Here is a 42,211-nt window from a genome sequence, read left to right as displayed (position 1 = left end):
CCGACCTCTCCGAGGACGACGAGGGGAAAGCCGTCGTCGACGGGCGCGGCGAGCGGATCGGAATCGTCACCGGCGTCGAGGGCGGGGTCGCGTACGTCGATCCCGAGCCGGGGCTGACCGATCGGCTCAAGGCGAAACTGGGCTGGCTCGAGCGCGACGACGACGACCGCCCGCTCGAGCGAGGCCAGCTCGACGAGATCACCGACGACGAACTGGTCGTTCGCCACGGGCTCGAGGACGAGTAGTCGAGGCGATAGTCGACACGACAAAAAATCGACAGCGAACCGACTCAGCAGGCGGTTACTCGAGATCGAAGCGGTCGAGCTGCATGACCTTGCTCCAGGCCTCGACGAAGTCCTGTACGAACTTCTCCTCGCTGTCCTCGGAGGCGTAGACGTCCGCGACGGCTCGAAGTCGGGCGTTCGAACCGAAGACGAGGTCCGCGCGGGACGCCGTCCACTCGACCTCGCCCGTCTCGCGGTCGCGCAGGTCGAACACCTGGTCGATCTGGTCGGCGTCGGAGTCCGCGGTCGCCTCCCAGCCCATGATGTCCTGGGAGCTGTCGGAGGCTTCCCACTCGTAGTCCATGTCGAGCAGGTTCACGAAGAAGTCGTTGGTCAGCGTCTCCGGCCGGTCGGTGAGGACCCCGAGGTCGGAGTCCTGGTAGGTGGCGCCCAGCGCGCGCAGGCCGCCGACGAGCACCGTCATTTCGGGCGCCGTCAGGTTCAGCAGGTCAGCCCTGTCGACCAGCAGCTCCTCCTGGGACCGGTCGGCTTCGTCGCTGTAGTAGTTGCGGAACCCGTCAGCGTCGGGTTTGAGCGCCCCGAAGGAGTCGACGTCGGTCTGTTCCTGGGAGGCGTCGGTTCGGCCGGGTTCGAACGGCACTTCGACGTCGTAGCCGGCGTCGGCCGCCGCCTGCTCGACGGCCGCGTTGCCGCCCAGCACGATCAGGTCGGCGAGCGAGACCCGCACGTCGTCGGATCGCGAGCCGTTGAACTCTTCCTGGATCTCCTCGTAGGTCGAGAGCACCGTCTCGAGCTGGTCGGGCTCGTTGACCTCCCAGCTTCGCTGGGGCTCGAGGCGGATGCGGGCGCCGTTCGCGCCGCCACGCTTGTCGCCGTAGCGGTACGTCGAGGCCGACGCCCAGGCGGTCTTGGCCAGCTGGGAGACCGACAGCTCCGAGTCGAGGAGCGCCGCTTTGAGCTCGTCGGCCTCGTCCTCGCCGATCAGCTCGTAGTCGGCGTCGGGGATCGGGTCCTGCCACATCAGCTCCTCCTCCGGAACCTCCGGACCGACGTAGCGCTCTTTCGGACCCATGTCGCGGTGGATCAGCTTGAACCAGGCACGCGAGAACGCGTCCTGGAACTCGTCGGGGTTCTCCTGGAAGCGCTCGATGATCTCCCGGTAGTCGGGGTCGCGCTTGAGCGCGACGTCGGTCGTCAGCATCATCACGTCTTCCTTCTCCGCGGAATCCTCGGCGCCCGGCGCGGCCTCGTCGAGTTCGCCGTTCTGCGTGGTCCACTGCCAGGCGCCGCCGGGACCTCGCTCGGGCCACCAGTTGTACTCGAGCAGGTTGTCGATGTAGCTCGTGTCCCACTGGGTCGGCGTGGTGTTCCACGGGCCCTCGATGCCGCTGGTGATCGTGTCGGCGCCCTTGCCGGAGCCGTGGCTGCTCTCCCAGCCAAGTCCCTGCTGGTCGATGGGGGCCGCCTCGGGCTCGGGCCCCATGTGCTCGTCGGGATCGTCGGCGCCGTGGACCTTCCCGAAGGTGTGTCCGCCGGCGATGAGCGCGGCCGTCTCCTCGTCGTCCATCGCCATCTGACCGAACGACTCCCGGATCCGTTCCGCCGATTTCTCCGGGTCCGGCTCGCTGTCGGGACCCTCGGGGTTCACGTAGATCAGGCCCATCACGGTGGCGGCGAGGTTACCCTGAAGCTCGTCGTTCTCGTCGAAGCGCTCGGAGGCTTCCCACTCGTCCTCGGGGCCCCAGTCGACGGCCTCGTCGGGTCGGTACTCGTCCTCGCGTCCGGCGCCGAAGCCGTACGTCTCGAATCCCATCGACTCGAGGGCGACGTTCCCGGCCAGGACGATCAGGTCGCCCCACGAGAGTTTCTGCCCGTACTTCTGCTTGACCGGCCAGAGCAGCCGACGGGCCTTGTCGAGGTTCGCGTTGTCGGGCCAGCTGTTGAGCGGCGCGAAGCGCTGTCGGCCGCCCGAGGCGCCACCGCGACCGTCTTTGATCCGGTACGTGCCGGCGCTGTGCCAGGCCATTCGGATGAACAGCGGCCCGTAGTGGCCGTAGTCGGCCGGCCACCACTCCTGGGAGTCGGTCATGACGGCCTCGATGTCCGCCTTCAGTTCCTCGTAGTCGAGTTCCTCGAACGCCTCGGCGTAGTCGAACTCCTCGTCCATCGGACCGACCTCGCAGGCGTTCTGGTCGAGGAGTTCCACGTTCAACCGGTTCGGCCACCACTCCTGGTTAGACCTTGTCATCGTTGTGCGGTTGTGGCTTTCGCGTATTAAGATTACCTAATCCGATAAGGAACTCTTCGCTCCCACCCAATCGATCTTTCGTATTTACGAACTTTTCTCACCCGCGAACCACCGTGTGTCCGTTCCGCGACACGAGCACTTACTACTGCTGTGGACGTTCGACGAACACGGTGGAGTCGGATTCTCGAGGTGGTGACAGATACCTGTCAGCGTCGACTCGCGATCGGACTCGGCGACGGGCGTTTCGACCCGCAAAAAAGTCCCGGGTCAGACGGAAGCCGCCGGTCTCCGCGCCGGGGCGGCCGGCTCTTTCGACCCGTCCGCTCTCGAGTCGTTTACTCCTCCTCTTCGGGTCTGTCCTGTGCGTCGCGGTCGATCCGCCGGCTGACGTCGACCTGGTAGTTCTCGAGGATGTCCCGGCCGAGCAGGACGGGGTAGTCCATGTGGCTTCGGTCCTCGACGCTCGCGGTGACGGTATGCTGGTTGCCGCCGACCCCGACGACGACGTCGACGACGGGGCGGCTCTTGGAGGTCTTGCTGCTGCCGGATTTGACCCGCGTGATCGACTTGATCGGGCCGGCGCCGATGTCGGCCGCGAGCGAGGTGTCGATGCTCGTTCGGGTCGCGCCGGTGTCGGACTTCGCGAGGACCGTCTTCGAGCCGCTGGTCCCCGACAGGACGACCTCCTCGGTGTAGCCGATCACGGCCGACTCCCCGCCGAACGTCGACGCCTCGGGCGGCTTGGCGGAGGGCTGCGAATCGTCGAGCACCGCCGAGAGCTCCCTGACCCGGTCGTCGTCGACCTCGCCGCCGGCGCGTTCGATCGCGAGTTTGGCGATGTAGGGGGCGGGGCTGACCTGGGTCGCCTCGTACAGCCCCTTGAAGCCGGCCGTCGGGTTCACCTCGAGGACGAACCAGCCTTCCTCGCCCTCGACGAGGTCGACCCCGGCGTAGTCGAGACCGATAGCGTCGCTGGCGCGTTTGGCCATGTCCCGGGCCTCCTCGGGAAGGTCGTCGGTCGCGTTCTCGACGGCGCCGCCGAGGGCGACGTTCGTGCGCCAGTCGTTGTCCGGGGCGTAGCGGTACATCGCGCCGATGATCTTGCCGTCGACGACGTACACGCGGACGTCGCGGTGGCGCGCGTCCTCGCGGTCGATGAGTTCCTGCAGGAACGCGTACCGGTTGCCGACCTTCGCGTTGATCGGGTCGTCGCGGCCGACCTTCCAGGTTCCGCCGCCGTGGGTACCGATCGCCGTCTTGTAGACGGCTTCCTCGCCGTACCGGGATCGGGCCTCGTTGAGCTTCTCGTTGCTCAGTGCGAGAGTTACGTCCGGAACCCGAACGTCGTTGGCCGCAAGCGCCGTGCCGGTCGACATCTTGTGGATCGCCGTCAGCACCGACTCGGGGCCGTTGAGCATCGGAACCAGTCCCGAGAGGGTGTTCGCCAGTCCGAGTTCCTCGCAGGGCTGTTCGGTGTTCGACAGCAGCATCCGGTTGGCGATCACGTCGACCGACGGCTCGAGCGTGGCGCTTCCGTCGGCGACGCTGATCGACGTGTTCTCCGTGCGGAGCCACTCGGTGTCGTGCCCTAACTCCTCGGTCGCGTTGAGTATCGCTTTGGTCTCCTTGCTGGTGTGCAGGCTCAACACGCCGACGGTGACGGGATCGGAAACGGCCATACAGTATAGAGACGAACGGTATTGATAAGCGTTCATGAGCGATGGCAAGCTACCGAACGACCGTTCAGCGGCTACGTGATGACCGACCGAACTTTCTGGACGTCGATCATCCCCGCCGTCACCGCGAGCACCCACCAGGTGGCCACGCCGAGTCCGATCGCGACGAACAGCATGACGAGGTTCGAAATCAGCGGCGTCACGAGCAACACGGCGACGGCCATCACGCCCGTGATCGCACAGATCCGACCGAGGGTCCGCACGAGGGTCTCGAGCCGCAGGGAGAGCTCGCTGTGGACGATGTAGAGGTTCACGGCGACGTAGACGGTGTGGGTCGCGACGGTCGCCGCGGCGGCACCGACGACGCCGAAGGTCGGGATGAGGACGAGGTTGAGTCCGAAGTTCGCGACCGACGTCCCGCCCTTCGCGATCGCGCGCGAGCGGGCCCGGCCGAGGTAATCCAGGCTGTCGCTGGTCAGGTTCGTGATCGCCTGCAGGATGACAAAGCCCGCGAGGATCTGCAGGACCGGGACCGCACCCGCGTAGTCGGCGCCGAACACCATCGTCACGAACGGGTCGGCGACGATGACGAGCCCGACCGTCGCGGGAACGTACAACAGGAGGACGTTCGTCAGCGACGTCTCGTAGATTTGGCGGGCGCTCTCGAGCTGGCCGGTCGCCTTCTGCTCGCCGAAGTTCGGCGAGATCGTGAACCCGAGCGACTCGGCCGGCGCGAGCAGGAAGTCGGCGATCTGCTTTCCCAGCTGGTAGAACGCGACAGCGGCGGGCGTCAGGAAGATCCCGACGAGGACGACGTCGATGCGCTTGTCGATCACGTTCGCGCTCCGGGTCGCGGTCAGCGGAACGCTGTACTCGGCGAGGCGACGGGCGAGTCCGGGCTCGTACTCCTCAGCGGGCTCGTACCGGGTGTAGTACTCGAGGTACAGGATCGTCAGTCCGACCGCGGCCGAGAGCGCGTAGCCGACGATGTAGCCGAACAGCGCGCCGAGCGCGCCCATCCCGAGCACGACGAACGCGACCGCGAAGAGCAGCCGGGCGGCGCCGCTGATCGCCTGGATCGCCGCGCTGTACCCCAGCCGGTTGAACCCCTGTAAGGCGATCTGGGAGCTGGTACTAAAGGAGAACGCGACGATGTACAGCGCTCCCGCGGCGAGGAAGGGGGCGGCACCGGGATCCCCGAGCGCGGCGGCAAGCCACTCGTGGCCGACCAGCAGGCCGGTCGTGACGACCGCGAGCAGCCCGAGCTTCAGCGCCAGCGTCGTCCGGATCAGATACGGGATCTGGCCCGGGTCGCGCTCGCTGTACTCCGAAAAGTATCTCGCGGCCGACTTGCCGAGGCCGAGGTCCGCGACCAGCTGGATCACCGCCAGCACGCCGATCGCCCAGTACAGCGCGCCGTACCCGTCGGGGTCGAGCAGAAAGCGCGCCAGTACGAGCATCAACAGCGCGCTCGAGATCATGTATATCGCCCGCGCAACCAGCGTCGCCTTGAATCCGCGAACGATGTGGTCCTGCCTGTTCATGCGTCGTGACGGTCGCGATCGCCGAACGCCGAGCTACGCCGTCGGGAGCGGAACCGCGACTCGCCGAATAGTCCAGCGAGGACGGGATTGTAATGCAGGGACAACTTCTGGAAGGGAGAGGCAACTGCGCGAACGGAATCGACGCCGACGGCCCGGAGTCGGCGCTGGGGCAGGTAGGGACGGCCTACTCGAGCGCGTCGCACTCTCGCGGCGTTCGGACGGATCGAAACCGAGCCGAACCGAGGGTCCGAAAGAATCGCGTCGGTTCGCTACAGGTACGAGGAGTCCCAGCGGGTCGGCTTGCGGCGGTTGCCACAGCCGTTACACTCGATGCGGCCCATCGTGTCCATCGCGTTGTCGATCGAATCGCAGTTGCCACAGAGCCAGCCGTAGCGCTCGGCCTGGTCCTCGGTCTCGAAGGCGCCGTAGAACGGCGCCTTCGAGCCGCGGTCCGCGTCCCCGTAGCTGACGTACACCGTCTTCCCGTCGACCTCGAGCTCGTCGACGGCGGTCCAGTCGTCGCCGCTCTCGATCTCGCTTTCGACGTAGATGTTCTCGGTGAACGTCTCCTCGCCGATCTCGACCTCGCGCTGGTCGGCCTGCTCGAAGCCGTGGTCCGCGTAGAACTGATTGCCGCCCTCGTTGTCCTCGAGGACGAAACACTGGACCTGGTCGGCGCCGTCCTCGAGGAGCTTCTCGCGGGTGCGAACGAGCAGCCGAACCCCGGTCCCGTCGCCGCGAGCCTCGGGGTCGATGTGGAGCCACAGCAGCTGCCCGTTGCTGTACTGCTGGCCGACCAATTCACTGTGGGAAAAACCGATAACCTCGCCGTCGCGCTCGATGACCAGGATCAGCGAGTGGTCATCGGCGATGTCGTCGGCGAACTCCTCGCCGTACCACTGATCGACGGCGCTGTCGATCGTCTCTTCTCCGAGAAAGTCCGTGTAGGTCGACGAGAGCGAGTCGTGGGCGATCGAACGGATCGTGTCGGCGTCGGCGTCGGTCGCTTCGCGAATCTCCATGCGCGTACCGTACAAGTCGGGCATACAAAATCTATGCCCTGAATTTCAACTGCCTTACGCTATCTCGGCGGGGACAGGACTCGCGGTCGGGTTCCGGAATCGGCGCCGGACGCCAAACAAAGATTCAGGAGGGTCCCGAACCAGTGGCAACCTATGAGCGGTAACGACGCGGCCGACGACTCGCTCGAGTCGTCCGACTCGCCGCCGATCGACGACGACGTATTCACGTACGACGGCGGCCGGGTCGATCCCGGCGAGTCGGCGAACATCCGGTACGGAATCAGCGAGACGTACCTCGGTGACCCCGTCCGGATCCCCGTCACGATCATCAACGGGGAGCAGTCGGGGCCGACGATATTCCTCTCGGCGGCCGCACACGGGGACGAACTCAACGGGATCGAGGTCGTCCGCGAGGTGGCCCACGACTGGGACCACTCCGACCTCCACGGCACGCTGGTCTGTCTTCCCGTAATGAACGTCCCCGGATTCCTGGCCCAGGAGCGGTACCTGCCGATCTACGATCGGGACCTCAACCGGTCGTTTCCCGGCCGCGAGGGATCGACCAGCGCCAGGCGGATGGCCCACCGCATCTTCACGAACTTCATCGAGCCCTGCGATCTGGGGATCGACTTTCACACGTCGACGCGCGGACGGACGAACATGCTCCACGCGCGAGCGAACATGGACGATCCCGGCGCCGCCCGCGTCGCCAGCGCGTTCAGCACCCACGTCATCATCGCGGGTCAGGGACCGTCGGGCACCCTGCGACGGGAGGCGACCGACGCCGGAATTCCGACCGTCACGATCGAGATGGGCGAGGCACACCGCTTCCAGCGGCGGCTGATCGACCGCGCGCTGACCGGCGTCGCCAGCGTGTTCGCGGAGTTCGGACTCCACCCGGGCGCCGCCGTCCACTGGCCGGGCTGGCGCACCGTCATCGACAGCGACGACGAGAAGACCTGGCTCCGGGCCGACGCCGGCGGAATCGTCGACATGAAACACGGCCGGGGCTCGCTCGTCGAGGAGGGGGACGTGATCTGTACCATCACGAACCCGTTCAAGGAGAAAGAGGACATCGTCACCGTCGAGGCCCCCTTCACGGGACTGATCGTTGGCGTCCTCGAGAACCCCGTCGTCTATCCGGGCAACCCCCTCTGTCACCTGGTCGGGCTCTCGCCGGACACCCGGACGGCCTTAGAGAACGACCGGACGGGGACCAGGACCGGCCCGCAGTCCCAGCTCCCGATGTGAGCCGTCGCTGACCGCGGTTCGGGGACCGGGATATGGAACCCGGTAAACCAGCCGATAAAGGTAACTTCTATACGCTCACGGTCAAACCGTCCAGACGAGCGTATGAGTCAGTCTTACAATCGCGGTCTCATCGAGGACTTCGGTCGCTGGAAGGAGTTCTCGGCCGGTATGTGGGCGTGGATCTTCCACAAGTTCACCGGGTGGATGCTGATCGGCTACCTGTTTACCCACATCGCCGTGCTGAGTACGGCCATCGGCGCCGCAAGCGGCGACCCCGCGCTGATCCCGCAGGGCGAGGACGTCTACACCCAGACCATCCAGGGTCTCGAGTCGCTGTTTATTATTCGCGTGCTCGAGGTCGGGCTGCTTGCCGTCGCTGTCTTCCACATCCTGAACGGGCTCCGGCTGCTGATGGTCGACCTCGGCGTCGGCCTCTCGGCACAGGACAAGAGCTTCTACGCCTCGCTGGTGCTGACCGGTATCATCACTATCGCGAGCGTGCCGACGTTCATGGACGGGGTGGCGATCTGATGGCGGAACAGTACTCCTCCTTTACGCGGGGCGGGACCGGCTGGTTACTCCAGCGTATCACCGCGGCGTTTCTGATCGTCGTGCTGGCGTTTCACTTCTTCCAGCTGCACTTCGTCAACCACGCTGCGGACGTAACATTTGCAGGGACGCAGGCCCGAATGGAGAACGTCGGGTACTTCCTGACGATGGTGTTGTTCCTGATCGCGGGGACGTTCCACGGCGTCAACGGCGTCTACAACGCCCTGGTCAACCAGGGGCTGGAAGGCACGCAAAAGAAGGTCGTGCTCGCCGTATTGTCGCTCGCCGGGATCGCACTCATCGCCCAGGGTATCTGGGTCGCAGTCGCCATGGCGGGGTGGACCTAACATGAGTACACAACAAGAACAACCGCAAGAACCCGAATCCCAGGAAGCACCGGAAGACCCCGAGATGCGGGGCGCCGAGTCGCCACAGCAGGAGCGACTCAAGGAGAAAGAGCAGGGACTCGCCCAGGAGGAAGCCGTCGACGAGTCCGACGTCGAGGGCGAGACGGTACACCTCAAGGTGTTCCGCTACGATCCCGAGGTCGAGGGCAAACAGGAGCCCCGCTTCGACGACTTCTACGTTCCCTTCGAGAAGGGGATGACCGTCCTCGACGCGGTGATGTACGCCCGCGACGAGTTCGACTCCTCGCTTACGTTCCGTCACTCCTGTCGGCAGGCCGTCTGTGGCTCCGACGCCTTCTTCGTCAACGGCCGCCAGCGCCTGGGCTGCAAGACCCAGATCTCGGAGCTCAAACAGCCGGTCCGGGTCGAGCCGCTGCCACACCAGGAGGTCGTCAAGGACCTGGTCGTCGACATGGACCACTTCTACGACCAGATGCACGCCGTCGAGCCGTACTTCCAGCAGGAGGAGTTGCCGGACGGCGAATTCGAGGAGCAGCGCCAGTCCCGCGAGAACCGCGAGAAGGTGAAGATGTCAACGCGGTGTATCTGGTGTGCGGCGTGTATGTCCTCGTGTAACATCGCGGCCGGCGACAACGAGTATCTCGGGCCGGCGGCGATCAACAAGGCCTACCGGTTCGCGATGGACGAACGCGAGGACGAGGAGATCAAGGAGCACCGCCTCCGCATCGTCGAACAGGAACACGGCGTCTGGCGCTGCCAGACCCAGTTCTCCTGTACCGAGGTGTGTCCGAAAGATATCCCCCTGACCGAGCACATTCAGGAGCTCAAACGGGAAGCGGTGAAGAAGAACCTGAAGTTCTGGTAAGATGTACGAACACGACGTTATCGTGGTCGGCGCCGGCGGCGCCGGCCTCCGGGCCGCAATCGCAGCGCACGAGGCGGGCGCCGACACGGCGATCGTCTCGAAACTCCACCCGGTCCGCAGCCACACCGGCGCGGCCGAGGGCGGGATCAACGCCGCCCTCCGCGAGGGCGACGACTGGGAGCTCCACGCCTACGACACGATGAAGGGGTCGGACTACCTGGCCGACGCCCCCGCCGCCGAGACGCTGGCCCAGGACGCCCCCGAGGAGACGATCCAGCTCGAGCACTGGGGGATGCCCTTCTCGCGCGAGGACGACGGTCGGGTCTCCCAGCGGCCGTTCGGCGGCCTCTCGTTCCCGCGGACGACCTACGCCGGCGCCGAAACCGGCCACCACCTGCTACACGTCATGTACGAGCAGGTCGTCAAACGCGGCATCCAGGTGTACGACGAGTGGTACGTGATGAACCTCGTCACCGACGACGCGGCAGACCCGAACGATCGGGAGTGTCACGGCGTCGTCGCCTACGACGTCCAGTCGGGCAACGTCGAGGGGTTCAAGGCGAACAACGGGGTCATCCTCGCGACCGGCGGTCCGGGTCAGGCGTTCGACCACACGACCAACGCCGTCTCCTGTACCGGCGACGGTCACGCGATGGCCTACCGCGCGGGCGCGCCGCTCGAGGACATGGAGTTCATCCAGTTCCATCCGACGTCGCTGCCCTCGACGGGCGTGCTCATCTCCGAGGGTGTTCGCGGCGAGGGCGGGATCCTCTACAACGCGAAGGGCGAACGGTTCATGTTCGAGTACGGGTACGCGAACAACTCCGGCGAACTCGCCTCCCGCGACGTCGTCGCCCGCGCCGAACTCACCGAGGTCAACGAGGGTCGGGGCGTCAACGACGAGTACGTCCACCTCGATATGCGCCACCTCGGCGAGGAGCGCATCCTCGACCGCCTCGAGAACATTCTGCACCTCGCGGAGGACTTCGAGGGCGTCGACGGGCTCGTCGAGCCGATGCCGGTCAAACCCGGCCAGCACTACGCGATGGGCGGGATCGACGTCGACGAGAACGGCCAGACCAACATCGACGGGCTCTACGCGGCCGGCGAGGCCGCCTGCGTCTCCGTCCACGGCGGCAACCGTCTGGGCGGGAACGCCCTCCCCGAGCTGATCGTCTTCGGCAAGCGCGCGGGTCGCCACGCCGCCGGCGACGACCTCGGCGCAGCCGAGATCAAGACCGGCTACGGCGACGACGTCGAGGACGAGACCGAGACGGAACTGCCCGTCCAGCCCGGCTCGGCCGGGCTCGACACCTCGGGTGGGGTCGCCGCCGACGGAAGCGGCGTCGCGACCGAGGCCGACGGGCTGCTCGAGCGCGCCGTCGAGGCCGAGCGGGCTCGCGTCGACCACCTGATGGATAAAGACGACGGCGTCCAGCACGCCCAGATCCGCGCGAAGCTCCAGAAGGCGATGACCGACTACGTCAACGTCTTCCGCACCGACGAGGGGATCCGAAAGGCGCTGCGGGTCATCCGGGAGTGTCGCGAGGAGTACCAGAACGTCTACGTCGACGACCCCTCGCGCACCTTCAACACCGACCTCCAGCAGACCTACGAGACGCGCAACCTGATCGACGTCGCCGAGACGATCGCGCTGGGTGCGCTCGTGCGAAACGAGTTCCGGGGCGCCCACTGGCGCCAGGAGAACCAGGAGCGCGACGACGAGAACTGGCTCAAGCACACGCTGATCTCGTGGGACGACGGCGAGCCGTCGATCTTCTACCGGCCCGTCATCCTCGAGGGCGAGAAGACCTACGAGCCGAAGGAACGTAGCTACTAACGGCTCGGGGTCACTTTTTTGGGCGTATCGCCGCGAGAGGCGATCGACGCGGCTCGGCGACGATCGACATCAACAGTGCTTTGGTCTCTGTCCCGTTTCGTTCGCGTAGATGGGACTCGAGCGATTCGTCCGAGTGAACGTCGTTCTCGTTCCGATACTCGTCGCCGGCGGCTACCTGCTGATCGATCACATCCCGTTGCTCGTCTGGTTCTTCGGCGTCGCCTACGTCACGTTCGCCGCCTTCATCTGTCTCCTGTGGGGGCTCTCGGTAGCGTCGCTGAAGATCCGGCCCTGACGCCCGGCGGACGCGACGAATCCACAGAGATAAGCCGCTTCGTCGGCTACCGGGAGAGGGTATGTTGCTGTCGGGAACCGTCGTCGCCGACGCCGACACCGTGATCGAGGACGGTGCCGTCGTCGTCGAGGACGACGTCATCGTCGCCGTCGGGAAGCGGTCGGACTGTCTCGAGGAGTACCCGGACCACGAGCGCAACTCGTATGACGTGCTCGCGCCGGGAACGGTCGGCGCCCACATCCACTCCGTCCAGAGTCTCGGTCGGGGCATCGCGGACGACACCGAGTTGCTCGACTGGCTCTTCGAGTACGTCCTGCCGATGGAGGCCGAGCTCTCGGCCGAGGAGATGCGCGCCGCGGCCGAACTGGGCTACCTCGAACTGATCGAGAGCGGGACGACGACCTGCGTCGACCACCTCTCGGTCGCCCACGCCGAGGAGGCGTTCGAGGCCGCCCGGGAGCTGGGGATCCGCGGTCGGCTGGGCAAGGTGCTGATGGACAAGGACGCGCCGGACGGACTGCTCGAGGACACCGACGACGCGCTCGCCGAGAGCGAACGGCTCATCGAGGAGTACCACGCCCCCGACGGACGGATCCGCTACGCCGTCACGCCGCGCTTCGCCGTGAGCTGTACGGAGGCGTGTCTCCGCGGAAGCCGGGAGCTCGCCGACGCCCACGACGGGGTACGGATCCACACCCACGCGAGCGAGAACCGCGGCGAGATCGAGACCGTCGAGAAGGAGACGGGAATGCGGAACATCCACTGGCTCGACGAGGTCGGACTCACGGGCGAGGACGTCGTGCTCGCCCACTGCGTCTGGACCGACGAGAGCGAGCGCGAGGTGCTCGCCGAGACCGACACGAACGTCACCTACTGTCCCTCGTCGAACATGAAACTGGCCAGCGGCGTCGCGCCGGTGCTCGACTACCTCGACCGGGGAATCAACGTCGCGCTGGGCAACGACGGCCCGCCGTGTAACAACACGCTCGACCCGTTCACCGAGATGCGCCAGGCCTCGCTGCTCCAGAAGGTCGACCGGCTCGAGCCCCAGGCCCTCCCTGCACGGACAGTGTTCGAGATGGCGACGGTAAACGGCGCCGAGGCCGCCGGCTTCGAGCGCGTCGGGAAGCTCCGCGAGGGGTGGAACGCCGATATCGTCGGCCTCGAGACCGACGTTACGCGCGGGACGCCGATCCACGACGTGCTCTCGCACCTGGTCTTTGCCGCCCACGGCGACGACGTCCGGTTCACGATGGTCGACGGCGAGGTCCTCCAGCGCGACGGCGAGGTCGTCGTCGCCGACGCCGGAGCGATCCGGGAGCGGGCCCGAGAGTTCGCCGCGGGGCTGGACGTCGCACCCTGAGAGCGATTCGACGGTCGACGTCAGAGTCCGATCGACTCGAGGACGTCGAGTGTGACGCCGGAGGCCTCGACGAGCTTGTATCCGAGGTAGATCCCGACGATTCCCATGAGTCCCGGCAGCTCCGGCGGCGCCGGAATCGGGACGTCGAAGAGCGCGAAGAAGGCTCCGGTGAGCGCCCCGGTCAGCAGACCGAGGACGACGAGCTGTATATTCATACCCGTCGAGAGGGCCAGCGGCGCCAAAAGCGTCCTGACTCGCTCGCGACGCTCGAGGAGCGTGGGTTCGTCCCGGTTTCGACAGTTGACGATAGCTGGTTTTAATATCGTCGAACGACGGAACGACGAGTATGCAACTGGACGCGAGACCCGACGTTTCGATCCCCGAGGAGTTCGAATCGGCACAGGCGAAGCTGCTCTACCTCTACCTGCGGGAGTGGCCGGACGCCAGCGCCGACGAGCTCTGTGCGGCACTGGGCGTCGAGAAGGGAGCGGTGCTCTCGATCGCACGAACGCTGCGAGAGCGGGGGTACGTCGAACGGGACGACGGACGGTACCGGCTCGCCTGATTACAGCTCGATCCGTTCGACCAGCTGTTCGTGGTTCTCGTTGGTGTTGACGGCGACGATACGGATCTCGTCCTCGAGTCCCGAATCTCGAAGCTTCGCCTTCAGCAGGTTGTCGACCTGGTAGACGCCCGCGGCGTTGGTCATCGCGATTTCGACCATCACGGGCCGGGACTCGCCCTCGTGTAAGGTGACGTGGCTGATCGCCTGGCTCGAGAGCGTGTTGATGCCGCGACCGCCCTGTTCGTAGGGGATCCGGGAGCGACCCCGCTCCATGTCGAGCGCGTCGGCGACCCGGATGACGCCGGCCTCGGTCGTCAGGGGCGTCTCGGCGGTGTGGTGACAGAGGATCGCGTGGAGCACCTCGCCTTTCATCCGGACGGTGTCGGCGACGTCGTAGAACTCCGGCAGCACCCGCTCTAAGATGTCCGCGGCGAGGGGAATCGAGTAGTAGGCGTGCTGGTCGCGGTGGACGACGTGGCCGACGTCGTGAAGCGTCGCCGCCAGCGCGACGATCACCGCCTCGTCGGCCTCCTCGAGGCCCTGTTCGCTGGCGCCGTTGAACTCGACGTCGCCCGCCTTCAGCAGGTCGTACAGACAGAGCGCGCGGTTGCGAACGATCTCGATGTGTTTCGCGCCGTGGTCGTTGTATCGCATCCGGTCGACGGCGTTGATGTTCTGGGCCTCGAGATAGGTCTGGATCTCCTCGTCCGCTTCGATGAACTCGAGAACCTGGTTCAGCTTCGTGTCGGGGAAGTGGTGGTCGGCAGCAGGAACGTAGACGCGGCCCGCCTGCTCGTCGGTCGTAGAATCGCTCATATCCGCACGAGGCTGCCCGGCTAAAAAAGGGCTGCGGGTGGTTACGCCGCGTCGGCGGCGGCGTCCTCGACCTCGGCGTACTCCGGTTCGACGCCGGGGTCGTCGCTGACCCACGCGTAGGTGACCTCGCCGTCGGCGTCGACGACGAACACCGAGCGCTTGGCGACGCCGTAGACGCCCATGTCGTCGAAGTCCATCTCGACGCCGTAGTCCGCGATGACCTCCTTGTTCAGGTCGCTGAGCAGGCCGAACTCGAGGTCGTTCTGGTCGCGGAACTCGTTCTGGGCGAACGGCGAGTCGCGGCTGATCCCGTACACCGTGGCGTCGACGTCGTCGAACGCCGAGAGCCGATCCTGGAACGTACACATCTCGTCGGTGCAGACGCCCGTGAACGCGCCCGGGAAGAACGCGAGGACGATCGGCGCCTCGTCCTCGAGGCGCTCCGAGAGCGTAAAGGAGTCGACATCGCCGTTCGCGAGCGGTACGGTAAAGTCGGGTGCGGCGTCTCCGGTGTCTACCATCGCTCTCGAGTTACGGGTAGACAGGAAAGACAGTTTCGCTCCCGGAACGGATCTCGAGCGCGTCGACTTCGGTCTCCGGGACGACGACCGTCGCTTCGATAGCCCGGTGCCGTACGAGCGGGCTGGTCATGGTCCGCGATACGTCGTCACGCCGGAGGGTCCGTCGGGGCCCGAGCGGTCGAGTTCGACGTGGGTAACGACCTCGTGATCGACAACGTGCCACTCCTCGTCCCGGCGTTCCTCCTCGGTCCGGTGCCACCCCCCGACTTCCCGCGGCTCGAAGATCAGCCGGCGGCGACACGCGTTCAACGGCGTCCACTCGAGGACGATCGGATCACTCACCCGGACCACCCGCGGCCCCGGGTCGCCTCGAGTATCCTGCTCGACGGCGGGCCGGTCTCGCGATCGCACCGATAATTCTAACCATACATGACTAACAGTTTTTCTTACATAATATATCTGTCGGCAACCGAAAGGATGCAGTCCGAAACGGAATCCGACCTTTTGAGGGCCGAAGAGCCGCCTTCGAAGGGACTTCGGGGTCGTCGCGCTCCTACGGAACGAGTACGACGAGAGGGGACGGATCGAACTGTCCCCTCGAGCGACCGGTCACCGCCGGATCACCGTTCGGTCGATCGGTATCGTCGTGGCTGTCGCGGATGGCGACGTCCAGTCGTCCGGACCGTACGGAAACGAACGGAGGGAGTAAAACGGATTAGCGTCGCCCGCCGGCGGGCAGTTTCGAGGCGCTGACTGCCCGGAGTGCTGATTTACCGTCCGGTCCAAAAAGGTTATAATTGCCAGCCCATAAGCCACGCATAGAGATGGTAGAAATCGCACCGCTGTTTGCCCCTATCCCAGGGGGTCCGGAACTACTGATCATCCTTTTCATCGCCATCTTGCTGTTCGGGGCGAACAAGATCCCGAAACTGGCTCGGTCGACGGGTGAGGCGATGGGCGAATTCCAGAAGGGGCGTGAAAAGGTCGAAACGGAACTCGAGGAGATGCGCGAGGGCTTCGAGGAGGGCGACGAGGAGTTCGGCGAAACCGACGAGTTCGGCGAGACGAGCGAGTTCGACGACGGTGACGACGAGTTCGTCGATACGGAACCGGTCACCTCCGAGGAGGAGACCGAACCCGACACGGAACCGAACTAACACTTTTCTGACGGGGCGTGTGGCCTAGCGGAGAGGGCAGAAGGTTCCTAACCTTCTGATCGCGGGTTCGAATCCCGCCACGCCCGTCCGCGACGAACGAACGTGAGGAGCGGACGGGCACGGGATTCGAACTACGGAACGAGCGAGCACCGCGAGCGAAGTTCAGGTGGTTCGAATCCCGCCACGCCCGCTCGACTCGCTTCGTTCGTCTCGCGAGCGCGACGTAGCTCGCGAACGCGAGGCGTTCGCTCGTTCCCCTCGGATCACCGCGTCTCACCCCCGCCTCCCGACCGGATCTCCGAATCGGGTGAGCGACTCGAGTTCGGCCTCCTCGAGGTCCTCGAACGCGTGGCGAGCGATCACGCGTCGATGGACCTCGTCGGCGCCGTCGACGATCCGAAACTGCCGAACCGACTCGTAGAACTCCGACAGCGGAAGGTCCCTGCCGATCCCGTTGGCGCCACAACACTGGACCGCCAGATCGATCGCATCCTGGACGACCGAGGCCACGAACACCTTGCACATCGACACGGGAACCCGCGCACGGTCGCCCGCGCTGATCCGGTCCGCAGCGTCCCGGATCGCGGTGCGAGCGACGTGTAACTGCGTCTCGGCGTCGGCGATCCGGTGGCGCAGCGACTGTTTGGCCGACAGCCTCGAGCCGAACCCGTCTCGCGCGTCCAGGTATGCCTTCGCAATCTCGAGTGCGCGACGGGCCATCCCCGAGTAGCGCATGCAGTGGGTGAGCCGGGCGGGGCCGAGGCGCTCCTGGGCGTGGCCGAACCCGCGGTCGCGCTCGCCGAGCAAGTGTTCCTCGGGGACGCGAACGCCGTCGTAGACGATCTCGGCGTGGGAGACGCCGCGCGTAATTCCGCCAGTGTGGGGCACGTTACGGACGATATCGACCCCGTTCGCCTCGGTCGGGACGATGAAGATCGAGCAGCCCTCGTAGGGGTGGACGTCCTCGTTCGTGCGAGCGAGGACGAACAGCACGTCGGCCTCGATCCCCTGTGTCGTCCACCACTTGTGGCCGTCGATCACCCACTCGTCGCCCTCCTTCCGGGCTGTCGTCTCGATCAGCTTCGGATCCGACCCCGCACCCTGCATCGGCTCGGTCATCGAGAACCCCGAGCGCAGCTCCCCGGCGACCAGGGGCTCGAGGTACGTTTCCTTCTGCAGTTCGTCGCCCGCCAGCTCGAGGAGGTGCATGTTCCCCTCGTCGGGCGCGTCGACCCGCATCGCGACGGGACCGAGCGGGCTGCGTCCGGCCTCCTCGAACACGGGCAGCGCGTCGCGGAAGTCGACGCCCATCCCGCCGTACTCGATCGGAAGCTGTGGTGCGTACACGTCGCGGTCGCGCGCCGCGGCGCGCAGTTCGGCGACGGTTCCCTCGGAAACGCTCACGCCTCCGGCCAGCTCGCGCTCGATCGGGAGGACGACCTCGTCCATCAGCGTCCGGGCGCGGCGAGCGAGTTCTCGGGCCCGGTCCGAATCGTCGTATCGCATGTGACTCACTCGAGGCGCGCCCGCCGTAGAAAGCGAGGTCGATTCTCAGCCGGTAAGAACTGGCTGGTATTATCTTCCAACGTTTTTCTTTTCTGGTTCTTAGTTTACATTGTTTCCGGGACCTCGGCCGTCGGAACCGCAATCGGCCTCGCTCTCGGGGTCCGAAGTTTGACGACCGTACCAGAACTCCCCGATCGAGCGAGTGACCGCTACCGGGCCGTCCACCCGCCGTCGGCCGCGAGCACCTCGCCGGTGACGTAGCTTGCGGCATCGCTTGCGAGGAAGACCACCGGTCCGGCGATCTCGGCTGGCTCGGCGAACCGCTCGAGGGGCGTCCGCTCGAGGATCGATCGCCGAAGCTCCGGGTCGGCCTCGAGTTCCTCGGTCAGTGCGGTCGAGACGTAGCCGGGCGCGACCGCGTTGACGCGGACGTCGGGCGCCCAGTCCAGCGAGAGGCTCTTCGTGAGTCCGACCAGTCCGTGTTTCGAGGCGACGTAGGGGTGCTGGCGCGGGAGGCCGACGAGCCCGCCGACGCTGGCGACGTTGACGACCGTCCCGCCGGTCTCGTGAAGCGACCGAGCAGCGGTTCGCGTGACCTCGTAGGCGCCGTTCAGGTTGACCTCGAGCACGCGGTCGAAGCTCTCGCCCGAGACGTCCTCGGGACGGCCGAGCGCGTCGTCGGGGTTGAAACCGGCGTTGTTGACGACGATGTCGACGCCCCCGAACTCGTCCTCGACCCGATCGATCGCCGTCGCGACGGCGTCTGGATCGGTCACGTCGGCGGGAGCCGCGACCGCCTCGCCGCCGGACGCGCGGACCTCCTCGGCGACCGCCTCGATCTCGTCGGTCGACCGCGCCGACGGCACGACCGCGGCGCCGGCGCTTGCGAGTTCGACGGCGATCGCGCGGCCGATACCGCGGCCGCCGCCGGTGACCAGTGCGACTCGCCCCGAGAGATCGAAGGTGTCCTCCATCGTCCCGTAGTAGGGGGACCAGCCCCGGTAGTTCTTTCCCGCCCACCGGACTCGAGTTTTTATACCATCGGGCGGCCAGGCCCGGACAATGTACACCGACGACATCGGGACGGCCGGTCGACGTCGGCGTCCGGGCGACGAGCCCGAGGACGGCACCGTCCTCGAGCGGCGACTCTCGGTCGGTTCTCGGACCGGAGCCGACCTCGAGGCCCTCGTCGACGATCGAACCCTTCCCCTCCGGGACGGCCTCGAGGAGGACGCGTTCTTCTCGAGGGCGGACGGAACGCCGACGGTCGCGACCCGATATGATCTCGAGCAGGCCGTCCCCGACGGCGAGAAACCCCACCTCACGGAGCTCGAGCGGTACTGGGTGAACGAACCCCACGCCTTCGTCGTCGTCTTCCGGTCGGAACGGGAAAACGAGCGGAAGTACTACCTCGTCGAGCCGTTTCTGAACCCGATCGAGCGCGAACTCCGGACGTTTCTCGCCGACAAGCTCCGGGCGACGATCAGCTACGCCGACGATCCCGGCGTCGACGCGGCCGATCGACGCGCGGTCGTCGAGGCGCAACTGCGGACGCTGCTCGAGCGCTACGACCTCGTCCGTGAGTCGGCGAGCGGGGACGACGGACTGCTCGGGAGGGTCGTGAGCCTGTTGGGAGCGAGTGAAACCGACATCGACGGCGGCGCCGGCAGGAGCGAGAGCGGCGGCGTCCGTCCCGAGCGGGCGATCCTCGCGTCGGACCCTGAGACCCTGACCGAACGACAGGTCGAGAAGCTTCGGTACTACCTCACGCGCGATTTCGTCGGCTACGAGCGCATCGACGGCATCAAACGCGATAGCGCGGTCGAGGACATCTCGTGTAACGGCTACGAGTCGCCGGCGTTCGTCTACCACGCCGACTACGGACAGCTCGTCACGAACGTCCGCCACGGAACGGACGGCCTCGACGAGTTCGTGGTCTCGCTCGCGCAGCGATCCGGCGCGGGGATCAGCAAGCGGCGCCCGCAGGTCGACGCGACCCTGCCCGACGGCTCGCGGGCCCAGCTCACCCTCGGTCGCGAGGTCGCCGACCGCGGCACCAACTACACGATCCGGCAGTTCACGGACGTTCCGTTCACGCCGATCGACCTCGTCAACTGGCGCACCTTCTCGCTCGAGCAGATGGCGCTGCTCTGGCTCGCCGTCGAGAACCGCAAGAGCCTGCTTTTTGCCGGCGGGACGGCCTCGGGGAAGACGACGGCTCTCAACGCCGTCTCGCTGTTTATCCCCTCGAGCACGAAGGTCGTCTCGATCGAGGACACCCGCGAACTCGAGTTGCCACAGCGCAACTGGATCGCCAGCGTCACCCGCCCCTCCTTCGCCGACGGCGGGGAGGCCGTCGACGAGTTCGACCTGCTCGAGGCGACGCTTCGTCAGCGCCCCGACCACATTCTGATGGGCGAGGTCCGCGGCGAGGAGGGCCGGACGCTGTTTCAGGTGATGTCGACGGGCCACACAACCCACACGACGTTTCACGCCGATTCGGTCGACGAGGTGCTCAGGCGGTTCACGACGGCACCGATCGACGTCTCGAAGACGATGTTCACGGCGCTGGATCTGGTCGCGATCCAGGCCCAGACCAGCGTCGGCGGGCGGACGGTCCGCCGGAACCGAACGCTGACCGAGATCAACCACTACGACGCCGACAGGGACGAGATCAACGTCAGCGACGTCTACCGGTGGCGGGCCGAGACCGACGAGTTCCGTCGGGTTGGCTCCTCGAGCATCCTCGAGGAGATCGCGTTCGACCGGGGCTGGAGCGAGGAGCGCCTCGAGCGGGCGCTGTTCGAACGGCAGGTCGTGCTCGCGTACCTCGTCGCGAACGGGATCGACGGCTACGCCGACGTCGCCGCGACGGTACAGGCGTTCATGAACGATCCGACGGAGATCCTCTCGCTCGTCGCCGACGGCGAACTGGAGGCTCGCCTCCCGGCGCTTCGAACGCTCGAGAGCGTCTCGATCGACGTCGAGCCGGAGACCGAACAGCGTGTCACCCGGCCGGAGCCGTCCGATCGAACGGAACGAGCAGCAGCCGCCGTGCTCGAGCGAGCGGAGGGGTCGCTTCTCGAACGGCATCGGTGCGGGGCGACGGAATGAGTCCCGGCCCCGACCGCGTCCCGACGGCGACCTTGCTCGGCGACCGCTTCTACCCGGTGTACGCGCGGGTGTTCGACGAGGACGACCGGTTCGTGGCACGTCTCGAGCGGAGACTCGCCCAGGCCCGGATCGACGACACCGTCGAACTCTACCTCTCGCGGGCGATCGGGACGGGCGTCGTCGCCGGAGCCTGTCTCTCGATTCTGGGCGCGATCGTCGGGTACGGTCTGTTTGGAACCGGGATCGTCGACGTCGGCGAACCCCTCGGCGTCCCCGTTCCGAACCGAACGGTCCTCGCGGTCGTCGAGGCGCTCAGGCTCCCGTCGCTCGTCGCGGCCACCGGTTTCGCGTTCGGAGTGCTGGGGTTTCTGGGCGGGTTCGGCTCGCTCGTCGCGATCCCCTACGCGCGTGCCTCGGCACGGAGACGCGAGATCGACGTCCTGCTTCCCGACGCCGTCTCGTTCATGTACGCCCTGTCGGTCGGCGGACTCGACCGTCTCGAGATCATCGAGGCGATGGCCGGGGCGGACGACGCCTACGGGGAGGTCGCCCGGGAGTTTCGAACCGTCCACGCCGAAGCGACATCGCTCGGCGTCGACTACCGGACTGCGATCCGGCGCCGGGCTCGAGAGACGCCCAGCGACGAGCTGAGCCGGTTTCTGACGGACCTGCTCTCGGTCGTCGACAGCGGGGGCGACACGGAGCAATTCCTCGAGGAGAAACGGCGGAAACACGCCCGAACGGCCAAACAGGAGCAGGAACGCACCCTCGAGACGCTCGAACTGTTCGGCGAGCTGTACATGACGCTGTCGCTGTTTCCGCTGTTGTTGCTCATCGTCACCGTCGTCATGCAGCTACTGCCGAACGCGACCGTTCCGCCCGAGCTGCTGTACCTGACCGTCTACGGACTGCTCCCGCTGATCGGGATCGCCTTCCTCGTCCTGATCTCGACCGTCAAACACGACGATCCCGGCGACGGAACGCTCTCGCTCGAGAGCGGACTCGTCGACCGCTTCGCGGGGAACCGCGCCGTCTTCGACCGGATCGAATCCCGGGCGGCGACCCACCGAGTGCTGCGGATCCTGCGACGGCCCCACGTGTTCTTCCGGGACAACCCGCGGTACACGCTCGCGCTCACCGTTCCGGCGTCGCTCGCCGTCGTCGCGGTCGCGGTTGCAAACGGTGCGGCGCCGACGGCCTGGACCGGAGTGGTCGAACACCCGCTTCGGGCGACGGTCGTGTACGCGTACCTCCCGCTGTACGCCGTCGGTCTCCCCCTCGCGACCGCCTACGAGTGGAACCGGCGTCACCGCGAGGCCGTCGTCGAGACGCTCTCCGAAGAGCTGTGGAAGCTCTCGAGCGCGAACGAGACCGGGCTGACGCCGCTCGAGTCGATCGAATCGGTCGCGGAGACGGGTACCGGACGGCTGAGCCGGGAGTTCGAACGCATCCGGGCGAAGGTCGGTTACGGGCGGAGCCTGCGACGGGCGCTCGTCGAGTTCGCCAACGCCTACCGGATCCCCCGCCTGGCGCGGACGGTACGGCTGCTAGCCGAGAGCCAGGCGGCGTCGAACCGGATCTCGGCGGTTCTCCGGACCGCCGCCCGAACGAGCGAGATCCACGACGACCTCGAGCGCGAACGGCGATCCCGGACCCGGATGCAGGTCGTCATCATCGTCATGACGTTCCTGACGGTGTTCGCCGTGATCGCGATCCTCGAGACGCAGTTCCTCGATTCGATGGCCGACGCCGGAGCCGGCGGTATCGGAACGTCCAGCGAGCGCGGTACCGCGTCCGGTAACGTCGTCCACACCGGCTCGCTGAGCGTCCTGCTGTTTCACGCGGTGGTCCTGCAGGCGATCATTTCCGGCGTTCTTTGCGGGTACATCCGGGACGCCGAACTCCTGAGCGGCCTGAAGTACGCCCTCGCGCTGGCGACGGTCGCGCTCGTCGGCTGGACGGTGGTGACCTAGCGTGCGGTCCGAACGCCGTTCGACCGCGCGCGGTCAGACGACCCAGGACTTCGCCATCGGGATCGGCATCTTCCTGCTGTCTGTCGCGGTCGTCTTCGCCGGGATCTCGTCGGTCACGACGCCGACCGACCCCGTCGGGGACGCCGAGCGCGGGCAGGCCGACCGGATCGCGGACCGACTCGTCGCGGAGTTCGCCGCTCACAACGAACTCGACGGTGATCGGCTCGCCGACGCGCTCGAAGCCGGCGGAACCGACCGGCTGCTCGAACTCGAGGGCGGGCCGGCCGACGAGGGCAGCGTTCGCCTCGAGCGACTCGACGGAACGACCCTCGAGCGCGCGGACGGATCACCCGTCCTCGAGGCCGAAACGACGCCCTACGAGGGCCAGCCCGCGGCGAGTTCGGCCCGAATCGTCGCGCTCGAAGGATCGTTCGAACTCGAGTCGGGAGCGGACGACCCCGCCTCCCGACTCGTCGTGAGGGTGTGGACATGATCGAAATCGACGGCTCCAGAGCGCAGGCGTACGCGCTCGAAGGAACGATCGCGGCGACGATCCTACTGGTCGCGTTCCTCCTCGCGGCGCAGTCGGCGCTCGTCGCGCCGGCGACCGATGATCCGGAGCGAGCGACGCAGTCCCAGCTTCAGCAGGAAACCCGGGACGCACTCCTCGTCGCCGCCGGGGAGGGCGACCTCTCCGCGACGGTTCGACGCTGGCACGACGACGCGTCGACGTGGGCCGACGACGCCGAGCCCGACGAGAGCGCGTTCTACGGCGCGGATCGACAGCCCGTCGACAGGGACGGCGAGCGAACGTACAGCGTCGACGCCTTCGCCGAACGATCGACGCTCGGCGCGATCCTCGAGGTCCGGTTCGGCGACGAGGGTCGCAGCTACAACGTCGAAATCGTCGCTGACGGCGGAAGCGAGGTGACGACGCTGGTCGAACAGGGATCGCCGTCGGACGGAGCCGTCACCGCGAGCTACGTCGTGGCCCTCCACGAGGACGACCGTCTCACCGCGGACGGAAACCGGATCGAACTCGAGCGGGCCCACGAAGAGCAGGGGTATCCGATCGCATCGGCCGACGACGCCGGGTCGGTCTACGCCCTCGTGGAGGTGCGCGTGACCGTATGGTAGAGGGATCCAGCCGGTCGAGCGAACGAGTTCCGCGAGAGCGAGGACAGATGGTCGTCCTCGGTGCGATCGCGCTGGCGGTCGTCCTGTTCGGGATCGTCGTCATAGTCGGCGGACCCGAGGTCGGCTCGTCGACCGCGACGGGTGCCGACACCGGCGAACAGGCCGTCGTCGAGGCGGAACTCGAGCGGGGGATCGGCTGCCTGCTCGAGAGCGCGGACGGAGAGGCGCACAGCGAGAGAGCACTCGAATCGGCCGTCGACGACGACCTCGAGGCGTTCGCCGACCGGTACCGGGACGCCCGCGCTCACTCGACCGGAACGGCGGTCAACGTCGAACTCGAGGACGTCGGCCTCGAGCGCGCTGACGGCGAGTACGAACTCGAGAACGCGACCGTCCGCGTGACGGCCGACTCCGCGGACCGCCGCACCGAGCGAACGCAAACGATCGAGGCGGGCTGTCCGGAGGCCGAGTCGTGATCGACGACGGAACCCCGGACCGGGGGCTCACGATGGCCGTCACGCACGTTCTCGCGCTCGGGATTTCCGCGGCTCTGATCGCGCTGCTACTGGCCGGATCCGGAGCCGTGCTCGAGGCCGAAACCGAGCGGGCCGCCGAGCGCTCGCTCGAGGTCGTCGGCCAGGAGGTAGGCGGCGAGGTCGAAGCCGCGGATCGGCTCGTCGCCGACGGAAGCGACGAAACTACGGTTCGCGTCGACGCTCCGCGAACGATCGCGAGAGCCGGGTACTCGATCGAGACTCGAAGCGACTGCCGCGAGACCGCGAGCGATGCGGGCTGTCTCGAGCTATCCGCGAACGCAGCCGACGCGACCGTCGTTATCCCGGTTTCGACCGAAGCGGATCTCGAGCCGAGTACCGTTCCGGGCGGACCGATCGAGATCGGCGTCGAGGACGGGCGAGTAACGCTCGAGGGGGACGACCGATGAGCCGGAAGCGAACGGCGCGGGACGGCCCGTCGGGCGATCGGGGGGTCTCGGCGGTGCTCTCGTTCGTGCTCGTCCTCGGGATCGTACTGGGATCGGTCGCGGTCCTCTCGGTCGCGGGATTCGGGTTGCTCGACGAGCAGCGGGAGGCCGAGGAGCTTCGAACGGCCGAGCGAGGGATGGCCGACCTCGCGGCGGATCTCGACGACCTCGCCCGCTACGACGGGCTCGAGCGTCGAACGGCCGTCGTTCCGCTCGGGACGGGCACGCTCGTCGTCGACGACGGCGGCACCGAACTCGAGGTTGCCGTCGACGGCGATCCCGTCGCTGATGAGGAAGCGATCGAACTCGGGACGCTTTCGTACCGGTCGGGTTCGGAGACGGTCGTCTACGACGGCGGCGCCGTGATTCGGAGCGGCGAGGCGGGGAGTCAGCTCCGTCGCCAGCCGGCGGTAACCTGCCGGGAGGGGACGGCCCTCGTCTCGCTCGTCCGGATCGAGACCGACGGACGGTCAGTTCATACCGGCGGGCAGGTCACGGTGGCGGCGCGCGTCCTCGAGCGCTCGAGTCAAACCGTCGGCGTCGACGAAAGCGTCTCGATAACGGCCGTCGATACCGACCACGAGCGGGCCTGGGAGTCCCTCGAGAACGAGTGGGCGGACTGCGATCCGGATCGGGTTCGACTGACCGTCACGACCGTCTCGCTCGAGAGCTGAACGGGAGGGATAGGGCTACTTCATGCCGGGCGGCGGTCCGTCGTCGGAGTCGTCCTCGATATCGACGTCGAGCCCCATCTCCTCGCGTTGCTCTTTCAGCTTCTGGACCTTTCGGTAGTAGTAGGCCATCGCGGCGCCGCCGAGCAGGACGACGGTGCCGACGAGGCCGGCGAACAGCGGAATGTCCCTGGTGAGATAGTACCGCAGCGAGATCGTGCTGTCGACCTCGTCCCAGACCAGCCGCTCGCGGTCGTCGACGACCTCGCGTTCGTACCCGCCGGGGTTCACGTCGCCGAACAGGAAGTTCGAGGTCCGGTACCCCTCGGAGAGGGTCACCTCGTAGGAGCCGTGGACGTAGGCCGGAAGCTGGAACGTTCGGCTGCCGGCGCTGCCCGAGAAGGCGAGCGTGCCGTTCCCGTCCGGAACCACGACTTCGGTGCTCGAGCGACCCTGATCGATCTCGAGGTCCGAGCCCGTCACCTCGGTCCCGTTGGGGTACCAGTAGCGCACGCTGTGGATGTCGAGCGCGTCCTCGGTGTAGAAACTCGAGCGGTACAGCGACAGTTCTTCGGTCCCGTTGAGGTCGTAGACGGCGCGGAACTCGCCGCTGGTGAGGACGGTGCCACCCTCGATGTCGACGGCGACGTCGGCGTCGCTGTCGCGAAGGTCGTCGTACTCCTGCTCGCGGTCGAGTTCCTCGTCGGAGATCCCGCCGAAGATCGCCGAACAGCCGGCCGTCGTCGCCAGCAGCGCGACCACGATCACCGCGAGAGCGAGCCGCCTGTTCATGCTAGGGGACGACACACCGCAGCTCCGCGGGGAGGTACTCGCCGACGCTCGCGAGCAGGCCCGGGGGATCCGTTCCTTCGGTACAGATCACGCTCTGCTCGAGCAGGCCGAGGCGCTCGACGGTGACGTAGTCCTGGGCGTGGCCCGCACGGTTGAGCGTCGCCCGCACTTCGGCGCGGGTGGCGCTGTTGACGTTGAGCCGACCGTCGCCGCGGGTCCACTCGTAGAGGCGGTCCTGTTCCTCGTCGGCCAGCCGCGACGGCTCGCCTTCGTCGTCGGATCGGTCGCCGCCGTAGACGAACCGCATCGGAAGGTGTTGGACGAGGCCGTAGCGCTCTCGGATCTGGGTCGGCGAACCGGGGCCGAGCCCGAGTTCGTCGGTCGGGATCTCGACCGGTTGGCCGGCGTCGAGGACGAACCCCTCGTCGCTCCAGGAGTCGAGCGTCCCGACGTAGGTCTCGCCGGGCTCGAGTTCGTCGACGATATCGCCGAACTCCTCGCGGAGGACGTTCTCGGCGACGACGGCGTCCTCGCCCTCGAGGGAAACCTCCGGAAAGTCGTCGTCCCGGATCGAGAGGTCGAACGCGACGTCGAGTTCGCCGATCTCGTTGCCGATCAGCGACCGCAGCGAGTCAAGCGACCGTTCGCGGGCGTCACCTTCGACGTAGAGTTTGGTTGCGAGTACGACCATCAGGCGTCCGCGTCGATGTTCAGTTCGTCCTCGAGGTCGTCGAGGCGGTCGTCCATCGCGTCGACCAGGCGGTTGTTGTCCATCGATTCGACCGGCGAGCCACACTCGGGACACTCGAAGCCGAAGTCCATCGCCTCGCCGAATTCGAAGCGGATCGAGCAGATCTCACAGAGGTAGAACTCGTGGTTGCGCTCGTACTCCCGCCGTTCCTCCAGGGCGTCGTGGAGCCGGTACATCTCCTCCTCTAAGTTCTCCGGGATGTTGTCGTACTCGAACGTCCAGAGGTAGGTCAGCCACCCCGAGTCCTCGTCGCGCAGCCGGCGATAGCTGGCGAGGTCGTTCTCGTAGAGAATAAACAGCGCGCGCCGGACGTCGTTCAACTCGAGATCCAGCTCCTCGGCGAGCTCCTCGTCGGTCACTTCCCCGTCCGGCGGCGCCGCCGCGACGGGCATCCCCGTGGGACCGACCAGCTCGTGCAAGTACTTCTGGATGACCGGATCCTCGAGCAGGTCCTCAAAAGCCATTGCCTACACGTAGCGTGATCGGCCCATTAAGTCTTTTGAGCGACGCCGTACCGAGTCGACGGCTCCGATTCGGGTACCCGCGATTCACAAAGATATATGGATTGATATGACGTACGACCGAACGATGACGTCGTTTCGAGCGGCGATGGGCGACGAGCTCGATCCGAAAGCGGTCGCGGGAATCACGGCTGTCCTCGCCGTCCTCTACGTTCTGACGGATTTCTCGGCCGGATCGGTGATCGCGATTCCGGCCGGGCTCGTTGCACTCGCCGTGCTCAGGGCCGTCTGTACCGCACGCGACTATCCGGACGCCGCCGCCGGAGCCCTCCTCGGCGCGGTCGGCGGACTCGTGTTCGCCGTCCTCGCGATCGGCGACGGCTCCGCCATCTTCGGCGCCCTCGCCGCCGTCCCCGCGTGGCTCTGTCTCGACTCGCTGTACGACCTCCGGCTCGGGATCGACCGCTCGAGCGACCCCGACGACGATATCTCCGAGGAGGAGTACTACCTCGTCTCGGCCCACGGCTGGGCGGTTCTCCGAGAGCTTCGCGAGGCCGACCGCCCGCTGTCGCGCGTGGAACTGCAGGACCGAACGGGGTTACCCGACGAGGACTTCGAGCGCGTTCTCGAGACCGTCGGCGACTCGGGACCGATCGAGCGGGTCGGGACGGGGTACGCCCTCGACGAGTCCGAGACCGGGACCGCGGCGATAGTACGGATGGTCGGTAGCCGTCTCCTTCGGCCCTTCCGACTGCTCCGACCGGCCGTTCCCCGGTGATCCTGCCCTCCGCTGCCGCACGATCCGGACCGATCGCCCTCGAGCAGCGGTGTCGTTGTGCGGCCGTATCACGGGCGGCAGGTGATTTTCCAATTATTTAGTAGAGAAAGTATATGCCGTTCCGGTGGAGAAACCGGTTGCATGGACGACGCTCGGAAGGGACTCATCGCGGGACTGCTCGGGATTCTCGGCTCCGTACTGACGATCCTCTGGGGATCAGGGCTGCTCTAGTCCTCGAGCGACTCAACGCGCTTGCCCGTCTCCATGGGGATCACCTCGCGGTCGGCGTCGACCCACTCGCGCTCGAGTTCGCGCCCCTCGAACAGGCGATCGAGAAACACGGCCAGTCCGGCCACCTCGGAGTGGGGCTGGTTGGTGACGCCGACGTTCCAGTCGGCGGCCTCGTAAACGTCGAACGGAACCTTCTCGGAGCCGACGACGACGAGCAGCGGCTCCCGGTCGTCCTCCCGGGCCGAACGGATCTCGCTCTCGACGTCCTGGATCCGCTCGCCGTACATCGTGAGGTGGACGACCTGACCCTCCCAATCCCGGAGAAGCGCCTGGGGCGAGTCTGTCAGTTCGGCCTCGAAGGGACCGCCGAAGCGGTCGGTGATGTCGTTGACGGTCTCGAGGGACTGGCCGGCGTTGTCGGGGATCCAGACGCGGTCGGCCCCGAGCGCGCGTGCGGTCAGCCCGACGTGGGTCGTCATCCGCTCGTCCCGACCGGGGCGGTGGCCGAGCCGGAGGACGGCGACCTCGGGTGTGTCGTTCATACCGGGGTTCAGTCCCGGCCGAGGTTAGGGGGTTTCGCTTCGCCAACGCGCGTCGAGGGGACAGCGGCAGGCTTTTCGACGCGCCGACGGAACCGTCCACCCGATGACGAACTTCGGCGAGTGGCTCGAGAACGCGCGCGAACAGCGGTGGGGGATCTTCGTCGACCTGGTCTTCGCCGTGAGCTGGGTGACGATGGTCGAGATCATCTTCCGGGTCCTCGAGGGGCCGACCTGGGCGTACTACATGTTCATGCTCGCGGGGATCGTCGCGTACTTCGGGTTCGTCACGAGCCTCGAGACGGCGAGAACCGACCGCTAGGAACGTCCGAAAAGAGTCGTCGACCGCTAATCGTCGTCTCTGTCGACCACCAGCACCGGAATCTTCGTCGAGCGCAGCGTCCGTTCGGCGACGCTGCCGAGCAGCGCTCGGCGGACGCCGCTGCGGCCCGCCGATCCCATCACGATCAGGTCGACGTCGTTGTCCGCCGCGTAGTTGCTGATCTGTTTGTGGGGCTGTCCGGCGACGACCGCCTCGGTGACGCGAATGTCGTGGGCCTCGGCTTTCGCCGCGACGACGCCCGTCGCCTCGTCGGCTCGCTGCTCGAGTTCGGGCATGTCGCCGAACTTCCCCTGCTGGATGCGGTCGACCTGCTCGGTGCCCAGGCTGACGTCGATCGCGCTGGTGTCGACGACGTACAGCGCGTGGACGTCGGCGTCGTACTTCTCGGCGAGGTCGATCGCGTGTTCGACTGCGTATTCGGCCGTGTCGCTGCCGTCGGTCGGGACGAGTATCGTGTCGTACATGGTTAGTCGTCTGCGGGGGTACCGCCGTCGGCGGCGGCGTCTTCGGCCGATTCCATCTGGCTCATCGGTTCGGGGCTGTGACACTGTCGAACGAGGCGCTTGACGTGCTGTGGCGGTTCGTCGGTGACCAGCGAGACGACGATGATCACGGCGAACACCACCGGCACGCCGACGAGCGCCGAGGAGGTTCCCGGCAGCCACGTCGCGACCGCGGGAATCGCCGCCTCATCGACGCCGGTGTACATCGGGACAACGGTGTCGTTGATGATCGCACCGAACGAGAGCGCGATGCCGGTAAGCATGCCGGCCAGTGCACCCTCACGGGTCGTGTTCTCCCACCAGAGACCGAGGAAGAACACGGGGAAGAAGACGGTGCCGGCGATGGCGAACGACATCGCGACGAGTTCGCCGATCAGTGCGGGCGGGTTCAGTCCGATCAGCGCCACGAGGATACCGATCCCGACGATCGTCGACCGACCGACGATCAGCTGTTCGCGCTGGGTCGCGTCATCCTTGTAGAGGTTCGTGTAGATGTCGTGTGCGGCCGCTGAGGAAGCCGTGATGAACAGCCCCGCAGTCGTCGCAAGTGCCGCCGCGACCGCACCCGCAGCGACCAGTCCGACGAGCCACGTCGGCAGGTCAGCGAGCTGGGCCGTCAGCACGACGAGGGCGTCGGCCTCGACGCCGAGCATCTGCGCGAAGCCGTCACCGCCGCTAACCTCGCGATCGTAGAGTAGACCGCCGAAGGCCGCGTAGGTGGCTGTCCCCCAGTACAGTATGCAGATGAAGAACAGGCCCCAGACGGTCGACCAGCGGGCCGTCCGCTCGTTGTCGACCGTGTAGAACCGAACCAGCACGTGGGGAAGTCCGCAGGTACCGACGATCAGACTGAACGCGAGCGCGATCCAGCCGTAGTAGCCGGCCGCGGCGAACGGCTCGACGAACTGGGCCTCGATGCTCGCGGCCTCGGCGACCTGGGGTCCGGCCTCGAGGTACGGCAGGACGGTCGACCAGCCCTGAGTCCAGCCCGTCGCGTACAGACCGAGCGTGAAGGCGATGATCAGGATGGTGTACTGGATCGCCATGTTCTTGGTCGTGCCGAGCATCCCGGAGAGGGCGACGTAGGCGATGGTGACGGCCATCAGCCCGATCACGCCGGCCTCGTAGGAGATGCCGAAGATGTACTGGGCCATCAGCCCCATCCCGCTGGCCTGGCCGATCGCGTAGGTGAAGGCGATCGCGAGGGTGGTAAAGGCCGCGATTCCGCGCGCCCAGTCGGAGTAAAACCGGTCACCGACGAAGTCGGGTGCGGTGTACTTCCCGAACCGACGGAACTGCGCGGCCAGGAAGATCAGTAGGATGAAATAGCCCGTCGTCCAGCCGACGACGTACGCCAGCCCGAAGTAGCCCGAGAGGGCGACCAGCGACGCGACGCCGAGGTAGGAGGCGGCGCTCATCCAGTTGGCGCCGATCGCCATCCCGTTCTCGATCGAGCCGATCGAACGGCCGGCGACCCACAGCTCGTCGACCGCCGCGACGCGGAAGAAGTAACCGACGCCGAGGAACAACACCAGCATCGCCGCGACGGTCAGCGCTGGGATCAGCTTGAAATCACCGACGTCCAGCGCCGTCTCCTGCATGACGATCGGGTCGATCGCTTCGATCATTCGTTACCTCCGTCGGCGGCGACGGTGCCGGAGTCGGTTTCCTCCTCGGTCTCGTGGGAGATACCGTACTTCGTGTCGAGTCGGTCGCGCTGCATCGCGTAGCCGACCGACAGCAACAGCGCCCCCAGCGGCGTGAAGATCGCCGCCAGGAAGAAGTGCAGCGGGAAGCCGTTGAGGATCGTCGTCTCGGTCATCAGCTCCGGCGCGAGGAAGGTTGCGGTCGTCGGGCCGAAGACGACGAGGATCCAGGCGAGAAACGACAGCCAGATCACCTTCAGGTGGTCCCGCATGAACGGTGTCGCCGGCTTGAAGATGTTTATCTCCTTGTCGAGGTAGGCCTCGGTCTTGACTCCGCCGTCGGTTTCGACGGCGTCCTCTGCATCCTGAGTGGTATTCTCTGTCATATTAGCGTATCACGTGTGGTGGTTGGTGAGTAGCTTCGAAAGGAAGACAGGACGGCTAGTCCTGCACCTGCTCCGCGATCTCGTCGACGACCTCGGGGTTGCGAAGCGTCGACGTGTTACCCAGTTCGTTTCCGCTCGCGATGTCCTCGAGCAGGCGACGCATGATCTTGCCCGAGCGCGTCTTGGGCAGTTCAGGGGTAAAGATGACCTCCTCGGGCTTTGCGATCGGGCCGATGGCGTCGACGACGCCCTCGACGATCTGCTCGGAGAGGTCGTCGTCGCCCTCGTGGCCGTCCTCGGTGATGACGTAGGCGTAGACGGCCTCGCCTTTCACGTCGTGGTCGCCGCCGACGACGGCGGCCTCGGCGACGCCCTCGACGCCGACGATCGCGCTCTCGATCTCCATCGTTCCGAGGCGGTGACCGGAGACGTTGATGACGTCGTCGACGCGACCGAGCACGGTGATGTAGTCGTCGTCGTCGATCTTCGCGCCGTCCTCGGGGAAGTACACCCACTCGTCGGCATCGGGGTCGGAGTACTCCTCCCAGTACTCCTCGATGAATCGGTCGTCGTTCTGATACAGCGTCCGGAGCATACCGGGCCAGGGCTTCTGGACGGTGAGATAGCCGGCCTCGCCGGCGCTGACCTGCTCACCCTGCGCGTTGACGATCCGGGCGTCGACGCCGGGCAGTCCCGGGCCGGCGGTGCCGGGTTTCATCTCGTTGACGCCGGGCAGCGTCGTGATCATGTGGCCGCCGGTCTCGGTCTGCCACCAGGTGTCGACGATCGGACACTCCTCACCCCCGATGTGCTTGTAGTACCACTTCCAGGCGCGGGGGTTGATCGGCTCCCCGACGGTACCCAGCAGGCGCAGCGAGGAGAGGTCGTGCTTCTCGGGGTACTCCTTGCCCCACTTCATGAACGCGCGGATCGCCGTCGGCGCGGTGTAGAAGACGTCGACCTCGTTCTTCTCGACGATCTCCCAGAACCGATCCTTGTCCGGGTAATCCGGCGTCCCCTCGTACATCACCGTCGTCGTGCCGAGCGCCAGCGGCCCGTAGATGATGTAGGAGTGGCCCGTGATCCAGCCGATGTCGGCCGAACACCAGTAGGTGTCGCCGGGCTCTAAGTCGAGTACCGCCTGAGAGGTCCAGGCCGTGTACGCGAGATAGCCCGCGGTCGTGTGTTTGACCCCCTTGGGCTGGCCCGTCGTTCCCGAGGTGTACATCAGGAACAGCATGTCCTCGGCGTCCCGTGTCACGGGCTCGACGGTCTCGCCGCGGTTCTCGTCGACGAGTTCCTCGTAGTCGTGCTGGTCGTCCTCGAGGTCGTGATCGAGGTCGTCACCGAGGCGGTCGACGACGACGGTCGTCGTCTCGTGGTCGACGCCCTCGAGGCCCTCGTTGGTCTTCGAGATGTGATCGAGCGCGTCGCCGCGGCGGTAGTAGCCGTCGGCGGTGACGAGGTACTCGCTGTCCGCGGAGTTCATCCGGGTCGCGAGCGCATCGGCCGAGAAGCCGGCGAAGACGACCGAGTGTGGCGCGCCGATCCGGGCGCAGGCCAGCATCGCGATCGACAGCTCCGGGATCATCGGCATGTACAGCGTGACGACGTCGTCCTCCTCGACGCCCAGGTCGCGGAACGTCGCGGCGACGGCCTGGACCTCCTCGAGCAGTTCCTCGTAGCTGTAGGAGCGGGTCTCGCCCAGTTCGCCCTCCCACTCGATGGCGGTTCGGTCGCCGTCGCCCGACTCGACGTGTCGGTCGATGCAGTTGTACGCGGCGTTGAGCTTCCCGCCGCCGAACCACTCGTAGAACGGCGCGTCGCTCTCGTCGAGGACGGTGTCGTACTCCTGCTCCCACGAGAGCAGGTCGGCTGCCCCCTCCCAACACTCCGGCCAGTTCTCCTCGAACTCCTCGTAGATCCCCTCGTCCGTTACGTTCGCCTGCTCGACGAACGATTCGGGCGGCTCGAAGGTGTCCTGCTCCTCGAGCCGCGCCTCCAGACTGACGTCGTCCTGTGACATGGTACAACCACTCAGTATACAACAGCCATAGTAAAGCCCGCCTCTAGTTGTACAAAACGAGTCCCCGATCCCGGGGGAATAAGTGGCGATCTACTAACCAGTCGGCCCGATATCGGGCGGAAATCGTGACGATCACGGATCCGGATCGGTCGCGCGACACCGAACTCGAGTCGCGCCATCGGCGAGTCAGCGGCGAACGTCGACCGACGCTAAAGACCTAGGTCTACGCCGTGAACACGTTCGTCGATCGTCGATCCCGGCTACTCCTCGCCGGACGGATCGTCGAAGAACGTCCGCAACAGCTCGTGTTGGCCCTTCCGGAGGTGGCTGTGCAGCGTCGGCGAGGAGACGCCCATCGCGTCGGCGATCTCCTCGGCGGTGCTCTCGCGGGGCCAGTCGTAGTAGCCGCCCGAGTAGGCGGCCCGCAGCGCGGCCTCCTGGCGGTCGGTCAGTCGCTCCTCGAGCCCCTCCCGGAACTCCCGTCCGGTCTGGACGGGCCGTTCGGTCTCGCGTTTTCCAGCCAGTTCGGAGTCGGGAAACGCGGATCGCAGCCCGGCGACGACCGTCCGGATGTCGGCGTCGGCCGCACACTCGGCGGTGATCGTCGCGACGCCCTCCTCGAAGCGCGCCTCGCAGACGGTAACGCCGTACTCGGTCAGCGTCAGCGTCGGCGAGGAGCCCTCGACGACGAACTCGAGCCGATAGGCGTCCTCGTAGGTTTCGATGAGTCGACAGTCGTCGATCCCCGGATCCGCCTCGGCGCGCTCGAAGACCTCGGCCGGCGACGCACCCTCGAGGCGGACGTAGTACAGCTGCGTCGAGTCCGAGAGCGGGACCAGCGAGTCCAGCTGAAACCGACAGTCGAGCCGCCGGGTCGTCTCGACGAAGAAGGATCCCTCGTCCCGGCAGACGAACTCGAGTTCGACCACGCGATCCGACAGCAGGAGGTTCCGCCGGCGGATCGCGGCGATCGCGTAGCCGACCTGTCGGCCGATCGTCTCGAGCCACGCCCGTTCGGCCTCGTCGAACGCACCCGGTCGTTCGGTCGCGACCGACAGCCGCCCGTACACCGTATCGCCGTACCACAGCGGAACGGCCGCGACGCGGCCCTCGAAGACGCCGGGATCGTCCTCGAGCGTCGCCTCGACGTCCGTCGCGACCGACACCGAGCGCGCCTCGGCCGTCTCCGCGAGGCCGACGGTCGACTCGTCGAGTTCCGGGAGGGTCGTTCCGGAATCGGGTCCGTCTTCGGGCGGCTCCCGGTCCGGAGCAGACGGACGCGGCTCGCTCCACCCCTCGGGAACGAGCCGATCGACCCGGTCGGCCTCCAGCCCACTGGTCGTTCGCCAGTTCCCGTGGCGATCCGAATGGGTCGTCCGATCGATCCAGGCGACGTCGTAGGTGCGTCCCTCGGTGAGGGCGCGACAGGTGACTGTTTCGACCTCCTCGTGGCTCGTCGCCTCGAGCAACGCGTCGGTCAGCGCCCGGTGGCGGGTGGCGACGCCGTACGCCTGCTCGAGCGTCTCGCGGTCAGACCGAGCCTCCTCGAGGCGGGTGTGATACTCCGAGACGTCGTAGACCAGCAGCGCGAACCCCTGTAGCCGGTGTCGGTCGTCGCGCAGCGGCGTGACGATCTCGGCCGCGCGAAATCGGCTCCCGTCCCTGCGAACGCGCCAGCCCTCGGCCTCGTACCCCGATTCCTCGAGGGCGCGGGTCAGCGTCTGATCGGGCCGACCCCGTTCGACCGCTTCGTCGGCGTACAGCGCCGAAACGTGAGTGCCGACGATTTCGCCCGCGCGGTAGCCAAACACCGACTCGGCGCTTCGGTTCCAGCGATCGACGTAGCCGTCGGCGTCGAGTCGAACCAGCGCGCAGCGCTCGCTCGCCGCCAGCAGCGATCGAACGACGCTGCCGTCGCTTACGGTCCGTTCGCTCCCGGCGCGGTCGCTCGACCCCGTTTCGAGCGACGCGAACTCGTCGACGATCTCGGCGTCGGTCGGGCTCGGCAAGTACGACTCGAGGGCCTCGAAGCTCCCCCAGCCGCCGACCCGTTTGACGACGAGCGGGTTGATCCCGTGATCGGTCAGCGCGGTCTCGAGGAAGTACCGCCGGAGGTCGTTCGTCGAGATCGACTCGAGGGCCGGCTCGTCGAACCGGTCGCTCGCCCGCTCGGCGACCTCGACGAGGAGCATCTGCAGCCGCCGGGTCGAGACCGAAAACACCGGCTCGTCGCTCGAGAGACCGTTGCTCCGGGCGTACCGTCGAAGTTCTCGCTCGATCGACGTCGGCAGGTACGCGACGCGGGAGTCGGGCAGGCGAAGCAGATACCGGGGCGGCTCGGTCCGGACCTGGTCGATGGCGTCGATCGTCACCCGCTTCAGTTCGGCCGGCCGGAGGCCGACCTCCCCACAACAGCGGACGACCAGCGCCTCCCGGTAGGTCTCGGCGGCGTCGAGAAGCGACTCGTACTGCTCGCGGGTGATGGCGGCGGACTCCGGCTCCTCGAGGCTCACGCTTCGGCTATTCTGAGTCCGCGAAAATAACTGTATCGACACCGACCGAGTAGGCGACCGATACTCGCCAGAACAGCGACCGAGGAGGGGAAGATTAAATTTCGCGAGCGTTGCGTTCGCGAAGCGTACTACTCCGTCTGTACCTCGGTCTGAATCTCCCCGACGATCTCGGGGTTGCGAAGCGCGCTCGTATCGCCCAGCTGATTACCGTTCGCGACGTCCTCGAGCAGCCGTCGCATGATCTTCCCCGAGCGGGTCTTGGGCAGTTCGGGCGTGAAGACGACCGACTCCGGGGTGGCGATCGGGCCGATCGAGGACTCGATGCTCGCGACGATCCGGTCGCGGAGGTCGCCGTCGGGATCGCAGTCGGCCTCCGTGCTGACGTAGGCGTAGACCTCGGTTCCCTCGGCCTCGCTCGAGCGACCGACGACGGCGGCCTCGACGACCCCGTCGACGCCGGTGATCGCGCCCTCGATCTCCATCGTGCTCAGCCGCCGCCCGGCGACATTGATGACGTCGTCGACCCGACCCATAACGGTGATGTAGCCGTCCTCGTCGATCGTCGCTGCGTCGCCGCTGAAGTACCACCACCGATCGTCGTCGGGTTCGGCGAACTGACTCCAGTACTCCGAGCGGTACCGCTCGTCGCCGTCGTACAGGGTGCGGGCCATTCCGGGCCACGGACGGGCGAGAACGAGATAGCCGGTCTCGCCGGGCTCGACGCGGTCGCCCTCGGCGTCGACGACGCGGGCGTCGATCCCCGGCAGCGACGGGCCGGCGGAGCCGGGTTTCATCCCGTCGACGCCCGGCAGCGTCGAGACCGTGATCGCGCCGGTCTCGGTCTGCCACCAGGTGTCGACGATCGGCGCCTCGCCGCCGCCGATGTGGTCCCGGTACCAGTTCCACGGGCGGGCGCTGATCGCCTCGCCGACGGTGCCGAGCAGCCGCAGCGACGAGAGGTCGTGTTTCGCGGGGTACTCCTCTCCCCACTTCATGAACGCGCGGATCGCCGTCGGCGCGGTGTAGAAGACGTCGACCGCGTTCCGATCGACGATCTCCCAGAGGCGATCCCGATCCGGGTAGTCGGGCGTCCCCTCGTACATGATCGTCGTCGTCCCCAGCGCGAGCGGCCCGTAGACGATGTAGGAGTGACCGGTGATCCAGCCGATGTCGGCCGCACACCAGTACGTATCTTCGGGCTTGACGTCGAGCACCGCCCGCGAGGTCCAGGCGACGTGGGCGAGGTAGCCACCCGTCGTGTGGACGACGCCTTTCGGCTCGCCGGTCGTCCCGGAGGTGTACATCAGGAACAGCATATCCTCGGCGTCCCGGGTGACCGGTTCGACGGTCTCGCCGGCGTGGGCCGCGACCAGCTCGTCGTAATCGTGCTCCTGCTCGCCGAGCACGTGGGGGAGGTCCTCGCCGAGCCGGTCGACGACGACGGTCTCGACGTCCTGCTCGAGGGAAATCAGGGCGTTGTCGGCCTTGCTCTTCTGGTTGAACGCGTCACCTCGGCGGTAGTAGCCGTCGCAGGTCACGAGATACTCGCTGTCGGCGGCGTCCATCCGGGTCGCGAGCGCGTCCGCGGACAGCCCCGCGAAGACCACCGAGTGGGGCGCGCCGATCCGGGCACAGGCCAGCATCGCGATCGGCAACTCGGGGATCATCGGCAGGTACAGCGTGACGATGTCGTCCTCCTCGACGCCGAGATCCAGCAGCGTCGCCGCGAACTCGTTTACCGCCGTCGCCAGATCCTGGTAGGTGTAGGTCTCGCGCTCGCCGCGCTTTCCCTCCCAGCGGATCGCCGCGTGGGTCTTCCGTCCGGCCTCGAGATGCCGATCCAGACAGTTGTACGAGGCGTTGAGCGTCCCCCCGGAAAACCATTCGTAGAAGGGGGCGTCGCCCTCGTGGAGGACGGTGTCGTACTCGCGCTCCCAGGAGAGCAGGTCGCCTGCTCGTTCCCAGCACTCGGGCCACTCCGCCTCGAACGCCTCGTAGATGGCCTCGTCGGTCACGTTCGCCTGCTCGACGAACGACGCGGGCGGGTCGTGGGACGGGCCGGCAGGCACCGACGGATCGGCGTCCCACCCGTTGCGGTCGACCATGTCTTAGTTGACTCGAGGTCGTTCAGTCGAATAAACGTTCCTCCGATCGCCGCCGTCGAACGGGCAGCGAGTGCGCTCGGTGCGGCTTCCGGCGGGCGCTACGAGCGCACGGAGTCGATGTCCTCGACGTCGCCGGCCTCGGCCTCGGAGTGGCGGACGACGTAAACGTCGTAGCGGTGGTCGTTCGCGACGGGGCTGCCGACGCTCGACTGTGGGGAGATCACCGAGCCGGCGTTCTCCGAGCCGATGAAGACGACGCTGGCACCGATCTCGCCGGCGATCCGTTTGATCTCCCGGACGACGTTCGTCGTCGCCGTCGCAGTCGGCTCGTCGGAGGTGACGCGCTCGACCCGGACCGTCGCCTCGGGTGCGATGTCCTCGATCCGTCGTCGCATTCCCGAGGCGATCATCTCGGGATCGAACGGCTCTCCCTCGCTAATCCAGCCTCGATCGCGGGCGTACCCCTCGTCGTCTGGGATCACGGTCAGAGCGATGACGTCCTCCTCGAGGAGGTCGCCGAACGTCGAGGCGCGCTCGAGGGCCTTGCGGGCTAACACCGAACCGTCGAACGGAACGAGCAGCGACATTACGACTATCCACACTGAGAGCGGAGGTAAATGTTCGGTCTCGAACAACCGATCGAAGCGAAACGACAGCCCATCAGGGTCGACCGGAACGACCGAAGACATACTATCCATCATATATTCTACCCTTCCAGGTAATAGTCAGATGCCATTCCTATCTGGCGAGTACCCCATCTACTTCGTCCATATATCATTGGAAATTGCTTTAGACAGGCGGTAGTTGCGTGTCCGGAGGCTAACTCAGTTCCTCCCTCGATCGGTAGCTTAATTCTATCGAAGACGTCGTTATATAGGTTTCTAACAGCAATCGATCGATCGACATTCGGATCTTTTTCTCTACATAGTATGTATATTCTTATATAATACTATAACATATATGTCCACTTCGGTATCGAGAATGTCGATCTTCAGTGGCACGTTCGCGCTGACAGAAACCGGGTCCCGCTACGGTAGCCGATCGTCAAATCCGAACACTACCGGTGATCGTAGACGCGCCAGACGTCGACGTCCTCCTGGGTGTAGGGGTCGTGAACAGACGTCCTCGGGCGAAACGCCCGCCTCGTCGGCGCCTGTCGGTAGAAATCGTCGATCGACGCGCTCGACGCTCAGCGCCGACCCGATCGGCTCCCGGTTGAACCCTGCGGCCGACGGCCGGGTCCTCGCGAGGCCGGCTGTATCGTGAGCGATCGCTACGCGCTCGCCGGCCGTTCCGCCGGCGGGAGCCGAACCGTCTCGACGATCGGTTCGTCGAACGGGAGTCGCATTCGGATCTCGCCCCCGCTTCGCTCGACCGTCTCGAACCCCATCCGTCGGTAGACGTGGCACGCACGCTCGTTTTCGGCGTCGACGTCCAAAACGAGTGCCTCGTGGCCGGCGTCGGCGGCGTACGCGATCAGCTGTCGGCAACACTCGCTTCCGATCCCCCGATCGTGGTACGCGGGGTCGACGAAGACGAGGAACTGGGGCTCGACGCTCGAGCGCGGGGCGTAGGCCGCGTGGCCGGCGACCCGACCGTCGTGGACCGCGACGACCGCGAACCCGCGCTCGAGGAGCCGCTCGAGCCAGTTCTCGATCCGGCCGCGGCCGACCGGTGGCAAGCCCATCGATCGATGCGCGTCGGGGTACCCCTCGTACATCGAGACGAGGTCCTCGAAGTGCAACGGGGAGTACGGTTCGACTAGGACCGGTTCGCCGCGCTTGTCGACGAACCGCGGACACCGTGGCGGGCACTCTGCGGTTCCGTCGCAGTTCTTGGGGTCCCACGCGCTGCAGGTATCGGGTGTCATCGACGTTCACGTATGAATTGTTGCCACAGAAACCTCACTCTTCACCCGTGTATGTGCGGCATTTAAATAGAGAAGCGGCTCGCGATTACTGCTCCGGGCTGACTGTGACGACCGGGCGGTCGGTACCGAGGATGACCGACTGGGTCACACTGCCGAAGATGACCTTGCCCGTCGGCGTCCGTTTTCGACCCGACAGACAGATCAGATCGACGTCCCGTTCGTCGGCAACCGCGATGATCTCGGGGGCCGGATCCCCGCTCGTCTCGTAGTACTCGTAATCGATGCCGCTCTCGTCGAACGCGTCGGTGACGTGGCGAACGCCGTCGAGTTGCGGTATCGATTGGCCCTCCGGGTTCTCCTGGAAGACGTGAGCGAGGACCGCCGACACCTCCTCCGTCGCCGCCGGGAGCGACTCGATCATGGATGCCTGTGCGAGCGCCCGCCGCTCGTCCGTATCGAGCGCGACCAGTACGCGATACATACTCCGAGAAATCGTGGTCTATCATCATAATTTCGAGGGTCGAGGAGTCCCAGATCGAGGGACCGTTGCACGGCTCCCGGCCGAGCGATGGCCCCTATTCCCTGCCGGCGGTAGTTTTTTAGCGAACATAGTTTTTTCAATAAAACGGCATCATATCGTTCAGATCTGCCGATTTCGACCCCTTCCGTAACCCCACCGCCCGCATCCATAATATAAAACCCCTACAAATAGCGGTCGATATTTATGACCTACTGTATTCAACTGAGTGTATGGGTCGGGATGACAGACACCATGGGAGTAGGCGGCAGGTTCTCCGCGCCGTCACCGCAGGGAGCGTCGCCGGACTGACCGGTCTGGCGGGCTGCGTGGGGGATCCAGAAGAGGCAGCGAACGGGGAGGAAGCGTCCGACACGATCGAGCTCGCGGTTCTCGAGCCCTTCACCGGTCCGTTCAGCGATCTCGGGGAGGAACGGACCCAGGGAACCGAACTCGCGATCGAGCAGATCAACGACAGCGACGAGTACGAGTTCGAGATCGAGTACGAGACCTACGACACGCAGTCGGATCCCGAGGACGCGCTCTCGGAGGCTCGCGAGGCGGTCCAGTCCCAGGGAGCACAGTTTCTCACCGGCTGTATCTCGAGCGACGTCGCACTGTCGATGAACGACTTCGCGCTCGACAACGAGGTGCTGTACACGCCGGGCGCGGCAGACGTCGCGATCACGGGCGAACGGTGCAACGAGTACGTCTTCCGCTTCGAGACAAGCACGGCCCAGATCGCCGAGGCAATGGCACAGTGGACCTACGAGGAGCAAGGCGACCAAATTTTCTACCACCTTGCGGACTACGCATATGGCGAGTCCGTACGAAACGAATTCGAGAGTCGGATGGAGGAGCTGAGCGACGACTACGAGGCCGTCGGCGAGACCCGCGCCGAGTTCGGCGCGACCGATTTCGAGGCCTACATCACGCAGATCGAGAGCGCGGCCGACGAGGCCGACGCGGTCGTGATCGGGAGTACCGGCGGCGACCTCGTCGCGTTTCTGGCCCAGGCCGCCGACCGCGGGCTACCCGACGA

Annotated in this window: 41 protein-coding genes, 1 tRNA gene and 2 pseudogenes; 21 read left to right on the top strand and 23 right to left on the bottom strand. The window is 66.3% G+C overall.

The genetic code is table 11. From position 1 onward, the window contains the following. Positions 1-245 (top strand): annotated as a pseudogene (locus ACNA7R_RS05885) (hypothetical protein); the annotation flags it as partial. Positions 246-300: 55 nt separating this feature from the next. Here ACNA7R_RS05885 and katG read toward each other — a convergent pair. The 4 genes from katG to ACNA7R_RS05865 all read right to left on the bottom strand — a co-directional run bounded on the left by katG (position 301) and on the right by ACNA7R_RS05865 (position 6,735). Continuing rightward, the gene (katG, locus tag ACNA7R_RS05880; RefSeq protein ID WP_416282630.1) at positions 301-2,493 is read right to left on the bottom strand and encodes a catalase/peroxidase HPI; all 2,193 of its coding nucleotides are present in this window, start codon (positions 2,491-2,493) and stop codon (positions 301-303) included. A gap of 335 nt (positions 2,494-2,828) precedes the next feature. Next, positions 2,829-4,172: a RimK family alpha-L-glutamate ligase gene (locus tag ACNA7R_RS05875; RefSeq protein ID WP_416282629.1), complete on the bottom strand. Its 1,344-nt coding sequence runs from the start codon at positions 4,170-4,172 to the stop codon at positions 2,829-2,831. A gap of 71 nt (positions 4,173-4,243) precedes the next feature. Beyond that, positions 4,244-5,713 carry a polysaccharide biosynthesis C-terminal domain-containing protein gene (locus ACNA7R_RS05870; RefSeq protein ID WP_416282628.1) on the bottom strand — a complete coding sequence of 490 codons (1,470 nt, stop codon included), beginning with the start codon at positions 5,711-5,713 and terminating at the stop codon, positions 4,244-4,246. Positions 5,714-5,982: 269 nt separating this feature from the next. Continuing rightward, positions 5,983-6,735 (bottom strand): GNAT family N-acetyltransferase, encoded by a 753-nt coding sequence (locus tag ACNA7R_RS05865; RefSeq protein WP_416282627.1) that lies wholly within the window; start codon positions 6,733-6,735, stop codon positions 5,983-5,985. Positions 6,736-6,888: 153 nt separating this feature from the next. Between ACNA7R_RS05865 and ACNA7R_RS05860 the strand changes: the two genes are divergently transcribed. From ACNA7R_RS05860 to ACNA7R_RS05830, 7 genes are all read left to right on the top strand, one after another. Beyond that, positions 6,889-7,986, top strand: a complete 1,098-nt coding sequence (locus ACNA7R_RS05860) for a succinylglutamate desuccinylase/aspartoacylase family protein (RefSeq protein WP_416282626.1) — start codon at positions 6,889-6,891, stop codon at positions 7,984-7,986. 102 nt (positions 7,987-8,088) lie between these two features. Continuing rightward, positions 8,089-8,517, top strand: a complete 429-nt coding sequence (gene sdhC / locus ACNA7R_RS05855) for a succinate dehydrogenase, cytochrome b556 subunit (protein WP_416282625.1) — start codon at positions 8,089-8,091, stop codon at positions 8,515-8,517. Next, positions 8,517-8,882 carry a succinate dehydrogenase gene (locus ACNA7R_RS05850; RefSeq protein WP_416282624.1) on the top strand — a complete coding sequence of 122 codons (366 nt, stop codon included), beginning with the start codon at positions 8,517-8,519 and terminating at the stop codon, positions 8,880-8,882. The genes sdhC and ACNA7R_RS05850 overlap by 1 nt, the downstream gene beginning before the upstream one ends. A gap of 1 nt (position 8,883) precedes the next feature. Further along, positions 8,884-9,768, top strand: a complete 885-nt coding sequence (locus ACNA7R_RS05845; RefSeq protein ID WP_416282623.1) for a succinate dehydrogenase/fumarate reductase iron-sulfur subunit — start codon at positions 8,884-8,886, stop codon at positions 9,766-9,768. 1 nt (position 9,769) lies between these two features. Then, positions 9,770-11,608, top strand: a complete 1,839-nt coding sequence (locus tag ACNA7R_RS05840) for an FAD-binding protein (protein WP_416282622.1) — start codon at positions 9,770-9,772, stop codon at positions 11,606-11,608. A gap of 109 nt (positions 11,609-11,717) precedes the next feature. After that, positions 11,718-11,903 carry a hypothetical protein gene (locus ACNA7R_RS05835; RefSeq protein WP_416282621.1) on the top strand — a complete coding sequence of 62 codons (186 nt, stop codon included), beginning with the start codon at positions 11,718-11,720 and terminating at the stop codon, positions 11,901-11,903. Between the two features lie 61 nt (positions 11,904-11,964). Then, on the top strand, positions 11,965-13,266 hold the full coding sequence (locus ACNA7R_RS05830) for a 5'-deoxyadenosine deaminase (protein WP_416282620.1): 1,302 nt from the start codon (positions 11,965-11,967) through the stop codon (positions 13,264-13,266). 20 nt (positions 13,267-13,286) lie between these two features. Here the strand turns inward: ACNA7R_RS05830 and ACNA7R_RS05825 are convergent, their stop codons facing one another. Beyond that, entirely contained in the window at positions 13,287-13,481 is a 195-nt protein-coding gene (locus tag ACNA7R_RS05825; RefSeq protein WP_416282619.1) for a XapX domain-containing protein, read from the bottom strand. 131 nt (positions 13,482-13,612) lie between these two features. Between ACNA7R_RS05825 and ACNA7R_RS05820 the strand changes: the two genes are divergently transcribed. Continuing rightward, complete coding sequence (locus ACNA7R_RS05820; protein ID WP_416282618.1) at positions 13,613-13,831, top strand: helix-turn-helix domain-containing protein; 219 nt, start codon at positions 13,613-13,615, stop codon at positions 13,829-13,831. On the opposite strand, the gene ACNA7R_RS05815 is transcribed toward ACNA7R_RS05820, so the two are convergent. The 3 genes from ACNA7R_RS05815 to ACNA7R_RS05805 form a co-directional block, all read right to left on the bottom strand. Further along, positions 13,832-14,647 (bottom strand): HD domain-containing protein, encoded by an 816-nt coding sequence (locus tag ACNA7R_RS05815; protein WP_416282617.1) that lies wholly within the window; start codon positions 14,645-14,647, stop codon positions 13,832-13,834. It lies immediately after the preceding gene. A gap of 41 nt (positions 14,648-14,688) precedes the next feature. Then, complete coding sequence (locus ACNA7R_RS05810) at positions 14,689-15,168, bottom strand: redoxin domain-containing protein (protein ID WP_416282616.1); 480 nt, start codon at positions 15,166-15,168, stop codon at positions 14,689-14,691. A gap of 126 nt (positions 15,169-15,294) precedes the next feature. Further along, positions 15,295-15,510, bottom strand: a complete 216-nt coding sequence (locus tag ACNA7R_RS05805) for a hypothetical protein (RefSeq protein WP_416282615.1) — start codon at positions 15,508-15,510, stop codon at positions 15,295-15,297. Between the two features lie 482 nt (positions 15,511-15,992). Here ACNA7R_RS05805 and tatA point away from each other — a divergent pair, with 482 nt between their 5' ends. Together tatA and ACNA7R_RS05795 are read left to right on the top strand one after the other, a co-directional pair. Beyond that, a complete protein-coding gene (gene tatA / locus ACNA7R_RS05800) occupies positions 15,993-16,325 on the top strand; it encodes a twin-arginine translocase TatA/TatE family subunit (RefSeq protein WP_416282614.1) in 333 nt (110 codons plus the stop codon). A gap of 13 nt (positions 16,326-16,338) precedes the next feature. Beyond that, a tRNA-Arg gene (locus ACNA7R_RS05795) sits at positions 16,339-16,411 on the top strand. A 187-nt stretch (positions 16,412-16,598) separates the two neighbouring features. Here ACNA7R_RS05795 and ACNA7R_RS05790 read toward each other — a convergent pair. Beyond that, the gene (locus ACNA7R_RS05790) at positions 16,599-17,831 is read right to left on the bottom strand and encodes an acyl-CoA dehydrogenase family protein (protein WP_416282613.1); all 1,233 of its coding nucleotides are present in this window, start codon (positions 17,829-17,831) and stop codon (positions 16,599-16,601) included. A gap of 209 nt (positions 17,832-18,040) precedes the next feature. Further along, a complete protein-coding gene (locus ACNA7R_RS05785; protein WP_416282612.1) occupies positions 18,041-18,805 on the bottom strand; it encodes an SDR family NAD(P)-dependent oxidoreductase in 765 nt (254 codons plus the stop codon). A 139-nt stretch (positions 18,806-18,944) separates the two neighbouring features. Between ACNA7R_RS05785 and ACNA7R_RS05780 the strand changes: the two are divergent. The 7 genes and pseudogenes from ACNA7R_RS05780 to ACNA7R_RS05750 form a co-directional block, all read left to right on the top strand. Continuing rightward, positions 18,945-20,927 (top strand): annotated as a pseudogene (locus tag ACNA7R_RS05780) (type II/IV secretion system ATPase subunit); the annotation flags it as partial. Positions 20,928-20,941: 14 nt separating this feature from the next. Then, positions 20,942-22,918 (top strand): type II secretion system F family protein, encoded by a 1,977-nt coding sequence (locus tag ACNA7R_RS05775; protein WP_416282611.1) that lies wholly within the window; start codon positions 20,942-20,944, stop codon positions 22,916-22,918. A 1-nt stretch (position 22,919) separates the two neighbouring features. Further along, on the top strand, positions 22,920-23,411 hold the full coding sequence (locus ACNA7R_RS05770) for a hypothetical protein (RefSeq protein ID WP_416282610.1): 492 nt from the start codon (positions 22,920-22,922) through the stop codon (positions 23,409-23,411). Then, positions 23,408-24,055 carry a hypothetical protein gene (locus ACNA7R_RS05765; protein WP_416282609.1) on the top strand — a complete coding sequence of 216 codons (648 nt, stop codon included), beginning with the start codon at positions 23,408-23,410 and terminating at the stop codon, positions 24,053-24,055. Before ACNA7R_RS05770 ends, ACNA7R_RS05765 begins: the two co-directional genes overlap by 4 nt. After that, complete coding sequence (locus tag ACNA7R_RS05760) at positions 24,049-24,531, top strand: hypothetical protein (protein ID WP_416282608.1); 483 nt, start codon at positions 24,049-24,051, stop codon at positions 24,529-24,531. The genes ACNA7R_RS05765 and ACNA7R_RS05760 overlap by 7 nt, the downstream gene beginning before the upstream one ends. Then, complete coding sequence (locus tag ACNA7R_RS05755) at positions 24,528-24,998, top strand: hypothetical protein (RefSeq protein ID WP_416282607.1); 471 nt, start codon at positions 24,528-24,530, stop codon at positions 24,996-24,998. The genes ACNA7R_RS05760 and ACNA7R_RS05755 overlap by 4 nt, the downstream gene beginning before the upstream one ends. Further along, positions 24,995-25,711, top strand: coding sequence for a hypothetical protein (locus tag ACNA7R_RS05750; RefSeq protein WP_416282606.1), 717 nt, complete (start codon positions 24,995-24,997; stop codon positions 25,709-25,711). The genes ACNA7R_RS05755 and ACNA7R_RS05750 overlap by 4 nt, the downstream gene beginning before the upstream one ends. A gap of 15 nt (positions 25,712-25,726) precedes the next feature. Here ACNA7R_RS05750 and ACNA7R_RS05745 read toward each other — a convergent pair whose 3' ends face one another. Genes ACNA7R_RS05745 through ACNA7R_RS05735 form a run of 3 tightly spaced genes read right to left on the bottom strand, consistent with a single transcriptional unit; the run spans position 25,727 to position 27,715 of the window. Further along, a complete protein-coding gene (locus ACNA7R_RS05745) occupies positions 25,727-26,500 on the bottom strand; it encodes a DUF5803 family protein (protein WP_416282605.1) in 774 nt (257 codons plus the stop codon). Position 26,501: 1 nt separating this feature from the next. Then, positions 26,502-27,191 carry a DUF2110 family protein gene (locus tag ACNA7R_RS05740; RefSeq protein ID WP_416282604.1) on the bottom strand — a complete coding sequence of 230 codons (690 nt, stop codon included), beginning with the start codon at positions 27,189-27,191 and terminating at the stop codon, positions 26,502-26,504. Further along, the gene (locus ACNA7R_RS05735) at positions 27,191-27,715 is read right to left on the bottom strand and encodes a transcription factor (protein WP_416282603.1); all 525 of its coding nucleotides are present in this window, start codon (positions 27,713-27,715) and stop codon (positions 27,191-27,193) included. The genes ACNA7R_RS05740 and ACNA7R_RS05735 overlap by 1 nt, the downstream gene beginning before the upstream one ends. 124 nt (positions 27,716-27,839) lie before the next feature. Here ACNA7R_RS05735 and ACNA7R_RS05730 point away from each other — a divergent pair, with 124 nt between their 5' ends. Next, positions 27,840-28,490, top strand: coding sequence for a hypothetical protein (locus tag ACNA7R_RS05730; RefSeq protein ID WP_416282602.1), 651 nt, complete (start codon positions 27,840-27,842; stop codon positions 28,488-28,490). A 227-nt stretch (positions 28,491-28,717) separates the two neighbouring features. On the opposite strand, the gene ACNA7R_RS05725 is transcribed toward ACNA7R_RS05730, so the two are convergent. Then, the gene (locus ACNA7R_RS05725) at positions 28,718-29,263 is read right to left on the bottom strand and encodes a tRNA (cytidine(56)-2'-O)-methyltransferase (protein WP_416282601.1); all 546 of its coding nucleotides are present in this window, start codon (positions 29,261-29,263) and stop codon (positions 28,718-28,720) included. A 103-nt stretch (positions 29,264-29,366) separates the two neighbouring features. On the opposite strand from ACNA7R_RS05725, the gene ACNA7R_RS05720 reads away from it, so the two are divergent. Further along, positions 29,367-29,582 (top strand): hypothetical protein, encoded by a 216-nt coding sequence (locus tag ACNA7R_RS05720; protein WP_416282600.1) that lies wholly within the window; start codon positions 29,367-29,369, stop codon positions 29,580-29,582. Positions 29,583-29,608: 26 nt separating this feature from the next. On the opposite strand, the gene ACNA7R_RS05715 is transcribed toward ACNA7R_RS05720, so the two are convergent. The 9 genes from ACNA7R_RS05715 to ACNA7R_RS05675 form a co-directional block, all read right to left on the bottom strand. Next, on the bottom strand, positions 29,609-30,067 hold the full coding sequence (locus ACNA7R_RS05715) for a universal stress protein (RefSeq protein WP_416282599.1): 459 nt from the start codon (positions 30,065-30,067) through the stop codon (positions 29,609-29,611). Between the two features lie 2 nt (positions 30,068-30,069). After that, positions 30,070-31,734: a cation acetate symporter gene (locus ACNA7R_RS05710; protein ID WP_416282598.1), complete on the bottom strand. Its 1,665-nt coding sequence runs from the start codon at positions 31,732-31,734 to the stop codon at positions 30,070-30,072. Then, on the bottom strand, positions 31,731-32,138 hold the full coding sequence (locus ACNA7R_RS05705; protein WP_416282597.1) for a DUF4212 domain-containing protein: 408 nt from the start codon (positions 32,136-32,138) through the stop codon (positions 31,731-31,733). Before ACNA7R_RS05705 ends, ACNA7R_RS05710 begins: the two co-directional genes overlap by 4 nt. A 55-nt stretch (positions 32,139-32,193) precedes the next feature. Next, positions 32,194-34,164 carry an acetate--CoA ligase gene (gene acs / locus ACNA7R_RS05700; protein WP_416282596.1) on the bottom strand — a complete coding sequence of 657 codons (1,971 nt, stop codon included), beginning with the start codon at positions 34,162-34,164 and terminating at the stop codon, positions 32,194-32,196. A gap of 260 nt (positions 34,165-34,424) precedes the next feature. Then, positions 34,425-36,677: a bacterio-opsin activator domain-containing protein gene (locus ACNA7R_RS05695; protein WP_416282595.1), complete on the bottom strand. Its 2,253-nt coding sequence runs from the start codon at positions 36,675-36,677 to the stop codon at positions 34,425-34,427. A gap of 128 nt (positions 36,678-36,805) precedes the next feature. Continuing rightward, positions 36,806-38,782, bottom strand: coding sequence for an acetate--CoA ligase (acs, locus tag ACNA7R_RS05690; protein ID WP_416282594.1), 1,977 nt, complete (start codon positions 38,780-38,782; stop codon positions 36,806-36,808). 98 nt (positions 38,783-38,880) lie between these two features. Continuing rightward, a complete protein-coding gene (locus ACNA7R_RS05685; protein WP_416282593.1) occupies positions 38,881-39,369 on the bottom strand; it encodes a universal stress protein in 489 nt (162 codons plus the stop codon). A 686-nt stretch (positions 39,370-40,055) separates the two neighbouring features. Beyond that, positions 40,056-40,652 (bottom strand): GNAT family N-acetyltransferase, encoded by a 597-nt coding sequence (locus ACNA7R_RS05680; protein ID WP_416282592.1) that lies wholly within the window; start codon positions 40,650-40,652, stop codon positions 40,056-40,058. 85 nt (positions 40,653-40,737) lie between these two features. Next, complete coding sequence (locus ACNA7R_RS05675) at positions 40,738-41,133, bottom strand: universal stress protein (RefSeq protein WP_416282591.1); 396 nt, start codon at positions 41,131-41,133, stop codon at positions 40,738-40,740. Between the two features lie 269 nt (positions 41,134-41,402). Here ACNA7R_RS05675 and ACNA7R_RS05670 point away from each other — a divergent pair. Continuing rightward, positions 41,403-42,211 (top strand): ABC transporter substrate-binding protein (locus tag ACNA7R_RS05670; protein WP_416282590.1); only part of this gene is annotated, 809 nt, incomplete at its 3' end.

Origin of the sequence: Natronococcus sp., from assembly GCF_047921035.1 — an archaeon.
In the GTDB taxonomy this organism is placed as follows: domain Archaea; phylum Halobacteriota; class Halobacteria; order Halobacteriales; family Natrialbaceae; genus Natronococcus.
This window is presented reverse-complemented; position numbering and strand designations above follow the sequence as displayed.

Bases quoted from the DNA above. Each gene is read 5' to 3' on its own strand.
- katG (WP_416282630.1), bottom strand. From the start codon at position 2,493: ATGACAAGGTCTAACCAGGAGTGGTGGCCGAACCGGTTGAACGTGGAA.
- ACNA7R_RS05875 (WP_416282629.1), bottom strand. From the start codon at position 4,172: ATGGCCGTTTCCGATCCCGTCACCGTCGGCGTGTTGAGCCTGCACACC.
- ACNA7R_RS05870 (WP_416282628.1), bottom strand. From the start codon at position 5,713: ATGAACAGGCAGGACCACATCGTTCGCGGATTCAAGGCGACGCTGGTT.
- ACNA7R_RS05865 (WP_416282627.1), bottom strand. From the start codon at position 6,735: ATGGAGATTCGCGAAGCGACCGACGCCGACGCCGACACGATCCGTTCG.
- ACNA7R_RS05860 (WP_416282626.1), top strand. From the start codon at position 6,889: ATGAGCGGTAACGACGCGGCCGACGACTCGCTCGAGTCGTCCGACTCG.
- sdhC (WP_416282625.1), top strand. From the start codon at position 8,089: ATGAGTCAGTCTTACAATCGCGGTCTCATCGAGGACTTCGGTCGCTGG.
- ACNA7R_RS05850 (WP_416282624.1), top strand. From the start codon at position 8,517: ATGGCGGAACAGTACTCCTCCTTTACGCGGGGCGGGACCGGCTGGTTA.
- ACNA7R_RS05845 (WP_416282623.1), top strand. From the start codon at position 8,884: ATGAGTACACAACAAGAACAACCGCAAGAACCCGAATCCCAGGAAGCA.
- ACNA7R_RS05840 (WP_416282622.1), top strand. From the start codon at position 9,770: ATGTACGAACACGACGTTATCGTGGTCGGCGCCGGCGGCGCCGGCCTC.
- ACNA7R_RS05835 (WP_416282621.1), top strand. From the start codon at position 11,718: ATGGGACTCGAGCGATTCGTCCGAGTGAACGTCGTTCTCGTTCCGATA.
- ACNA7R_RS05830 (WP_416282620.1), top strand. From the start codon at position 11,965: ATGTTGCTGTCGGGAACCGTCGTCGCCGACGCCGACACCGTGATCGAG.
- ACNA7R_RS05825 (WP_416282619.1), bottom strand. From the start codon at position 13,481: ATGAATATACAGCTCGTCGTCCTCGGTCTGCTGACCGGGGCGCTCACC.
- ACNA7R_RS05820 (WP_416282618.1), top strand. From the start codon at position 13,613: ATGCAACTGGACGCGAGACCCGACGTTTCGATCCCCGAGGAGTTCGAA.
- ACNA7R_RS05815 (WP_416282617.1), bottom strand. From the start codon at position 14,647: ATGAGCGATTCTACGACCGACGAGCAGGCGGGCCGCGTCTACGTTCCT.
- ACNA7R_RS05810 (WP_416282616.1), bottom strand. From the start codon at position 15,168: ATGGTAGACACCGGAGACGCCGCACCCGACTTTACCGTACCGCTCGCG.
- tatA (WP_416282614.1), top strand. From the start codon at position 15,993: ATGGTAGAAATCGCACCGCTGTTTGCCCCTATCCCAGGGGGTCCGGAA.
- ACNA7R_RS05790 (WP_416282613.1), bottom strand. From the start codon at position 17,831: ATGCGATACGACGATTCGGACCGGGCCCGAGAACTCGCTCGCCGCGCC.
- ACNA7R_RS05785 (WP_416282612.1), bottom strand. From the start codon at position 18,805: ATGGAGGACACCTTCGATCTCTCGGGGCGAGTCGCACTGGTCACCGGC.
- ACNA7R_RS05775 (WP_416282611.1), top strand. From the start codon at position 20,942: ATGAGTCCCGGCCCCGACCGCGTCCCGACGGCGACCTTGCTCGGCGAC.
- ACNA7R_RS05765 (WP_416282609.1), top strand. From the start codon at position 23,408: ATGATCGAAATCGACGGCTCCAGAGCGCAGGCGTACGCGCTCGAAGGA.
- ACNA7R_RS05760 (WP_416282608.1), top strand. From the start codon at position 24,049: ATGGTAGAGGGATCCAGCCGGTCGAGCGAACGAGTTCCGCGAGAGCGA.
- ACNA7R_RS05750 (WP_416282606.1), top strand. From the start codon at position 24,995: ATGAGCCGGAAGCGAACGGCGCGGGACGGCCCGTCGGGCGATCGGGGG.
- ACNA7R_RS05745 (WP_416282605.1), bottom strand. From the start codon at position 26,500: ATGAACAGGCGGCTCGCTCTCGCGGTGATCGTGGTCGCGCTGCTGGCG.
- ACNA7R_RS05740 (WP_416282604.1), bottom strand. From the start codon at position 27,191: ATGGTCGTACTCGCAACCAAACTCTACGTCGAAGGTGACGCCCGCGAA.
- ACNA7R_RS05735 (WP_416282603.1), bottom strand. From the start codon at position 27,715: ATGGCTTTTGAGGACCTGCTCGAGGATCCGGTCATCCAGAAGTACTTG.
- ACNA7R_RS05730 (WP_416282602.1), top strand. From the start codon at position 27,840: ATGACGTCGTTTCGAGCGGCGATGGGCGACGAGCTCGATCCGAAAGCG.
- ACNA7R_RS05725 (WP_416282601.1), bottom strand. From the start codon at position 29,263: ATGAACGACACACCCGAGGTCGCCGTCCTCCGGCTCGGCCACCGCCCC.
- ACNA7R_RS05720 (WP_416282600.1), top strand. From the start codon at position 29,367: ATGACGAACTTCGGCGAGTGGCTCGAGAACGCGCGCGAACAGCGGTGG.
- ACNA7R_RS05715 (WP_416282599.1), bottom strand. From the start codon at position 30,067: ATGTACGACACGATACTCGTCCCGACCGACGGCAGCGACACGGCCGAA.
- ACNA7R_RS05710 (WP_416282598.1), bottom strand. From the start codon at position 31,734: ATGATCGAAGCGATCGACCCGATCGTCATGCAGGAGACGGCGCTGGAC.
- ACNA7R_RS05705 (WP_416282597.1), bottom strand. From the start codon at position 32,138: ATGACAGAGAATACCACTCAGGATGCAGAGGACGCCGTCGAAACCGAC.
- acs (WP_416282596.1), bottom strand. From the start codon at position 34,164: ATGTCACAGGACGACGTCAGTCTGGAGGCGCGGCTCGAGGAGCAGGAC.
- acs (WP_416282594.1), bottom strand. From the start codon at position 38,782: ATGGTCGACCGCAACGGGTGGGACGCCGATCCGTCGGTGCCTGCCGGC.
- ACNA7R_RS05685 (WP_416282593.1), bottom strand. From the start codon at position 39,369: ATGTCGCTGCTCGTTCCGTTCGACGGTTCGGTGTTAGCCCGCAAGGCC.
- ACNA7R_RS05680 (WP_416282592.1), bottom strand. From the start codon at position 40,652: ATGACACCCGATACCTGCAGCGCGTGGGACCCCAAGAACTGCGACGGA.
- ACNA7R_RS05675 (WP_416282591.1), bottom strand. From the start codon at position 41,133: ATGTATCGCGTACTGGTCGCGCTCGATACGGACGAGCGGCGGGCGCTC.